The 57,671-nt window shown below is 63.3% G+C and carries 43 protein-coding genes and 1 pseudogene (2 of these 44 running past the window's edge); 20 read left to right on the top strand and 24 right to left on the bottom strand.

Annotated features, from left to right (window positions below; translation table 11 throughout):
* The 4 genes from WIN67_RS15290 to WIN67_RS15275 all read right to left on the bottom strand — a co-directional run.
* On the bottom strand, positions 1 to 6,853 hold the 5' portion of the coding sequence (locus tag WIN67_RS15290; protein ID WP_339071649.1) for a TcdA/TcdB pore-forming domain-containing protein. 2,159 nt of this gene lie to the left of the window's left edge; 6,853 of the gene's 9,012 nt are visible here — the first part of the coding sequence; the start codon lies at positions 6,851 to 6,853; the stop codon falls past the left edge of the window.
* Between the two features lie 115 nt (positions 6,854 to 6,968).
* A complete protein-coding gene (locus WIN67_RS15285) occupies positions 6,969 to 9,128 on the bottom strand; it encodes a type I secretion system permease/ATPase (protein ID WP_339071646.1) in 2,160 nt (719 codons plus the stop codon).
* A 2-nt stretch (positions 9,129 to 9,130) separates the two neighbouring features.
* Positions 9,131 to 10,519, bottom strand: a complete 1,389-nt coding sequence (locus WIN67_RS15280; RefSeq protein WP_339071644.1) for an HlyD family type I secretion periplasmic adaptor subunit — start codon at positions 10,517 to 10,519, stop codon at positions 9,131 to 9,133.
* The gene (locus tag WIN67_RS15275; protein ID WP_339071641.1) at positions 10,516 to 12,657 is read right to left on the bottom strand and encodes a type I secretion system permease/ATPase; all 2,142 of its coding nucleotides are present in this window, start codon (positions 12,655 to 12,657) and stop codon (positions 10,516 to 10,518) included. The genes WIN67_RS15280 and WIN67_RS15275 overlap by 4 nt, the downstream gene beginning before the upstream one ends.
* 489 nt (positions 12,658 to 13,146) lie before the next feature.
* On the opposite strand from WIN67_RS15275, the gene WIN67_RS15270 reads away from it, so the two are divergent.
* From WIN67_RS15270 to WIN67_RS15260, 3 genes and pseudogenes are all read left to right on the top strand, one after another.
* The gene (locus WIN67_RS15270; RefSeq protein ID WP_339071639.1) at positions 13,147 to 13,914 is read left to right on the top strand and encodes a substrate-binding periplasmic protein; all 768 of its coding nucleotides are present in this window, start codon (positions 13,147 to 13,149) and stop codon (positions 13,912 to 13,914) included.
* A gap of 354 nt (positions 13,915 to 14,268) precedes the next feature.
* Positions 14,269 to 14,550: pseudogene (locus WIN67_RS15265) on the top strand (transposase domain-containing protein); the annotation flags it as partial.
* 27 nt (positions 14,551 to 14,577) lie between these two features.
* A complete protein-coding gene (locus WIN67_RS15260; protein ID WP_339071637.1) occupies positions 14,578 to 15,129 on the top strand; it encodes an adenylate kinase in 552 nt (183 codons plus the stop codon).
* Positions 15,130 to 15,215: 86 nt separating this feature from the next.
* Here WIN67_RS15260 and pelG read toward each other — a convergent pair whose 3' ends face one another.
* The 9 genes from pelG to WIN67_RS15215 all read right to left on the bottom strand — a co-directional run bounded on the left by pelG (position 15,216) and on the right by WIN67_RS15215 (position 28,981).
* Positions 15,216 to 16,586 carry an exopolysaccharide Pel transporter PelG gene (pelG, locus tag WIN67_RS15255; RefSeq protein ID WP_102879372.1) on the bottom strand — a complete coding sequence of 457 codons (1,371 nt, stop codon included), beginning with the start codon at positions 16,584 to 16,586 and terminating at the stop codon, positions 15,216 to 15,218.
* Positions 16,587 to 18,119, bottom strand: coding sequence for a GT4 family glycosyltransferase PelF (gene pelF / locus WIN67_RS15250; protein ID WP_110595665.1), 1,533 nt, complete (start codon positions 18,117 to 18,119; stop codon positions 16,587 to 16,589). It lies immediately after the preceding gene.
* Positions 18,116 to 19,105, bottom strand: a complete 990-nt coding sequence (locus WIN67_RS15245) for a tetratricopeptide repeat protein (protein ID WP_296408476.1) — start codon at positions 19,103 to 19,105, stop codon at positions 18,116 to 18,118. The genes pelF and WIN67_RS15245 overlap by 4 nt, the downstream gene beginning before the upstream one ends.
* Positions 19,083 to 20,453, bottom strand: a complete 1,371-nt coding sequence (locus tag WIN67_RS15240) for a PelD GGDEF domain-containing protein (protein WP_339071632.1) — start codon at positions 20,451 to 20,453, stop codon at positions 19,083 to 19,085. The genes WIN67_RS15245 and WIN67_RS15240 overlap by 23 nt, the downstream gene beginning before the upstream one ends.
* 5 nt (positions 20,454 to 20,458) lie before the next feature.
* Complete coding sequence (locus tag WIN67_RS15235) at positions 20,459 to 20,980, bottom strand: penicillin-binding protein activator LpoB (protein ID WP_102865063.1); 522 nt, start codon at positions 20,978 to 20,980, stop codon at positions 20,459 to 20,461.
* A gap of 28 nt (positions 20,981 to 21,008) precedes the next feature.
* Positions 21,009 to 24,596 (bottom strand): tetratricopeptide repeat protein, encoded by a 3,588-nt coding sequence (locus WIN67_RS15230; protein WP_339071630.1) that lies wholly within the window; start codon positions 24,594 to 24,596, stop codon positions 21,009 to 21,011.
* On the bottom strand, positions 24,574 to 27,384 hold the full coding sequence (locus tag WIN67_RS15225; protein ID WP_339071628.1) for a bifunctional glycoside hydrolase 114/ polysaccharide deacetylase family protein: 2,811 nt from the start codon (positions 27,382 to 27,384) through the stop codon (positions 24,574 to 24,576). The genes WIN67_RS15230 and WIN67_RS15225 overlap by 23 nt, the downstream gene beginning before the upstream one ends.
* A gap of 80 nt (positions 27,385 to 27,464) precedes the next feature.
* Entirely contained in the window at positions 27,465 to 28,397 is a 933-nt protein-coding gene (locus WIN67_RS15220) for an NAD-dependent epimerase/dehydratase family protein (RefSeq protein WP_102879377.1), read from the bottom strand.
* 383 nt (positions 28,398 to 28,780) lie between these two features.
* The gene (locus tag WIN67_RS15215) at positions 28,781 to 28,981 is read right to left on the bottom strand and encodes a hypothetical protein (protein WP_339071626.1); all 201 of its coding nucleotides are present in this window, start codon (positions 28,979 to 28,981) and stop codon (positions 28,781 to 28,783) included.
* Positions 28,982 to 29,492: 511 nt separating this feature from the next.
* On the opposite strand from WIN67_RS15215, the gene gltS reads away from it, so the two are divergent.
* A complete protein-coding gene (gene gltS / locus WIN67_RS15210; protein WP_339071625.1) occupies positions 29,493 to 30,704 on the top strand; it encodes a sodium/glutamate symporter in 1,212 nt (403 codons plus the stop codon).
* A 97-nt stretch (positions 30,705 to 30,801) separates the two neighbouring features.
* Here the strand turns inward: gltS and WIN67_RS15205 are convergent, their stop codons facing one another.
* Complete coding sequence (locus WIN67_RS15205) at positions 30,802 to 30,945, bottom strand: hypothetical protein (RefSeq protein ID WP_339071623.1); 144 nt, start codon at positions 30,943 to 30,945, stop codon at positions 30,802 to 30,804.
* 177 nt (positions 30,946 to 31,122) lie between these two features.
* On the opposite strand from WIN67_RS15205, the gene WIN67_RS15200 reads away from it, so the two are divergent.
* From WIN67_RS15200 to WIN67_RS15190, 3 genes are read left to right on the top strand one after another with little or no spacing between them, the layout of a single operon-like run.
* Positions 31,123 to 31,833, top strand: coding sequence for an SDR family oxidoreductase (locus WIN67_RS15200; protein ID WP_317073249.1), 711 nt, complete (start codon positions 31,123 to 31,125; stop codon positions 31,831 to 31,833).
* Entirely contained in the window at positions 31,827 to 33,374 is a 1,548-nt protein-coding gene (locus WIN67_RS15195; RefSeq protein ID WP_339071621.1) for a cryptochrome/photolyase family protein, read from the top strand. The genes WIN67_RS15200 and WIN67_RS15195 overlap by 7 nt, the downstream gene beginning before the upstream one ends.
* Positions 33,371 to 33,514: a DUF2256 domain-containing protein gene (locus tag WIN67_RS15190; RefSeq protein WP_102879383.1), complete on the top strand. Its 144-nt coding sequence runs from the start codon at positions 33,371 to 33,373 to the stop codon at positions 33,512 to 33,514. The genes WIN67_RS15195 and WIN67_RS15190 overlap by 4 nt, the downstream gene beginning before the upstream one ends.
* Before the next feature lie 11 nt (positions 33,515 to 33,525).
* On the opposite strand, the gene WIN67_RS15185 is transcribed toward WIN67_RS15190, so the two are convergent.
* Positions 33,526 to 33,867 (bottom strand): hypothetical protein, encoded by a 342-nt coding sequence (locus WIN67_RS15185; protein ID WP_102879384.1) that lies wholly within the window; start codon positions 33,865 to 33,867, stop codon positions 33,526 to 33,528.
* A 199-nt stretch (positions 33,868 to 34,066) separates the two neighbouring features.
* Here WIN67_RS15185 and WIN67_RS15180 point away from each other — a divergent pair, with 199 nt between their 5' ends.
* Positions 34,067 to 34,327 carry a hypothetical protein gene (locus WIN67_RS15180; protein ID WP_306393313.1) on the top strand — a complete coding sequence of 87 codons (261 nt, stop codon included), beginning with the start codon at positions 34,067 to 34,069 and terminating at the stop codon, positions 34,325 to 34,327.
* Positions 34,328 to 34,336: 9 nt separating this feature from the next.
* On the opposite strand, the gene WIN67_RS15175 is transcribed toward WIN67_RS15180, so the two are convergent.
* Complete coding sequence (locus tag WIN67_RS15175; RefSeq protein WP_213666335.1) at positions 34,337 to 34,780, bottom strand: nuclear transport factor 2 family protein; 444 nt, start codon at positions 34,778 to 34,780, stop codon at positions 34,337 to 34,339.
* A gap of 138 nt (positions 34,781 to 34,918) precedes the next feature.
* Between WIN67_RS15175 and WIN67_RS15170 the strand changes: the two genes are divergently transcribed.
* The 3 genes from WIN67_RS15170 (at position 34,919) to WIN67_RS15160 (ending at position 38,256) form a co-directional block, all read left to right on the top strand.
* Positions 34,919 to 35,539 (top strand): TetR/AcrR family transcriptional regulator, encoded by a 621-nt coding sequence (locus tag WIN67_RS15170; protein ID WP_102879387.1) that lies wholly within the window; start codon positions 34,919 to 34,921, stop codon positions 35,537 to 35,539.
* 208 nt (positions 35,540 to 35,747) lie between these two features.
* Positions 35,748 to 36,128: a RidA family protein gene (locus WIN67_RS15165; protein WP_110595650.1), complete on the top strand. Its 381-nt coding sequence runs from the start codon at positions 35,748 to 35,750 to the stop codon at positions 36,126 to 36,128.
* 124 nt (positions 36,129 to 36,252) lie between these two features.
* Entirely contained in the window at positions 36,253 to 38,256 is a 2,004-nt protein-coding gene (locus WIN67_RS15160; protein ID WP_110595649.1) for a peptidase U32 family protein, read from the top strand.
* Between the two features lie 19 nt (positions 38,257 to 38,275).
* On the opposite strand, the gene WIN67_RS15155 is transcribed toward WIN67_RS15160, so the two are convergent.
* A complete protein-coding gene (locus WIN67_RS15155; protein WP_306393307.1) occupies positions 38,276 to 39,199 on the bottom strand; it encodes a LysR family transcriptional regulator in 924 nt (307 codons plus the stop codon).
* A 136-nt stretch (positions 39,200 to 39,335) separates the two neighbouring features.
* Here WIN67_RS15155 and WIN67_RS15150 point away from each other — a divergent pair, with 136 nt between their 5' ends.
* From WIN67_RS15150 to WIN67_RS15140, 3 genes are all read left to right on the top strand, one after another.
* Positions 39,336 to 40,406, top strand: coding sequence for an SDR family oxidoreductase (locus WIN67_RS15150; RefSeq protein WP_339071714.1), 1,071 nt, complete (start codon positions 39,336 to 39,338; stop codon positions 40,404 to 40,406).
* Positions 40,407 to 40,423: 17 nt separating this feature from the next.
* Complete coding sequence (locus WIN67_RS15145) at positions 40,424 to 40,966, top strand: histidine phosphatase family protein (protein ID WP_181430805.1); 543 nt, start codon at positions 40,424 to 40,426, stop codon at positions 40,964 to 40,966.
* A gap of 192 nt (positions 40,967 to 41,158) precedes the next feature.
* Positions 41,159 to 41,866 carry a peptidoglycan DD-metalloendopeptidase family protein gene (locus WIN67_RS15140; RefSeq protein WP_102879395.1) on the top strand — a complete coding sequence of 236 codons (708 nt, stop codon included), beginning with the start codon at positions 41,159 to 41,161 and terminating at the stop codon, positions 41,864 to 41,866.
* Positions 41,867 to 41,947: 81 nt separating this feature from the next.
* Here WIN67_RS15140 and WIN67_RS15135 read toward each other — a convergent pair whose 3' ends face one another.
* Together WIN67_RS15135 and WIN67_RS15130 are read right to left on the bottom strand one after the other, a co-directional pair.
* Positions 41,948 to 44,140, bottom strand: a complete 2,193-nt coding sequence (locus WIN67_RS15135) for a KAP family P-loop NTPase fold protein (RefSeq protein ID WP_339071616.1) — start codon at positions 44,138 to 44,140, stop codon at positions 41,948 to 41,950.
* A gap of 99 nt (positions 44,141 to 44,239) precedes the next feature.
* On the bottom strand, positions 44,240 to 45,646 hold the full coding sequence (locus WIN67_RS15130; RefSeq protein WP_339071614.1) for a hypothetical protein: 1,407 nt from the start codon (positions 45,644 to 45,646) through the stop codon (positions 44,240 to 44,242).
* A gap of 217 nt (positions 45,647 to 45,863) precedes the next feature.
* On the opposite strand from WIN67_RS15130, the gene fnr reads away from it, so the two are divergent.
* Positions 45,864 to 46,616 (top strand): fumarate/nitrate reduction transcriptional regulator Fnr, encoded by a 753-nt coding sequence (gene fnr / locus WIN67_RS15125; RefSeq protein ID WP_170002991.1) that lies wholly within the window; start codon positions 45,864 to 45,866, stop codon positions 46,614 to 46,616.
* Between the two features lie 68 nt (positions 46,617 to 46,684).
* On the opposite strand, the gene WIN67_RS15120 is transcribed toward fnr, so the two are convergent.
* Positions 46,685 to 47,596 (bottom strand): universal stress protein, encoded by a 912-nt coding sequence (locus WIN67_RS15120; protein ID WP_273905856.1) that lies wholly within the window; start codon positions 47,594 to 47,596, stop codon positions 46,685 to 46,687.
* Between the two features lie 257 nt (positions 47,597 to 47,853).
* Between WIN67_RS15120 and WIN67_RS15115 the strand changes: the two genes are divergently transcribed.
* Entirely contained in the window at positions 47,854 to 48,417 is a 564-nt protein-coding gene (locus WIN67_RS15115) for a GNAT family N-acetyltransferase (protein WP_110651654.1), read from the top strand.
* Between the two features lie 45 nt (positions 48,418 to 48,462).
* Here WIN67_RS15115 and WIN67_RS15110 read toward each other — a convergent pair whose 3' ends face one another.
* The 3 genes from WIN67_RS15110 to WIN67_RS15100 form a co-directional block, all read right to left on the bottom strand.
* Positions 48,463 to 49,386, bottom strand: coding sequence for a universal stress protein (locus WIN67_RS15110; protein ID WP_268561366.1), 924 nt, complete (start codon positions 49,384 to 49,386; stop codon positions 48,463 to 48,465).
* 115 nt (positions 49,387 to 49,501) lie between these two features.
* Positions 49,502 to 50,740, bottom strand: a complete 1,239-nt coding sequence (locus tag WIN67_RS15105) for an MgtC/SapB family protein (RefSeq protein ID WP_265074840.1) — start codon at positions 50,738 to 50,740, stop codon at positions 49,502 to 49,504.
* A gap of 147 nt (positions 50,741 to 50,887) precedes the next feature.
* Complete coding sequence (locus WIN67_RS15100; RefSeq protein ID WP_102879404.1) at positions 50,888 to 51,796, bottom strand: helix-turn-helix domain-containing protein; 909 nt, start codon at positions 51,794 to 51,796, stop codon at positions 50,888 to 50,890.
* 163 nt (positions 51,797 to 51,959) lie between these two features.
* On the opposite strand from WIN67_RS15100, the gene WIN67_RS15095 reads away from it, so the two are divergent.
* The 3 genes from WIN67_RS15095 to WIN67_RS15085 are packed head-to-tail and all read left to right on the top strand — an operon-like array spanning position 51,960 to position 55,765.
* Entirely contained in the window at positions 51,960 to 53,318 is a 1,359-nt protein-coding gene (locus tag WIN67_RS15095) for a glutamine synthetase family protein (RefSeq protein ID WP_170002979.1), read from the top strand.
* 48 nt (positions 53,319 to 53,366) lie between these two features.
* Positions 53,367 to 54,455 (top strand): polyamine ABC transporter substrate-binding protein, encoded by a 1,089-nt coding sequence (locus tag WIN67_RS15090; RefSeq protein WP_265074839.1) that lies wholly within the window; start codon positions 53,367 to 53,369, stop codon positions 54,453 to 54,455.
* The gene (locus WIN67_RS15085; protein WP_273922570.1) at positions 54,452 to 55,765 is read left to right on the top strand and encodes an NAD(P)/FAD-dependent oxidoreductase; all 1,314 of its coding nucleotides are present in this window, start codon (positions 54,452 to 54,454) and stop codon (positions 55,763 to 55,765) included. The genes WIN67_RS15090 and WIN67_RS15085 overlap by 4 nt, the downstream gene beginning before the upstream one ends.
* A 253-nt stretch (positions 55,766 to 56,018) precedes the next feature.
* On the opposite strand, the gene WIN67_RS15080 is transcribed toward WIN67_RS15085, so the two are convergent.
* Positions 56,019 to 56,774: a TetR/AcrR family transcriptional regulator gene (locus tag WIN67_RS15080; RefSeq protein WP_102879408.1), complete on the bottom strand. Its 756-nt coding sequence runs from the start codon at positions 56,772 to 56,774 to the stop codon at positions 56,019 to 56,021.
* Positions 56,775 to 57,127: 353 nt separating this feature from the next.
* Between WIN67_RS15080 and WIN67_RS15075 the strand changes: the two genes are divergently transcribed.
* Positions 57,128 to 57,671, top strand: the 5' portion of a protein-coding gene (locus tag WIN67_RS15075) for an ABC transporter ATP-binding protein (protein WP_102879409.1). The gene runs 161 nt beyond the window's last position; only the first 544 of its 705 coding nucleotides appear in the window; the start codon lies at positions 57,128 to 57,130; its stop codon lies beyond the right edge, outside the window.

The following is a 57,671-nucleotide window of genomic DNA, read 5'->3' as shown; positions in this document are numbered from 1 at the left end:
CGACCTTGCCGCTGGCAATGTCGACCCGCCAGGCGGCGGCGTTCTGGGCATCGACGAAGTAGGCATGCTCGCCGATGACCGCACCCAGCTGGGCGTTACCAGCCTGTTGCACATCGGTGTCGGTGAACAGCATGCGGTCCTTGGCGACGTCGTAGTACGCCCGACCGACATTGCGCTCACCGTGCTTGTAGTTCTCCACCAGCACGTATTGGCCGTGCAACTGATGGGCCTGGGCCAGGTCCTTGAGGTGCTGTTCGATGCGCTGCCCGGGCACTTGCCATTGGCTGGCGTCTTCCTTGACCACGTCAGTGGTCTGGCCGACAAAATCGACTGCCCGCACTTCGCCCTTGGCGTTGACCAGCAGCACCTCGCCGCTTTGGGCCGGATCGAGCTTGACCTTGACCCCGCCCACCAGCAAATGGTCCTTGGCCACCGTGATGCTGTCGCTCTCCAGCTGGCTGCTGTCGATGATCCAGCGTGACCGCTGACTGCCGGCCTCGTTGCTGAGCCTGACCTCGGCGCCTTGGTTGAGGCCGATCAGGTATTCGCCGCCGGCGCCCTGGATGTCGTAGCGCAGGTAGCCGTAGAGCTCCTTGGGCAGCTGCGGTACGACCAATTGCCGGTTGCGCCCATCCAGCAGCACTTCTACCGGCGTCTCGACATACTCCTGGTGAATCCTGCGGATCGTCTCCTCGCTCGGGAAGATGTAGAAGTCGTAGTCGAAGCGCCGGTCCTGCTCGAGCCTGCGAATCACATCGAAGCCCGTGTCATGCCGGGTAGTGGCCCCCGGCAGGATCATGTACTCGTAGCTGATGTAGGACTTGGGCGTGCCCGGCAGGATCACCGTCCGGCTGTCGCCGTGGTCGAGTTTGGGCGGCTGGGCGCCGTGGCCAATGCCGCTGCGCACCTCGATCGCCTGGGCGCGGTCGTGGATCATCCGCGGAAAGTCGCCAACCCAGAAGAAGTAGTTGATCGCCCCGGAGCCGGTGGAACCGTGATGGGTGCGGTAGATGTACTGGCTGTCGAAACCGACCTCGCTTGAGCGCAGGTCGAGGCGCTTGACCACCGCTCCGGGCAGCGGCACCAGCACCTGCTGTTTCTCGTCATAACGGTAGCCGTTGCCTTGATAGGCCTTGTCCAGGGTATCGAAGTAACGTCCCACCGCCTTGGCGTCTTCGGCCACCGCGCCAAAAGCCTGGGCCAGTGCCGTGAAGCCTACCGCCAGGCCGCCGAGGATCACCCCCGCGCCGCCCAGCACCGCCGCGGTGGTCGAGGCGCCGACCAACCCGGCACCGATACCCGCCGCGCCACTGACAAAACTCGCCGAATCGAACGCCAGTTGGGTGCCGAATACGGCTTTTTGCACATCGTTCTGGGCATGGGCCAGCTCATAGGCATCCAGGCCGACCATGGCCCCGCCAAACAGCACGCCTGCACCCTCGTTGACCGTGTGCCCCAGGGTCGAGGCAAAGTCCTTGAGCGAGGACTCGGCGGCCAGGGCCTCGCCGCGCAACGCGGTTTGCACCAGTTGGGTGACCTTGGCCACATCTTGCAGGGTGCCGTGGCCGATCTGCGCCAGGCCCAGGTAGCTATGGATCTTCAGGGCAGTAGCCAGGTCCGGTGACACCACGCCCTGGGCTGCGTCCTTGCGGTTCTTGTCGGCCAACCACTGGATCAGGGTCTGGACCGCAAAGCCCGCGTTCAGGCCGTCCACATGCGCCGCTTCGCTGACCCCGGCGCGGGGCCGGATCTGCCCGTGCTCCAGGGTGAAGTGCTCGCTGAGCACGCTCATGTGCTCATCGACGAAACGACGGAATTCGACAAAGGTGCCGTCGTCGGTGCTCAGCCAGCGGGTCTGCTCGGGCTGGTCACGGTTGATGAACTGCACCCGATAGCCGCCCTCCGGCTGCGCCTCGGTGTTGGCGATGATCGGTATCCACTGGCTGCCCAGCTGGTGCTCCTGGGCCAGTCGGGTGCTGGCGGCGTCGAAGCGCGCGCCCCATTGCTCGGCGTCGAAGGTGGTCAGCGCCGCACCCAGGCGCAGGTCCTGGCTGACACGTTGCTGCGCCCCCACCGCCTGCTCCACCTGACGGCGTTGGCCGATGACGCTGGCCAGCTCCTCGGGACGGGACAGATCGGCGACATTCAGCCCGCTGCCCAGCGGCACCTCGGCCATCTTGTGGGTGTCGATCTCGACCAGGTTGAAGGCCGGCTGCGACTGGCTGCCGAAGGAGCCGTAGTGCGCCGCCAGTTTGCGGCGCACCAGGTGCTGCTCCATGGCCTTGGCCAGGCCCTTGCTGGAATCGAAGGCGAAGATCCCCACGTTCGGGTCATAGAAGTAGTAGCGACGGCCTTCGGGCCCCTGGGTACTGCCCACCAGCATCGAGTGGTTCTGGGTGTTGAGGGCAAACATCGAGTCGCTGCTGCTGTTGGCCAGCCGCGCCACCACGTCGGACAACTGGAACTGCCCCAGCGCCTTGGAGGCCTGGACCGCGTCGACATTGGAATGCAGGCGGATCAGGCTGTTCTTGAGCAAGGTCGAGCTGCCGGCCTGGGGATCGGCCGAGGCCAGGAACAGCTTCTGCACCAGGCTGTTGACCCCCGCCTCGCCGCCATTGGCCAGGGCCACGGCCATGGCCCGGACCAGCGGGTAGCAGCGGCCGCCGGAGCGATCCCCCACCAGCGACAGGTAGAAATCCTGGGGCGCCAACTGACTGAAGACACTGCCAGCGCCCTGGAAATCTTCACTGAAGGTCGCGGTCTGGCGCAGCACCTTGTCGATGTATTCGGCCTGGCTGGTTTCGCTGATGCGAGCACTCAAGGCGCCACGCTGCCCAGGCGTGAGCTGGCCGTCGAGAAACAGCCGCTTCATTTCCAGGGCCGACTGCTTGCCGTCCAGCCCGGGGATCTTGATCTCGCGGAAATCCCGCACGCCATCGCTGAAGGCCGTGCCCCGGGCCCCCCGCTGATAGGCCTCGGCTATGGCGTAGCGCTCGCCGACGCTGGTACTGCGCTCATCGCCGCCACCCTGGATCGCCGTGTCGTCGGTGCGCACCACCGCAGCGCTGCCTTGCTGGGCCTGGATCTGCTGCCAGAGCCAGGTCTTTTCCACCGAAGCGGCCTCACGCAATACCGGCTCGTACTGCGCCCGGTAGAAATCCTGGGTGAGGTTGAGCTGCTTGATCTGCTGATCGATCAGGCGCTTGTCGCCCGCCCCGCGCCGCTGCTCCTGGAGTTGATAGCGCTGGTTGCTGAGCTGTTCGATGTCGGCACTGACCTTGGCCTGGACCGCCTCGCGCAGCCGATTCCAGGCGGCAATGGCCGGATGCTCGGCAGAGAAATCGCCGCCGTTGTAGACACCATCGGCCACCCCTTCGCTGGACACGCCGAACTGGCTCGCGACTTTCTTCAGGTTCTGGTGCACCTGTTCGCGGTACTCGGCGAACTGGGTCCGGTTGCGCTCCTGCACCTGGCTGTCGGCGGTCTGGATGGCAAGCGGCTCTGCCCCCTCGCGCAACTTCGGCCAGACCATCTGCCCTTCGCGCTGGTACTCCTGGCGCTGGAACACCAGTTGCCACTGGCCGTCGACGAATTGCATGTACGCCGCAGCCAGGCCCTCGGCCGTGCCGGCCACCTGGTAGTCCTTGTAGTCGACCGCCATCACCACGTTGTCGTACAGCAGCGAACTGTTGACCCGACCGTCGTGATAGACCCGATAGGTATCGGCGTCCAGGCGGGTCACCACCAGCGAGCAGCCCGACAAGCTACCGGTAAACAGGAAGCTGCCCGGGCGCGCCTGCCGGGGAATGTCCACATAGGCCGGCGCGGCGTTGGCCTGGTTCGGCCCGTTGTAGCCGAGAAAATACGCCGGCACGCTGTCCGCGCTCGCGGCGCTCACGGAGTTGGCGCTGTGCTCGGTGTATTCGAGCTCATACAGCTTGGGCGCGACTTCCACCAACTGCACGTTGCCCTGGGCCGGCAAGCGTCCCGCCTTGACCAGGGCCTCGGCGCTGAGGGTGTGGGTCTGGGCGAACTGCACCGGGTCGGCGGCAAACTGATGAATGTCGGCGCTGCCCTGGCGTGGTTCGAAGCCGGCCTCGAGCCCCGCCAATCCGCTCTTGAGTTGTCGGTCCTTGGCGGTCTGCCCCAACAACGCGGGCAGCGGGCCCAGCTCGGTGAAGCGCGGTGGATGGAACTCTTCGCTCGGCGCCAGGCCTTGATTGACGATGGGCAGGACTCGGGCCATCACCGCGTCGTACAGCTCCCCGTGCAAGGCCTCGCGGCGCCCTTGGGCACGGTAGCGGTCGAAGGTCTGCAGCAGGTCCTGGCCGATGCTGTCCGGCCCCTGGGGTTCATAGCGGGCGGCGACATACAGGGTTTCGAAGAACGAGTGATAGCCGTTGCGGATCATGAAGGCCGCGTTGGCCATCTGGAACTGCCAGTACTGCTTGACGCTCGGCACACTACCGAGCAACTCCGGCAAGGCATTGCTGACGGTCTGGGTGGTCCCGGAGATGCCCCCCACGAACGGGGTGTCCAAATCGTTCATGTAGCGCGTGGCTTCATTGTTCGGGTCGGGACGGAACTGGCTGTAGCTGCGGTACTTGTCGTCCTGGATCAGCAGTGCTTTATCGGTCTGGGCCTGCTCCGGGTGGGTATTGAGGATCAGGTAGGGGTCGGGCTGATTCAGCCGGTTGTTGATCATGACCTTGTCGGCGCCGGTTTTCGGCGTCAGCGCGGCATGGGCATTGACCGGCACCGCAGCCTTGGAAAAGCTGTCGGCCACGGGGCGCAGGGCATGGAACAACGCCTGCTTGCGCAGGCTGCGGCCCTGGTCGCCGGACAACAGCGCCTCGACCGTCGGCCGCAAGGCGCCGTCGGCCGGCGCCAGGCCCTGAGGGCCGCTCAACAACAGGTTCAGCAGTTTGCTGTCCAGGCCGCGCTCCAGCGCCACCTGATCGAAGACATGCACCTTCGGGTTGCCTGGATGCTGCGCGGCGTTGGCGCTGGCCACGCGCTGGGTTTCCACCTCGATCGCCTGGGCGCGCCACTGTTCATACAGCGGTGCCAGCAGCAACTTGGCCTGGGCAATGTCGCTTTGCAGATAGCCGCCTTGCAGGACCTTGCCCAGTGCCTGGCTCTGCACCAGGTTCTGCCCCAGGTCGAACAGCAGCTGATCGTTGTCGTGGCTCTGCCAGACCGACGCGGCGAAGGCCTGTTCCCACAGCACCTTGTTCAGGTTGTTGCCCTTGATATCTCGCAGGCTCGGGCGGCTGTGTTGCGCCAGCAGCACCCCGGCCGGGGTGATGTGGTTGCGTTCGAGCAAGCGCGTCAGCTGTTGCACGAAGGTGGCGCGCTCGCTGCTGCCTTCGAACAGCCGGCTGGCCTTGAAGCCCTTGTCGCGCAGTTGTTCCAGGCGCTCGAAAAACGCCGCGTTGTATTGGTACAAAGCCTCGGTCTGAGCCTTGCTCAGGTGGCTGCTGCTGACCTTGTCGCCCTCGACGGTCATCAGGGCAAACGGCGTCGCCGAACGGAAAGCGTCGCCCTGGGGCATTTCCAGCAGGTACTGGTGCTCGGCAAAACCGACCGAGCGCTCCAGCTCATGAATATTGACGAACAGGCCGTCGCGGTCCGGGTGGTAGCTGTTCTGCCGATAGTCTTCGACGCCCAGGGTCTGGAAGCTGCTGAGGTCCGCGTTCTGGTTGATCAGCTCGCTCAAGGCGCCGGCCAGGGGCACTTCGCGGCGCACGCTGGTGCCGGGCGACTGCCCGGAAACCTGAATGCCGACCTGGTTGGGCACCTTGCGATCGACGTTGGTCAACAGCAGCTTGTGGCCGTTGCTCAGCACCTGGGCCTTGAAGCCTTCACGCAGGGAGCTTTCCGACACCAGGTGGTTGGCGAAGTACTGTTCGACGAACCCGGTCTTGACCAGCACCGAGCGAATCGGTGCATAGGTGGGTGAACGCATGGACGGCGGCTCGTTCTTGAGCCGGTATTGTTGCTGCCAGGCCAGGGACCGGGCCGCGGTACCAAAGGAAAAATTCAGTACGCCGTCGGTGGGCACCACCAGCCGGCCGTGCTCCAGGTAGAAGTCCTTGAAGCGGCCATCGGTGCTGGCATTGACCAGTGCCACGTTCATGCGGATGTAACCCGGGCGCTCCTCCATCATCAGCAGTGACAGGTTCACCGGCAGCTCGTCGGAAGTCCGAGGCGGCTTGGCCAGTGCCGCCAGGCTCGCGGCCTGCTGCTGCGGGGCGGCCTTGAGCCAGGCGTTGTAGCGAGTACTCACTTCCTTGTAGGCCTGCAGCTCGGAGAACAGGGTCACGTAGGACTGGCTGAAGGTGGAGTCGGCAACCTGCACGCTCAGGTGCTTCTCCAGGCGGTTGATCCGGCCCTTGAGCTCTTTCTGCTTGGCCGGCGCATCGGCTTGCAGGACCTTGGCCTTGGCGCCACCAGGACTGAGCAGCCGCAGGGCCTTGTTCCAGGTGCTGTCATAGTGGCTGATCGCCGTGTCCTGGCGGCTGTACAACAGGATGTCGCGGTCCAGTTGCTGCTTGTAGGCAAGGGTGGCCGGGGTGTCGGCGATGGCCTTCATTTCTTTGCGGCGTTGTCGCAGCACCTGCAACTGGTCGCCCACCGAGACCGGGTTGTCCTGCATCTGGTAGTGCTGGGCGGCCAGCACGCTCAGGGTGCTCTGCTGCATTTCCAGCAGGCGCTCGCCGACCTGGCCGATGTACTCGGCACGCTCGTCGGCGCTCATGTGGAACCATTCGGTTTGCCGCCCTGCCGTCTTGATCTGTTGGTCGATCAGGGTATTGAGCAGGCGCGTGAAGTCCTTGGACATAAAAGCCATTGCAATGATCCTTTGTCTGTTTTGAGCCGGGCCCTGCGTATTGCGCAGGGCTGCCTATGGATATGCGGAGTGGGGAGACATGACGGGTGGCTGAGTCCTCCTGCCGTGGGTGGGGTCAATCCTTCATCTGCAGTGCCCATTGCCGGGCATACACGCCGTCCAGGGCGAGCAGCTGTTGGTGTGTGCCTTGTTCGAGCACCCGGCCCTGATCGATGACCAGAATCCGGTCCGCGTGGCGCAGGGTGTTGAGGCGATGGGCGACACTGATCACCGTGCGGCCGCGGACGATGCCCTGCAGATTGGCCATCACCGCTGCTTCCGACTCGTAGTCCAGGGCACTGGTGGCTTCGTCCAGCAACAGGATGCCGGGGTTGGTCAGCAGGGCCCGGGCCAGGGCAATGCGTTGCCGCTGGCCGCCGGAGAGCTGGCCGCCCCGCTCGCCCACCTCGGTCTCGTAGCCTTGGGCCAGGGCCTCGATAAAGGACGCCGCCCCGGCCAGACTCGCAGCGTGCTGCACTTCGGCATCGCTGGCCTGAGGCCGGCACAGGCGGATGTTCTGGGCAATGCTGCCGGCGAACAGCACGCTCTCCTGGAGCACCACGCTCATGTTGCGGCGCAGGGCCACCGGGTCGGCGATGGCCAGGTCGATACCGTCCACCAGCACCCGGCCGTGCTGGGGCACATAGAGGCGCTGCAGCAGGCGGGTCAGGGTCGACTTGCCGGAACCGGAGGGCCCGGTAATGCCGACGAACTCGCCCGGCTGGATCTCCAGATCCAGCTGGCGCAGCACCTCCTGGCCATCTTCTTCGTAGCGAAAGCGCACGCCCTGGAAGCTCACGGCGCCCTGCAACGCCGGCACCGAGGCCAGACCGCCGCTACCGCTTTCACAGTCGCTGTCGAGAATGTCCCCCAGGCGGCGCAGGGAAATCAGCGTGTGCTGAAAGTCCTGCCAGACCTGGGCCAGGCGCAGGATCGGCTCCACCACATGCCCGGCCAGCATGTTGAAGGCCACCAGCTGACCGGGGCTCAACTGGCCGTCCAGCACCAGCATTACGCCCCACCAGAGCAACAGCGCCGCGGTCAGCTTCTGGATCAGGCCGATGCCCTGCCCGGCCCAGATGCCGACGATGCGGGTGTGGAACGCCGCCCGCACATAGGCCGCCAGCTGGCGCTGCCACTGCTGCTGGAAGGCGCTCTCGATGGCCCCGGTCTTGATGGTCTCGATGCCGCTCACGGTCTCGGTGAGAAACGCCGTGTTGGCCGCATTCAACTCGTATTCGCGCAAGGCCCGGCTGCGCAACAAGGGCCCCACGCACAGCCAGAAAAGGAAATACAGGGCCAGGGAACCCACCACCACCCAGGTCAGCAGCGGTGCATAGCTGTACATCACGGCGATGAACAGCCCGCAGAACGCCAGGTCCAGCACCAGGGTCAAGGCCGAGCCGGTGAGAAACTGGCGGACCTGCTGCATCTCGCCGACCCGGGCGATGATCTCGCCGCTCTGGCGGCGCTGGAAATACTCCAGCGGTAACTGGATCAGGTGCTGGTACAGGCGCGCGGACAACTCGGCATTGATCTTGCTCGCCACATTGCTGAACAGCCAGGACCGCAACAGGCCGAACAACGGCTCGAACAGCGCCAGGGCCAGCATGGCGATCCCCAGCACTTGCAGGCTCGACAGGCCGCGACTGACCAGGACCCGGTCGATGATGTTCTCGAACAGCAGCGGCGTGACCAGCGCCACCCCTTGCAGCATCAGCGACACCAGCAGCACGCTGCGAAACTGGCGCCCATGCTTGAGGATCGACGGCAGGAACCAGGAGACGCCGAAACCACCGGTCTTGAGTTGCATGTGCCGCTCGGCCAGCAACAGCACCTCTCCCGTTCGCTGATCCTGGCCCTGCCAGAGCGTCGCCAGCTCCTGGCGCGACAGGCTCTGGCATTGCCCCTGCAGCGGCCAGAACACCCGGACCTGCTCGTCCTCCACCGCCTCCAGCACCGCCCAGCCGTGAGTGGTGTTCAACAGTGCCGGCAGCGGCAGGTGATGCAGGCGCTGCACCCGGCTCTGCACCGCCCGTGCGCGCAGGCCGATCCAGCCGGCGCAGCGCCGCAGGTCAAGGCTGTCGGCCGGACCTTCAACCCGTCCCAGGCGGTGAGTCAGTTGCGCCACGCTGATGTTCAGGTCGAAGCGCCGGGCGGCCCAGGCCAGGGCGTGCAGGCCGGTGTCGAGCAGCGTCGCTGAGGGTTCGCAAGCGGCATCGAAAGCGCGGGTCATGTTCAACGCTCCCGCAACGCTTCGGACTGATACTCACGAATCGGGCTCAGCAGGTAATTGATCACCCGCCGCTCGCCGGTGCGAATCTCGCCGGTCACGCTCATCCCCGCCTGCAAGGGCATCCAGCCCTGCCCCGCGGCAATGGCCGCACGCTCCAGGCGAATCCGCGTGGGGAACACCAGCCCCAGCTGTTCGTCCTTGATGGCATCACCGGAGACATGCTCCACCGTGCCGCGCAAGGTGCCGTAGCGGGTGTAGGGAAACGCATCCACCTTGATCTCCACAGGCTGGCCGGCCCTGACGAAGCCCACGTCCTTGTTCAGCACCATGACCTCGGCATCCAGCTCGGCCCCTTCGGGCACGATCACCAGCAACTGTTGCGCCGCTTGCACGGCGCCGCCCAGGGTATGCACCGCCAGTTGCTGGACCACACCGTCCACCGGTGCCAGCAGGGTTTGCAGGCGCTGGCGGTCGCGGCCGCGAATCAGTTGCTGCTCAAGCACCGCGATCTCCTGCTGGCTGCGATTGAGCAATTCGTGCTGCTCGCGCTGGGTCCTGGCCAGGAAGCTGTCGCGCTGCTCGCGACGGTTCTGCGCCTGGGCCTTGAGCACCTGCAGCTCGGCCTGTTGCTGGGCCAGCGAACGCTCGACTTCCAGTTGCTCCTTTTCCTGCTCAAGCAACTGGACCATGGGCATCAATTGTTCAGCCGCCATCGCCCGGCGTGCATGGAGCCGTTTGCGCACATTGCTGGACAGCTTGCCCAGGGCGCTGATCTCGCTGCCCCGGGCCCGCTGATTGGCCTGGTTGATGGCGATCTCGGCGTTAAGGCTGTCCAGGTTGGCGCTGATTTCCTTCCAGGTACTGAGCAGTTGCTCCCGGGCCGCTGCTACCTGTTGTGCATCCAGGCCCGCCGGTGCCTGATAGCTGTGCAAGGGCTCCGGGGTCAGCAGTGCGCGGGCCCGGGCCAGCTCCAGACGCTTGAAGTCCAGTTGCGTGCGCAACTCGCTCAGTTCGGCGTCGATGCCAATCGGGTTCAGCGCCACCAGCACCTCGCCGGCCTTGACCCGCTGGCCGTCACGTACGTGGATGGCCCGGACTTCACCCGCCTCGTGGGCCTGGATCACCTTGGTGTAGCTGGAGACCATGAGGCGCCCGGCGGCGCTGGCATGAATGTCGAGAAAACCGAAGATCGCCCAGCCCAGGGCCAGCAGGATCGCCAGGATCAGCAGCAGCGCCGTGCAGCGCGCCCAGGGCGCCGGTGGCCGCTCGACAATTTCCAGGTAGCCGGGCTGGAACTCGTACTCGTCGCGGCTGCGCTTGAGCCGCGTCCGCGCATCACCCAGGCGCTGCCAAACGCGGCGCCAGCGAGACAACAGCGTGCCGAACATCATGACGCCTCCTTGCTCAGCGCCTGCTGCAACGCCCACAGGCGCGCGTAGCAACCGCCGTTGGCCAAGAGTTGCTGATGGCTGCCGGATTCGCTGATACGCCCCTGTTCCAGGGCGATGATGCGTTGGCAATGCCGTACCGCAGACAGCCGATGGGCAATGATGATCACCGTGCGTCCCTGGGCAATGCTCGCCATGTTGTCCTGGATCAGCGCCTGGGATTCGTCATCCAGGGCGCTGGTGGCTTCGTCGAAAATCAGCAGGCGCGGGTCGCCCATCAGTGCCCGGGCAATGGCGATGCGTTGCCGCTGGCCGCCGGACAACGAGCTGCCGGCTTCGGCCAGCACGGTGTCGTAACCCAGGGGCAGGCGCAGGATGAAATCATGGGCACCGGCCAGGCGCGCCGCGGCAATCACGCTTTCCAGGGAAGCCGTGGGATGGCGCAGGGCGATGTTGTGGCGCACGCTGCGGTTGAACAGGTAGTTCTCCTGGAGCACCACGCCAATCTGGCTGCGCAGCCAGGCCGGCTGCAACTGATCCAGGGGCAAGCCGTCGATCAGGATGCGCCCGCCATCGGGGGTGTAGAGTTTCTGCAGCAGGCGGGTCAGCGTGCTCTTGCCGGAGCCGGACGGCCCGACGATGCCCAGGGTCTGCCCGGCGGCGATATGCAAGTCCAGGCCGCGCAGCACCCACGCAAGTTCCGGACGGTAGCGGAACACCAACTGTTCGATGCGCACTTCGCCACGCAATGCCTGAGTCGGGCGCAAATCCCCCTCGGCCTGCTCCACCGGCAGGTTGAGCATGTCGCCCAGCTTGTCCACCGACACCCGCACCCGGACGAACTGCTGCCAGACCTCGATCAGCTTGGCCACAGGCTGGCTGACGTGGGACAGCATCATGTTGAAGGCAATCAACTGGCCGATGCTCATCTGCAGGTCGATGACACGGCTTGCGCCCCAGCAGATCACCGCCACCGCGGTGACTTTCTGCAACAGCATCACGCTCTGGCTGATGGCGCTGCCCAGGGTCTGGCTGGCAAACCCGGCCTCGACCATCTGCGCCGTCTGCGACTCCCAGCGACGCTGCATGCGCGGCTCCACCGCCAGGCTCTTGATGGTTTCGCTGCTGCTGACGCTTTCATTGAGAAAGGCGGTGTTGCGCGCCGCGCTGTAGAACTGGCGCTCGATGCGCTTCTCCAGCGGACCGGTGCTGAACCAGGCCAGCAGCGCATACAGCGGCAGGGTCAGCAGCACCAGCAGGGTCAATGGCCAGGAAATCCAGGCCATGACCGCAAAGAACACCAGGGTGAAGGCCACGTCGACACACAGGGTCAGCAGCGAACCGGTGAGGAACTCGCGGATGCTGTCCAGCTCCTGGACCCGGGTGATGATCGCCCCCACCTGGCGTTGCTTGAAGTACAGCAACGGCAAGCCCAGCAGATGGCGCAAGAGCTTGACCCCAAGGCCGATGTCGATGCGATTGGCGGTGTGCGCCGCCAGGTATTCACGCAAGCCCTTGAGCAGCACCTCGAACAGGCCCACCAGCACCAGGGTCAGCACCAGCACGTCGAGGGTCGACAGCGCCCGGTGCACCATGACCTTGTCCATCACCGCCTGGAAGAACAGCGGCGTCGCCAGGGCCAGCACCTGCAGCAACAGCGAGCACAGCAGCACTTCGCCGAGTATCCGCCGGTGGCGCAGCAGCTCCGGTACGAACCAGGACAGATCGAAGCGCAGGCCGCTCTGACGCAGGCGAATCACCTCCCCGCTCCACTGCTCGGCCAACTGCTGGCGATCGAGCATGTCCGGAGTCGGCATTGAAGGTCGCTGCACCAGCGCCTGGGTGTCCGAAAGCCGCGCCAGCAGCATGAATTCGCCGCTGTGGTTGCGCCAGACCAGGGGCAGCATCTTCGGCGTCAGTCGGGCCAGCGCCAGGCGTTCCAGGCGCAGATCAACGCCGGCGTTGCGCGCATAGTCCTTGAGGGCCTGGCGCAGGTCCGACGAGGGGGGCTGCTCCTGGGATGGCGGCTGCGCAGCTGGCGGTAGGCGTTCCTGGGTCAGTTGCAGCAGCAGATGGCAACAGGCCAAGGCTGAGTGAACGGCCGTATCGGCCGCGGATGAGGTGGCAGACAGCGTCGTCATAGCGGCGCGTCCGCTGAAAACAGGCTGCGGGGTGGTGCAATAGTGACTGGCATAGACCGCTCGTTGCTTGCTCCAGGGAGCGTGGAGGCACGAACGCAGTCTGAGTCAGCCAATTGCGAATGATAATCAGCAGTTTGATTGAAGCGTTTTAACTAAAACTTAAGGCTGTCCCCTAAATCCCCTGCATGCCCAGGCTGCGCATGCAGAGGGACCTGGTCCCAGGCTGGCGAGGCTACTGATACAGCGCTGCCCACGGCTGTTCAACCTGAGTGTCAGCGCGTACCAGTCGCTGCCCTCACCGGTTGCGCCAGCCCTGAACCGTGATGGCAATCAGCGGTCAAAATAATCCGTCAAATCCATCCATCTCTGCACATAACCCTCTAATCTTGGCGGCACGTTTTGCAGGTCGCTGCGGTCGGTCTTTGTAGGTGTCGAATACGCAGCGTTAATCCGAGAGCATGAAATGCCACTGTCTGTTGAGTTACTGCCATGACTCATGTGAGTCAAACGTTGCGCCAGCGGGGGGCGCTGATCCTGACGACGCTGCTCGCGCTGATGGTCTGGGGGCCCGCAGTGTCTGGCGCAGAGTCCCGTAGCTTCGACCTGTACATCGCCGAAGCGCCGCCTCTATCGATGCTGGACCAGTCCGGCCTGCATGGCATCGTCGGCGACGCGACACTGGAAGCGGCGACCCGGGCCGGATATACGCTGCACTTTGTCGAAGTGCCTTGGGCACGAGCCCAGCAAAACGTACGCAAAGGCGTCGACAAGCTGATCATTCCACTGTCGCGCACGCCAGAAAGAGAGGCTGATTACACCTGGATCGCGCCCATCATGAGCATGGACAGAGCGTTTTTCAGCCTCGATAAACGCGTCCAGAGCATGCAGCAGGCACGGGAAACCTTTGCCCGTATCGCCGTTGGCCGAGGCAGCGCCCAAGAGCAAAAACTGCGGGCAGAGGGCTTTAGCGATGCCCAGATCTATCCGTTTGAGATTGGTGAGAATCCGGCGCAATTGCTGCTGATGGGGCGCGTCGATGCCTGGTTCAACGGCATTCCTGAAACGCAAGCTATCTGGCGCAAGCTGTCAAACAGGACGTTGCAGGTCAGTCCGTCCTTGATGAAGACCGATCTGTATCTGGCCTGCTCCAGACAGTGCGATGCGCTGCTCGTGCGCGACTTGCGGGCGGCAGTCGAGACACTGCGCAAGGACCGCACGCTGGAGCGGATAAAAAACGCTTACCTGAAAGAGCCATGATCCGTTGCCCCGGCGCTGGTCAATCAGCACCTCGCGCCAGGGGTCAACTCATGCAGTGCACAGCAGCACCTCGGCCCTGTAGCAGGCTTGCGCTGGCGTCATGACTGCGAGCCTGGAGGGGCCGTGGTAATCGTCCGGGCAACACACCTTCCTGATGCCATCACTTAAGGCGATGGTGTCCACCTAAGTGGACACCATTTTCAGTCTTTTTAAGCGGACGCCCATGCCACAAGAGCGCCGTTCCTATTCCAAGTCCTTTAAGGCCCAGGTCATCGCCGAGTGCGCGCAGGCTGACACTTCGATTGCCAATGTAGACTTGACCCACAACCTCAATGAAAACCTTGTCCATGAATAGCGCTGACGTGCTATCTCGATGACGGTGCTGTGTCCATCGATAACAACTGGTGCGAGAATCAAAGCCGGCCGTGGGCTCTTGGGCGCTCGAACTGGCTGTTCGCTGGCTCGTTACGTAGCGGCAAACGTGCGGCGGCGATCATGAGTTTGATCCAGTCGGCGCGGTTCAACGGGCATGATCCTTACGCCTACTTGAAGGACGTGCTCACACGTTTGCCAACGCATCGGGCGAATGGTGCTGCTCAGTTACTGCCGCATAACCGGCGGATGCCTTCCGGCTGATTATTTCGCAACACAGGAGATCAAGCGGTGAGTAAACGGATTTATATCAGCGGCGCTTCGGGGGCTGGAGTTAGCACGTTAGGGGCAGCATTGGCTGACAGGCTTCGCGTGCCTCATTTTGATGTCGATGATTACTATTGGTACCCGACGGATCCACCCTTTGAGAAATCACGCCCGCCTGAAGAAAGACTTGCTCTGTTAAAACAGGCGCTGGCTGACTTCCCCTGGGCACTGTCCGGATCACTAGATGGCTGGGGAACTGAGGTGATTGAAAGCGCTGATCTGGTGGTGTTCATTGACACTCCAACGGCCCTGCGAATGGAACGCTTGAGATCACGTGAATCACAACGGTATGGCCACCGAATTCTGCTTGGCGGCGACATGTATGCGAACCACCAAAAATTTCTCACATGGGCTGAAAGCTATGACGCAGGTACCAGAGCAGGTCGTAGTAGGCCTAGACATGAGCTGTGGCTCAAGCAACTGACTAAACCCACCCTTAGATTGAACGGAGAAATCGCGGTCGAAGAGATGGTGATAAATGTCGTCGCTGCGATTTCAGATTTGAATCACAAGTAATCAACAACGAGTGAGTGAGTCAACAACCGAGCTATACGCTTTCATCGCAAGGTGTGTTTGCCAGCAGATTGCGGGCCGTGCACGCCTCAACGCGAGAGCATGAAGGTCTCGTACTCCAGGTCATCCAGCGCCGTCGACAGCCGCGCCAGCCCCAGCAATACGCAGATCAGCAGCGACAGGGTAAAGCCATAACCGAAGTAGCTCGGCCCCAGGTGCAGGCTCAGCAGGGTCAAGGCGGCGTTGAGGGCGACGAAGAACAGGCACAGCTCCAGCACGATCGCGCGTTTGTCGAGGTAGAAAAACACGTTGAGGATCGCCATGAACACCACCTGGATGCTCACCCCGATCAGGTCGATGTAGAACAGCGGCAGGTAATAACTGGACATCCCCAGCCACTCCAGCAGGCGTGGACCGAAAAGAAACAGCAGCACCACCGTCAGCCCCTGGACCTTGCAGATTTCCAGCAGGCCCTGGCGGATCGAGAAGGTCATCTCGGCTTTCAGCGAGCCGATATGCTGCAGGGTCTCGCCGTCGCGCACCGCGCGAAACAGCCGGTCGTACCACTCGGCGAAGTCGGTTTCGATCCTGACCAGAAACACCGCCATGCCGGGAATGATCGCCAGGTAGGCGAGGAAGATCGGCAGGTCGTAGAGGATCGAGGCGCGCATCGGCCCGATCACCTGGCTTGAGGTGTCCGGGTTGAACCAGAAGATGAACTTGTCGATCCAGATGCCCAGGTTGTAGCAAAACCCGGTCAACAGCAGGCTGAGGAACACCTGGCGACGGTCGAGGAAGTCGAAGGCCACCAGCTTTTCCGCCCGGTACTCGCGCAGGATGTCGTAGAGAAACAGGAACAACAGCGAGCTATGCCCCAGCAGCAACGCCAGCAACAGGCCTTCCATGCCCATGTGCCGCAGGAAGAATGCGCTGCCGACCATCAGTCCGTAGCCCACCAGCATCACCAGCAGGATGCGGTTATAGGCCTTCATCCCCGAGAGAAAGATGATCACCAGCCACAGGTTGCACAGCACCACGAAGTTGGCCAGGGTCAGCAGGCGGTAGAGCAGCGGCTGGTCGAACAAGGTGCTCAACAGCACGATGCCCAGCACCCCGGAGCCCAGGGTCACCAGCAGCAGTACACCCACCAGGTTCGGCAGGATCTGCTCGTACTTGCGCTCGAACAGGCGGTCGGAGACAAAACGGGTGAAGAACAGCTGCAAACCGCCGGTGAGGATCAGCGACGTGGCCATCAGGTAGGTCACGGTGATCAGGAACTGGCGGATCAACACCTCCGGAATCACCAGCCCCAGGCTGATGACCCCCACCAGCATCACGCTGAGAATCGACAGCACCCAGGGTCCGGAGCTGATCAGCCCGGCATAGACATAGGCGTGCAGCGTCGCCGTGTAGGAGTCGCGGGAGAGAATCTTGCGCAGTTCAAAACCGATGCCGGCCATTTACACAGCCTCCTTGTGTGCGGTGCCCATGGCGGTGTCATACAGCGCGCGATAGCGTTCGATCATCAGGGTTTCGCTGTAATAGCGGTGCACCCGCAGCAAACCGGCGGCCTGGGCGGACTTCCAGCGTTCGGGACTGCGTAGCAGGTCGATGATCGCCTGGGACGTGGCCTGGGGATCGGCGATGGCCACCACTTCCCCGGCCAGCCCCAGATCGCGGTCGGCCGCCTCGCCGCCCTCGATCAGCTCACGGCAGGAGCCCACGTCGCTGCTCACCACCGGCGTGCCGGCGGCCCAGGCTTCGAGAATCACCAGGGGCTGGGCCTCGCTGATGGAGGTCAGCACCATCAGGCCCAGTTGCGGCAGGATGTCCTGGATCTTCTGGAACCCGAGGAACAGCACCTTTTGCTCCAGCCCGAGACTGGCCACCAGGCTGCGACACTCGGCGACGTACTCGGGGTCTTCCTCTTCCGGCCCGACGATCCAGCCTTCGACCTGGGGCATGACGCTGACCACCCCGCGCATGGCCCGCAGGAAGGTCTTCACGTCCTTGATCGGCACCACCCGGCCGATCAGCCCGACCACCGGAGCGATGCCGTCGGCCCGGGATTCAAGGGCCTGGGTCCAGACGTCCAGGTTGATGCCGTTGGGAATCACCTGGGTGCGCTCGGCCGGCGCGCCGTCCTTGATCTGGCGCTGGCGGTTGCCGTCGTACAGGGCAATGATCTGGTCGGCGCTTTCGTAGACCAGATGACCGATGCGCTCGAAGAAGCGCACCCAGAGCATGCGGATGTAACCGGAGCCTGCGTCCATGCTGTCGTTGAGCGCCTGGTTGCTGCTTTCGGCGATCCAGCTGGCTTGAGCCAGGTCGATCTTGCGCTCCTTGGTGTAGATCCCATGTTCGCTGAGCAGCAACTGGCAGCCCCACAGCTGCTTGAGAATGCAGCCCACCAGCCCGGCATAACCGGTTGAAATCGAGTGCAGGACCCGGGCGCGCGGCATGTGCCGGGCGGCATCGGCGAGCATCAGCAACGGCGACTGCATGGTGCGCAGGGTCCAGAAATAGTTGACGAAGGACGGGTCGGCACAGTGCTGTTCGTAACCTTCGGTCAGCGCCTCCCAGCTGGGACGACTGTAAAGCACGTCATCCAGGGTGATACGCGCCTGGGCCAGTGAATCGAGCACGCCAATGCCCAGCTCGGCGGCCGGTTTCTCCGGGTTGTGCAGGTAACGGTACAGGTTGCTCAATTCTTCCAGGGACGCCGTGTGGGCGACCCGCTTGTGCTTGGGATTGCGCCAGGCCTCCTCCAGATACACTTCTTCGATGTGCACCACGTTGGCCGGGATCTCGTAGCGGCGCTGACCGTAAGCTTCGCGCTGCCCCCCAATGAACAGCACGGAAAAGGTCAGTTGCGGCAGACCGAGGATCATCTGGTGAATCCAGCTGGACACACCGCCGCGCACATAAGGCCAGGTGCCCTCGAGCAACAGGCAGACATCGGCAATGGGCGTTGGGTTGACGGCGGTTTTCATGTCCAGGTCCTTACCAGCCCGGCAAAGGGCGGACGTTGTTGCATCTGCGGCGGCAGGCTTTTGAGCAGCGCGGGAATCTCTGAATAGTTGCCGGTTTCAAAGGCGATCTCGGCCCGAAACGGCAAGACCTTGGCCGGGTCCATGCCCGCTTCCTGGGCCTGGTGCATGTGCAGTCGCGCCTTGCCGATGTTGCCCCGCTCAAGGGCGATACGCCCGGCCAGCAACAGCAACTCGCCGCCCTCTCCCGCCTCCAGCGCCTGCTCGGCATGCTCGCCGGCTTGCCCTAGCACGTGCTGCTGGACGCTGCCCTGGGCCAGGCCCAGGTAGGCCAGTTCCCAGTACCAGCGTGCCAGGGTGGCATGCAAGGCGCCGGCCTTCTTCGGCGCGGCACCGGGCAACTGTTCGAGGGCGGTCTGGATGCGCTGGTTGATGTCGGTTTCCTGCTTGTCGAGCATCGAATAGGCCAGCAGGCGGACGTCGTCGCTGGGATCTCCCAGGGCCAGCTTGAGGATCGGCACCGCTTCCTTGCCCGGCATCTTGCGGGTGGCGAGCAGCGCTGCCAGGCGCTGGTCGGGGTCCGGGGCGTGGCGCAGCACATCCTGCAAGCCGCTGTCGCCGAAGGTCGGCGAATGCAGATGGGTCTGGGCGCGAAACGGCAGTTCGGGAATGCCAACCGCCTGCCACATCTGCGTCTCGCGCTTGCGCGGCAGATACAGCGCCGGAAAGATCGCAGCAATCACCCCGACCGAGCCCAGCAACGGTACAAAGAACGCCAGGCTGAAAATGAACAGCGGGCTCCAGGGCAACGGCCGGCGATAGCGGGCCGGCAACAGCAGCCACACCGCCGCCGTCAGCAGGCCGCAGGCGATACCGTGGGACATTGCATACAGCAGCGCGATCTGCAGGTCGGGCAATTGAGTCGTCAGACTGGCCCAGCTCCCCACCTCGAAAAACAGCGCTCCGCTAAACAGCCACTTGCTGATCATTCAGGCCACACTCGTTGTACAGGAAGTTACGCACCCCATCGCGTTGCCGGGCCGACTCCAGGTCGTAAGGCAGCACCGTGACCCCCAGGCTGGCCAGGTCCACGTTCATGCCGAAGTGCTCGTGAACCAGCCTGCCCAGGCGCGCCAGGTAGCCTTGGGCGCCCTCGGCACTGGTCAGTGGCAACAGCACCAGCAACAGCCCGTGCCCGCGCCCGTTGACCAGGCTCAGGTGCAGGTCCAGCCCGCGCTGGCTGCGCTCGAACAGCCGCGCCAGTTCATCGTTGGGCTGGGTCAGTTCAAAGGCGTAGAGGCATCCGGACAGACCGTGCTGCTCGACATCCACCAGCGAACGCTTGAGCTGGCGGGTGAAGTGCTGGGCGTCGGCGTTTTCCAGCTGCAGTACCTGTGAATCCGGGTGCAGCAGGTCGGCGATATGCCCGGCCAGCAGCGCCAGCAGGCTGAGGGTGCGCTCCTGGAAGGCAAAGAACGGCATTTGCCGCACCGCGAGAATCGCCAGCACCCGCCCCTGGGTATCGACCAAGGGAATACAGGCCTGCAGGGACGACACCGACGCCTGCCCGCCGCTGTCGAGCAGCTCTTCACGCACACTCACCAGCTCTTCGCGCTCCAGGCACAAGCGCACCAGCAGGTCCTGGTTGTCCAGGGGGCCCATGGTCCCGGTGGAGGCCAGCAGCGTCAGGGTGGGAGGCGCGCTACCGGCCTGCTCCACACGGTACAGCCCGGCCACCCGCAACGAGCCGTACTGGCCCAGCAGGGTCAGCACCGGCTCGGCCAGCAGGGTCAGCGAATCATCGCCATTGGGCACCGCACGCAGGCGCTCGCGCAGGCCCAGCAAGGAACTGCGCAGGCTCTGGTCGCTGCCGGCCAGACGCTGCTCCAGGCGATCATGGGACACCCGCAGGATCTGGTGCGCCCGGGTGAAGTCGTCGAGTCGGTACTGGCGATACTCGTTGGCCATCTGCAAGCGCAACAGGCGCCGCTCCCACAGGTCGCGCACCTCGCCCACGAGCATGCCGCAGACCAGCACGCCGACGATGTAGGACGAAGCGATAGGCGCGTAAGCCTCCAGCCCCGACTGACGCAGGATGAAGAACGCCGCCACCAGCAGGCTGGCGCTGATCAGGCCGCGGACAAAGCCGTAGCGCACGCCCAGCAACAACGGCGCCAGCACCGGCCAGGGGAACTCGGCCTGTACTTGCAGCGGGTCCTGCGGCGTCAGCCACAGCCCCAAGCCGATGACCAGCCCGGTCACCAGGAATGTTTCCAGCCATGACGCCGGACCGCTGGCGCGGGGCGCCAGCGCGTAGTCCATGTGTGGAGAGCTCATGACAGTCACTCGATCCTAAGGCCACCGACAAGCTTGTCGAGCACCTTCTGCGCTGCGCCAGCCAGGCTTTCACGAGACCAGCCGGCACGGGCGCCACTATTGCTCCAGAGCACTTTGCCGGTGCCCGCCTCGACCACCCGCAGGCTGATGCCCACCGCCGGCTCGCCATCCAGGCCATTTTTGTACTGCCACTCTTCAACACTGCCGGACACCACATAGTCGAGCTTCTGCTCGCGGGCCCAATCCATGGCACCGGCCAGACGCTCGTTGTCGTCGAGCAAGGCCTGCTCGCCCTGCCCCGGCGCGCCGCTGTAGACCTGGGGTTGCAGGCCGCGGCTGCTCAGCACGCTGAGCAGAATCTGCTCACTGCGCTCCCCGGCCTGGGGCGTCTGGGAATAGTTGACCAGCGGCAACACGCCCCAGCGCGCACTCTTGGACAGTTCAGGGCTGTCTTGACCGGTAAAGCTGGTGCAGCCGGCCATCAGCAAAGCGGCCATCGCCAGACTCACGCAACGAATGGATTGCATAAGGTTCACTCCTCTTTGAATTCCATGATCAGCGTCCGAAACGCACGCTGTAGCTGACACCTGCGGTGCCACCGGACTGGCCAGTTCCGCCTTGTGGCGCCGACTGGTAGCCGAAGGTCACTGCCAATTCGTCATCCCCTATGACCTCGGTGCCGATACCGGTACTGATGGCGTAGTTGATAGTGTTGTCGGTCCACTGCCAGCCGGTGCTGACGTCCACCAGCCAGGTGTACTGCCCGCGCGTGCGGTTCAATGCCCCCGGGAAGCCCCGCCGCCACGAACTGCCGAAGAACAGCTGGCCGTAGTGTTTCTGCAGCAGGGTCTGGCTGTTGATCTGGTCCGGATTGTCGAGTTCGGCCCCGATCAGGTCGATGCCCCCGCCCAGGGTATTGGCCAGGTTGGGCAGCGAACGGTTGTTCAGGCTGTTTTGCTGGTAATCGATACCGCTGCGCAATTGCCAGTTCGGCCCTTCGAACTGCAGGGTGTGGTCGAACTCGATCTTCAACGCCTGGCCATTGCCCAGGTCATCGCCGCCGCGGGTCGAGAACCAGCGCTGGGCCAGGCTCCAGGACAACTGGTCACGGGCCGAATAGCGATGCCGCCCACCGACCCAGACATCATTCTGCCGGCCGAAGGTGCGCATGTAGCCGCTGTCCTCGTTCTTGCGATGCCAATCGGCGCCGACGTCCAGTTCGTTGCCGCTGTCCACCTGCCAGGTACGGCTGGCGCCCAGGCCGTTGCGGTCATCGTCCTTGCGCAGGCTGCTGTCGAAAATCAGCTTGTAGTTGCCGTTCTCCAACTGCCGCTGCAAGGTCAATTCGGTGTTGGTCTCGTTGCCCAGGCGCGATGGGTCGAGGACATCGCCGCTGTATCGGCCCTGCTCCAGTACCAGCTTGGCGTACCAGTTGTCGTTCAGGTAACGCGCCCCGGTGAGGCGCGGGCCGTTGAACACCAGTCCGCCGTAGTCCTGGCGATCCCAGGCGATTTGCACACCTTGGGGGGTGCGCTCGGTCAGCTCGATGGCCTGGCGCCGCAATTGCTCACGGAGCGCCGCAGGCTGGTCCTCGCCCAACGCCGACAGGTCCACGGCCAGCGCTTCGCCACTGCGCCCCAGGCTGTTCAGGGCCTCGACCCGTTGCGCCGGGTCCAGGTCGTCGCTGGCCACCAGGCGTTCCAGGGCCTGGCGGTTGTTGCCGCGCAGGGCTTCCTGGATCTGTTCGTAGCGATTGACCTTGAGGCCACGGGCGCGGGCCCAGGCCAGCCAGTCATCTTTCTGCGTCGACTGATTGATCTCATCCAGGCGGGCCAGCATCTGGTCGAACCACAACTGCAGCATCGGCTTGGAGCCGTCCTGCCATTGCATCGCCTTGTTCAGCGCCTTGCGCGACGAGTAGCTGCTGGCCACCAGGCGCAGCCAGGTCGCATAGCCCTGAGGCGTGGCGCGGATCTGCTCAGGCGTTACTTCACGGTTGAGTTTGAGCCGCAGGCGCTGGGCCGAGTCGGCATAACCCGCGCCTTCCAGGGCGTCGGCGTAGGCCGCCTGGACCATCCAGTCCTGTGGGTTGCTCCGCAGGTACAGGCGGTACCAGGCCAGGGCCTCGGTATTGCGCCCGAGCAACTGACTGGCAGCGGCAAACGGCAACCACAGGGTGCTGTCACCGCGGGCCAGGGAGCGCCATTGCTGCAACAGCGGCTTGAGCTCGCCGGTGCGGCCCAGGTCGACATACAGCCACATCAGGCGCTCGCGGAAGGTGTTGTCATCCGGGAAGCGGCTCAAGCCCAGGCGATACAGGCGCAGGGCCTCGTCGGTACGGCCTTGTTGCACCGCCAGCGCACCGCGGGCAGCCAGGACCTGGGAGCGGTCGGAGGCATCCGGGTACTGGTCGGCTTCCTTGAGCAGGTCGACCACCAGTGGCCAGTCCTGAAGCTCCTGGGCCAATTGCAGGGCCGCAATCAGGCGCTGCGGATTGTGCTCCCGGCGCCAGCTGTCGACGGTCAACTGCAAAGCCTTGCGAGGATCGCGGACGCGATAGAGGGCGATCAATTCACTCTCGTCACCGCTATTGAGCGAGCCCTTGATGGCCAGCATCTTCTCCAGTGCCAGTTGCAGTTCATCGTCCAACTCCAGGTCCCAGGCCAGGGCGGCACGGGACTGCCAGTAGTTGAGGTCGTCGATCTTGTTGCCGTCGACTGCGGTGATCACCTTCCAGGCCGACTGGCTGTCAAACAGCTTGAGGTAGTTGTTGGCCCAGTCCACCCGCTCGGTGCTGGTCAACGGATAAAGGCCGGCGAAGCGCTTCCAGACCACCAGCCGCTCCGGGTACTGCTCAGTGTTTTCCAGGTTCTGCAACAGGCGGACCCAGGCCAGACGGTGTTTCGGGTATTTGGCGACATAGCGGCGCAGCCACTGTTCCCCCTGCTCGGGCGTGCCCCGGGATTCTTCGGCGTACACCAGGGCATCGAGTTCGATATTGCTCAGGGCCCGGGTCTCCATGATCCCCGCCAACAGCGGAATGCCCCGGTCGAAATCGTAGGTCTGCATCGCCAGGCGCCAGGTGTGCTCGAACTCGGCCGGGTTGTTGCGCAGCTTGCTCAGGCTGATCCAGTAGCCCAGCGCCGAGGCCGAATCGCCCTGCCATTCGGCAATGTGGGCCATCTGCTCCAGCAGCAGCGGATCATCCGGATGCAGCTCCAGCAGCTGCGAGCCCACGGCATATGCCCCTTCGAGGTCACCGAAGGCCAGGCGCTGCTTGAATTCCTTGGCCAGCACTTCCGGGCTGTCGGGTTGCAACTTGCGCCAGGCACTGAAGAACTGCTCGGCCAGGTCCCTGCGGTTGTGCGCCACCGCCACGTCGACGCCCTGATCCAGCAGCGCCGCATCCAGCGCGTCCGGCTGGGTGGCCAGCTCCCGGGCCAGCAGCTCGGCGGCCTGATCGCCACGATCCGCTGCCACCAGGCTCTTGAAGGCTTTCTCCAGGAACTGGCGACGCTCTTGCGGCGTCTGGCTGGCATCGAGCAGTTGCACATAGAGATCGGCGGCGCGCCCGGGTTGCTCGCTGGCCTGGTACCACTTGGCCGCCTCGGGTAGCCATTGATCGCGCTGCTTGGGATCGCGACGGGCCAGCTCGGTATAGGCATCGGCAGCCAGTCCCGGGGCCTGGGCGCTCAAGGCCAGAGTGGCCAGGCGCTCGAGCTGCGGGCTGGGCAGTGCCTTGTAGTCAAAGGCCTTGAAGCGCTCGGCCAGGGCCTGTAACGCGGCGCTGTCAGTGCTGTTGTTCAGCGCCAGGGCATCGAGTTGCAAGCGGTAGTAGGCCTTCAGCGCCGGATCGGGCTGTGACCACTGCGCCAGGTGCTTTTCCGCTCTCGGGTAGTCGCCCAGTTGAATCAGCAGATCGAGCAACTGAGTGCGCAACTCGTTGTTTTCCGGGTGGGCCGCCAGCAGGACTTCGGCATAGCTGGCGGACACTTCATCCGGTTGGCCGCCCTTGGGACGGAACGCATCTTCGTTGCGATAGGTCGCCCACAGCAAGATACCGACGACAATCGCCACCACCAGCAACGCCCAGGGATTGAGCAGCCGCGCGCGTGGGGCCTTAGTTGCAGAGGAGTTGGGCATTACTCACCTGCTTCATGGGAAGTTGGAAATGCCACAGGCCCTGCTCGGACTTGCCGGCATAACGTTGGCCCTGGACCTCGACCCGGCAGGGGCTGGCCGAACGCACCGAGAACTCCAGGTTGAATTGACCGGCAAATGAGAACGTCACCTGTCGGTCGCTGACATAGCGCCAGTCACGCAGGGGAATGTTCGCCAGCTCCAGAGCCGGACGTGGATCACGCTCAGGACGCAGGGCCAGCAGCGCATGATCGCGGCTCAAGGCCACATAACGCCCCTGGGGCAGATCGCGGACCCCCGCTACGCCTTGGGAACGGCCGAGGTCCGGCCAGCCCAGCGCCGGGTCCAGGCGCAGGGTGCGCAAGCCATCCATGCCGCGAACCTGCCAGTCACCATTGAGCGTACGGGCCAGGCTGGCCTGGTACAGGCCATGGATCCGATCCAGGTAGTCGCTCATCCACAAGGACATCGGCTGCTGGCCGCGCATGAACTGATAGATGTCGGTCATGGCCTTGATCGATGCCTGTTTGGTCCCCGAATAGAAGTGGTAGTACAGGTGAATGCCCCGCAGGCGCCGTGGGCTGTCGGTCAGCTCGAAGGTGTCGATCACGTCGCGAAAGCCGTAATACGGGCCTTTCCAGAGGTTGGTGTACATGTTCTCGTTGATCACCGGCGCGTAGTACTGCAAGCCGCCTTCGGTGGGACGCAGCAAGGGGTACAGGCCGGTCAGCGAGGAATTGGCCTTGGTCAGGATGGTCTGCCCGCCGTTGACGTTTTTCAGTCCGGCGTCGTAGGCCAGCTTGATGGTCTCGGCGCTGGGCAGCGCGTCCCCCGGCCAGAAGAGCAGCTTCACCGGCTTCTGCGCGGTGGTCAGGCGGCTATTGATGTAGTCCCGCGAGCCGAGGATCTCGCGCTTGTAATCCAGGTTCTTGTACCCCGGGATATTCAGGCGCAGGCCGTATTCGGCGCTGAAGTCCTCGTCCTTCTTGGCCTTCTCCGGCTGCAGGTAGAACGGGTGACTGTAGGTGTGGGTGGCCACCTCGACCTTGGGGTCGGCAAAGATCTCCTGGGCGATCGGCTCCAGTTCCCTGGCCAGAAACGGCGACATGCCCTTGGGCCCGATCTCCCCTTCGATGATCGACACCGAGGTCAGGTACGGGTTGGGACGAATGTAGTCATCCAGCACCTGGCGCCCGGAATACGGGGTGCCGCGCACTTCGGCGCGGGAGGGAAAGCCGTCGCCGTCGATATGCACGGTGGCGATCCGCCGGCCGTTCTCGGTGGTGGTGTCCGGGCGCGGTTGCGCCGGCAGACGCAGGGCTTTCTGGATAAAGGCGAAGGGGTCGAGAATCCAGCGGCTGCGCTCGATATTGGACTCCACCACATAAGGCGCCAAGGCCATGCCGCCCCAGGCGCCGATGGCCACGGGGGCGTATTTGCCACCCTTGTCATCGCCCAGCAACAGTGCCGGTTTCGGCCCGTCGGGCAGCAGCGTCACCCGGGTCAGTTCACGGGAACGGGCCACGACCGGCGCTTCGAAACCACCGATCAGCGTCTTGTCCTGGCTCAGCACCTGCAGTGCTCCGCGAGCCCCTGGCGCTGCGAGGTTCAGCCCCAGGCGCTTGAGCAGTGCGCGATCTTCGATGGGCAGCCCGGCCATGATGGCCAACGGCACCTGTTCGTCCAGGCGTTGGCCAATCCAGCTGTTAAAGGCACGACTGTCCTGGGGCGGGCCGCTGGTCATCCACAGCACCACCCCGGCATAGAGGCCGGCGAAGCTGTAGGACGGCAGGCTGTCATCGGCGGGCAGGTAGTCGACCCGATAGCCCAGGTATTCCAGCAGGCCGCCCAGCATCCGGTGCCCGGCGTGGTCGTAGAGTTCACCTTCACGCGGGTCATAGAGCATGGCGATGCGCCGCGGCTGCACTTCCACGGTGCTCATGCTGATGGCATTCAGGTCCGGGGTGGTGACCACCGGGATAAAGCCTTCCTGACTCAACTGGCGCACCAGCTTGCGCGCCTCTTCACGACGGTTGGACGGCAAGTAGTCGATGGCCACCAGTGGAATGTTTTTTGCGCGCAGTGGTTTGAGTTCGCCTTCGAGCCAGTTGCGATCGGACTCGGACACCGGACGATAACGCTTGGTCGAGGCATCCCAGCCGGCATGGATCGATTCGACCGCCACGGCCGAGGCGACGCCGTCGAGTTCGCCCAAGACCTCGAACCCCCGGTTGAAAAACAGTTTGAGGTTCGGCAGGCGGCTGTGCAGTTCCCGCAGGAACGACGCCAGGGCCTGGCGTTGCGGTGAGCGATCGGCTTCGGGAAGCAACTGGAAGCTGTCCAGGGTATCGAGGAACAGACCGGCATAACCCTGGTCCTGCAACGCCTTGGCGCGCTTGAACAGGTGTTCGCGCCAGGCCGGGGTGGCGATGTCCATCACCTGGCTGTTCCACGCCTTGTTGCGGATGGCGCTGGCTCCGTGGCTCAGGGCTTCCTTGTCCAGTGCGGCGCGATCGCCGTCGAACTCGCCCACCGACAGGTAGGCGAACGGCTGGCTGCCCAGCTTGCGCAAGGTAGCGACATCCCCTGGGGCCATATGACCGGGCTCGACCACCGCCCACTCGAACTGCGCCAGCTCCGGCAGCGGCGGTTGCTCGGCGTACCAGAAACCGACGCTGGCGGGAGCCGCCGGGGCGGCTTGCACCAGCGAATGGCCGGCACATAACGCTAATGCAGTAAACAGACGCCGAACCACTGTGCAGACACTCCCCCGGCGAAACTCCATGTCCATCACTCACTCTTCAAGTCAATCAATCCGCACAACAGCAAACGCTCAAGTCCCCGGAAACGGGTCTGTGCAAGCCCGCAAAGCTAAAGACTGCGGTACAGCCTAGCCAAGCCTTCGGTCAGGCTGGTGGGCGTGCCCAGGTCGAAACGCTCCAACAAACGCCGGTTGTCGGCCTTGGAATGGCGGATATCGCCAGAACGGGCCGCCCCATGGCTGACGTCCAGGGGTTGGCCGCTGATCTGTTCCAGGGCGGCAATCAGGTCATTGAGGGTGGTCACGCCGCTGAGGCCGACGTTGGTGGCATCGGCTGCAGGTGCCGGATGTTCAAGGCCCTGGACCAGGATCTTCACCAAGTCCTCAACATAGACAAAGTCGCGGGTTTGGCCACCATCACCGAACACGGTGATGGGGCGTGCGCGCTTGGCCCGTTCGCTGAAGATGCTGATCACGCCGGAGTACGGCGACGATGGGTCCTGGCGCGGCCCGAAGATATTGAAGAAGCGCAGGATGACCGGCTCCAGGCCATGCTGGCGACGGTAGAAATCCAGGTAGTACTCACTGGCGAGCTTGTCCGCCGCATAGGGCGTGAGGGGAGACTTGGGCGTGTCTTCGTTGATCGGGGTGCCCTCCCCGTTATTGCCATAGACCGCCGCACTGGACGCAAACACCACTCGACGGATGCCGGCGGCGACCATGGCCTCGCACACCCGCAGCGTGCCGATGAAGTTGCTCTGGTGGGTGCGCACCGGGTCCTCGACCGAGGCCTGGACCGAAGCGACAGCCGCCAAGTGCACCACCGCGCCACAGCCGTGCATGGCTTCCGCCAGGGCCGCGGCATCGGCCACATCCCCCACTACAAGTTGCAGTTGCGGATTGTCCATCGGCAGATTGCTGACCTTGCCGGTCGAAAGGTCATCCAGAACCCGGACCCCATAGCCTTTGGCCAACAGCGCATCAACCAGGTGAGAACCGATGAAGCCTGCGCCCCCTGTCACCAGTATCCGTTCAGTAGACATAGATCATCCCGAAGAAAAATATCGCAGCTGCGCCGTTTGAAACTAGCACACCCACTGAATACGCCATGGCTATTAGCCCCTATGGCCAATATTTCCCTGGTTACTCACGCTTATTCAAAGGCTGAAACGCCTTTCTGGAAGAACTCCCGAAACCCTGACGTCAAAAAAACATCAATAAAATCAAGCGTTCAGCGGCCGGATACTGGGATAAAAATACTATCGCGTCAATATTGCGTCGATTTATTATTTTTTTAGCTGCAGGGCCAAACAGCGGCCAATATATTGACGATTTAGCGCTTCAAGGCTCTGGATCAAGGCTATCAGCCTTGGCAGTGATGGCATCAGGCAATCACCGCTACGGGGTATCGAATGCGGCCCTGCTCCTACAAAGAGAGCTCCGGGGCCTGGCTTCTAAGAAACAGCGTCCAGGCCTCAAAAGCCTGTTGATGCCTGCGGGTTGCGTTCTCCCACTCAGGCCCGCAGGCCTGTCGTGCGGAAACCAGCATCATCATGCTCGTCGTTGCAGCATCCAGCTCCAGTAGCAGCTTGTACGCCTCAAGCCGGAAATCATCGACGGACTTCATGGTTTTTCCCTGGTGGCGACACGTCTGGGCGAAGAAATCTTGTCCCTTCTGCCGTGGAGTGCCTGCAAAACCAGTAGTTCAAATCGATCCTGCTCGGGGATGCGCCCTCGCCTGATCTCGCCCCCTGATCAGACATTTCTTAAAAACCCGCTTTCCACGCACGCCTGGGCCTCTGTTAATCCGCTCTTAACGCCAGCGCAATGCAATCAGCCCGCCATTGCGGGCGCAAAGTGCGGGCGTGAATCAATTACTTGAAAACCTCCCACGCAGAACACCAGACCGACTACCGGCAGCGGCGCGACCACTCAATGCGCCTGCCGCTGCGCGACAGCCTTATCCAACGGCCCGACTTGATCGATCGGCGCCAGGCAATGTGCGTGGCTATCCGTGCAGGTCGCAAGCCAGTAACCGCCGTCCAGCCCGCAATCAATCAGGTTGAGGCCTCTCAACCCTAGCCGCTGGCGCGACTGGCAGACAGTGCGTCCAGAAACCCAGACTGAGGAGTGTGCGAATGGTCCAACTGGACTTCTATGGAACCCTGGTGGCCGCATCGTTGGTGCTGTTACTGGGGCGTGGCCTTGTCACCCGAGTCGGTTTCTTGCGTGCCTACAATATTCCCGAACCTGTGGCCGGAGGCTTGGTAGTGGCCTTGCTGCTTCTGCTGCTGCGGGGTATGGGGGACATGGAAGTCCGCATTGATACCTCGCTCCAGGCGCCCTTGATGCTGGCCTTCTTTGCCACCATTGGCCTGAGCGCAGACTTTGCCAGCCTGAAAAAAGGTGGGCGCAACCTGGCGGTATTCCTGCTGCTGGTCACCGGTTTTCTGCTGGTGCAGAACGCCATGGGCATTGGCCTGGCCAAGGCGCTGGGGCTTGATCCCTTGATGGGGCTGTTGACCGGCTCTGTGACACTGTCCGGCGGTCACGGCACGGGCGGAGCCTGGAGCGCAGTGTTCAAGGAGCAGTATGGCCTGGCCTCGGCCCCCGAAATCGCCATGGCCTCGGCCACCTTCGGCCTGGTGCTGGGGGGCTTGATCGGCGGGCCGGTCGCTCGCCTGCTGGTCAAGAGGGTGCAAACCCCTGGGGCCGTGCAAGGCGAACCGCGCTTGCCCAGAGGCTATGAGCAGCCCTACAAGGAGCGGCAGATCACCGCGCTGAGTTTCATCGAAACCCTGGCCCTGGTTGCCATCAGCCTGCAGGCCGGGAGTTTTCTCAGCGGCTTGATCCAGGGCACGGCGCTGGAACTGCCGACCTTCGTCTGTGTGCTGTTCGTCGGGGTGGTGTTGCGCAATGGCCTGTCGGCGCTGGGCTGGCATCAGGTCTTCGATCAGGAAGTGTCGCTGCTGGGCAACGTTAGCTTGTCGCTGTTCCTGGCGATTGCCTTGATGTCGCTGCGGCTGTGGGATCTGGCCAGCCTGGCCCTGCCCATCCTGATTCTGCTGGCCGTGCAGACCCTGGTGATGGCGCTGTTTGCGGTCTTCGTCACCTTCCGCGTCATGGGCCGCAACTATGACGCTGCGGTCCTGGCTGCCGGCCATTGCGGTTTCGGGCTAGGCGCGACGCCGACGGCCATCGCCAATATGCAGGCGGTGACCCAGCGCTACGGACCATCGCCGATGGCATTCCTGGTGGTGCCGATGGTGGGGGCATTTTTTATCGACATCAGCAACGCCATCGTGATCAAGCTGTACCTGGCGCTGCCTTGGCTGGGGGTTGCTGCTTGATGGAGCGCTCCGCCCGCCGGATTCCTGTGCCGGCGGGCGAATCATGATCAGCACAGCCATAGAGCAAAGCTGTACAGCACAATCGCACACGTACAACCTAATCCAGCGGGTGCTGCTCTTCGCCGCCCAGACAGGCACTGGCCTTGCGCACCGGTCGCCGCACCCTCGACCAGTGACGGCGCAGGCAAAGGAACAGCGCTACGACCAATACCAGGCCAAGCATCAAGCAAAAACCCCACATTGCCCTCTCCTTCCATTGCCGAAGCCGGCAGCGGCTTCACCCTGAAGACTTTTTAGCCGCAATCGCTGCAAAAATCCTGTACAAAATTAAATTTTATGTACAACTATTACTCATGGATTTTGACAGTGCGAGCAGGGAGTCAGGCTCGCTGCCACGTCAATCGGTGGGTAAAACACAATGAGCACTACCTTGAACATGCAGTCCCTGGGTGCGGGCTATCGTGCTCTGGTGATTGGCGCCAGCGGCGCGCTGGGCTCGGCCTTTTGCCAGTGGCTCGAACAGGACCCGCGCTGCGCCGGGGTGCGCGCCCTGTCCCGCGGCACGCTTCCCGCGCTCGACCTTGAACAGCCCGACAGCATTGCCCGGGCCGCCGCCGAATTGGCGGATGAGGCGCCCTACCAGTTGATCGTGCATGCCGCCGGTCTGCTGCATCGCGCCGACATCAAACCAGAAAAAACCTACGCCGCCCTTGAAGATCAGGCGCTCAAGGCAGTGTTCCAGGTCAATGCCGTGGGCCCGGCCCTGGTCCTGCGGCACTTTCTGCCCTTGCTGGCGCCCCAGGGCGCGATGGCGCTGCTGTCGGCCAAGGTCGGCAGCATCAGCGACAACCGCCTGGGCGGCTGGTACGCCTATCGCGCCTCCAAGGCCGCGCTGAACATGCTGGTTAAAACCGCGGCCATCGAACTGGCGCGAACACGGCCCGGGGCCCGTCTGCTCAGCCTGCATCCCGGCACGGTGGTATCACAGCTGTCGCAACCGTTTCGCGGCTCCGCGGCGGCGCGTCCGGCCAGCGTGGCGGCCTGGGAGCTGCTGACGCTGATCGACCGCCTGAGTGCAGCCGACAGCGGCCAGTTCTTTGCCTACGACGGCGAGCGTCTGCCGTGGTAGCCGCCGGCGCTGGCGGCCGACTGGGGCTGGTGCTGGGCGACCAGTTGTCGTTCGACCTGGAGTTGCTCAAGGTCCTGGACCCGGTCCACGACACACTGCTGATGGCCGAAGTCGACAGCGAAGCGCGGTATGTCCGGCATCATCCACAGAAAATCCTGCTGATCTTCAGCGCCATGCGCCACTTTGCCGAGCGCCTGCGCGAGCAAGGCTGGCGGGTGATCTACGTCAAGCTGGACGATCCTGACAACAGCGGCAGCCTTCCTGGCGAGTTGCGGCGCTGGCAGACGGCCCTCGGTGCGGCTCAATTGCATGTCACCGAGTGCGGAGAATGGCGACTGGAACAGGCCCTGCGCGATGCCGGCCTGCCCCTGACTGTTCATGTGGATCGGCGGTTCCTGTGTTCGCGCGAAGCGTTCCGCGATTGGGCGGCCGGACGGACGTCGTTGCGCATGGAGTATTTCTACCGCGAGATGCGCAGGCAAAGCGGCCTGCTGCTGGAGCCCGATGGCCGCCCCTGCGGTGGCACCTGGAACCTCGACGCCGACAACCGCAAGGCCCTGCCCCGGGGCTTGCGCGGGCCCTTTGCGGCGCGCTTCGGCCACGACGCCATTACCCACGAGGTACTGCAACTGGTGGGCCAGCGCTTCAGCGATCACTACGGTGACCTGGCGCGCTTCGACTATCCGGTGACCCACGAGCAGGCGCAGGAGCTGTGGCAGCACTTCCTCGACTTTTCCCTGGCCGCGTTCGGCGATTACCAGGACGCCATGGCCGAGGGCGAGCCCTTTCTGTTTCATGCGCGGATCAGCGCTGCGCTGAATATCGGCCTGCTGGATGTGCGCCAGCTCTGCGCCGATGTCGAGCAGGCCTATCGCGAGAACCGGGTGGCGCTGAATGCCGCAGAGGGCTTCATCCGCCAACTGATCGGCTGGCGTGAATATGTACGCGGCATCTACTGGCTGCGCATGCCGGAATACGCCGAGCTCAACGGCCTGGGCAATACCCGGGCCCTGCCGGAGTTCTACTGGAGCGGCGCCACCGACATGCGCTGCATGTCCCAGGCCATCGGCCAGACCCTGGAGCTGGGTTATGCCCACCATATCCAGCGGCTGATGGTCACCGGCAATTTTGCCCTGCTGGCCGGCATCGCCCCCAAAGCCATCTGCGACTGGTACCTGGCGGTCTACCTGGATGCCTTCGACTGGGTCGAACTGCCCAATACCCTGGGCATGGTGATGCATGCCGACGGCGGCTACCTGGGCTCCAAGCCCTATTGCGCCAGCGGTCGCTATATTCAGCGGATGTCCGACTACTGCGGCGGCTGCCGTTACCGGGTGGACCAGGCCACCGGCAGCGATGCCTGCCCGTTCAACGCCCTGTACTGGCATTTCCTGATCCGCCACCAGGAGCAACTGGGCGCCAATCCGCGCCTGGCGCTGACCTATCGCAACCTGCAGCGCATGGACGCCCCGCGCCGGGACGCCATCTGGCAACGGGGCGAGGAGTTGCTGGCGCGCCTGGACGCTGGAGAGCCCCTGTGAAGAAATCCGACCTGCCGCGCAAGGACTGCGCCGCCTGCGGCCGGCCCTTCACCTGGCGCAAACGCTGGGCGCGCTGCTGGGATGAGGTGCGCTGGTGTTCCGAACGCTGTCGCCGCAGCGCCCGCGCCAGGAAGCCATGAGCCCCGGCGGGTTACAGGCAGTCTTGTGCGGTCTTTTCGAAATGGGACGGCGCAAAGCTGGAGGCCAGCAAATGCCGCTCATAGAGGAATACCTTGCCGCCGTTGGGCGCCTTGTAGGCTTCCAGCACGTTGTCCGCCGCGACCTTGCTGGTGACCACGATCCGGTAGCCGCGCTGTGATTGCGAAACGGTAGCGGTCTGGTCGCTGCTCTGCAGCTTGGGCATCACGCAATCGGCGTATTGGGCGGGGGTTTTGCGGGTCTGCATGACCAGGCTCGGGTTGTTCGGCGCAGAGGCGCAGCCGGCCAGCACAACAGCGGCAGAAGTCATGGCAAACAGGGGTAAAAGGCGCATCGGACACATCCTGGAGTCAAGAACGCGGGTACAGGGCGCCACGGGTTGAACCCTGCGGGCGCTATCGAGGGCGGCGATTTTCCACGGTTGACGCGTCCGACAAAATAGCTGTTTTTTGATTGTCACTATCACTTGAACCAATAGTTGCCCTCCGGGCAGACTGCCCGGCAGTCCAACTACAACTAAAAGGGATTCTTGCGTGCGAACTTTTGACCTTATCCGCGATGCCGTCCTGCCCGAATTTCGCGAGCGGGTGGCCGACTACCTGATCGAGTATGAAAGCGTATTGCGTGACAGCAGCGCAGAACCGCAGGCATTGCAGGCGGTTGCCTACCAACTGCGCGGCTATTTGCGCGGCCTGAACACCACTCGGGTGCTGGGAATGGCGGACTGGGAAGAGCTGGATCGGCGGGTGGTGGCGACCTGGCTGAGCCCGGCCGCCGGTGAAACCCTCGAATAACCCGGATTCTCAGGGTGCCGACGGCGCACCCTTGCTGGCAGCGAGGTAGGCGGACAAACGCTTGCCCATTTCCTCTCCCAGGGCCTGCAGCCCGCTCATGGGCCGCACCATGACCTCGAATTCGACAATCTTGCCGCCCTCGTCAAAGCGGATCATGTCGATGCCCTTGACCTGTTTGTCGCCGACCCGGGCGCTGAACTCCAGCACCACGTTCAGGCCATCGGCGGTGGCCAGCTCGCGGTGATAGGCAAAATCCTCGAAGACATTGAGCACCGTGCCAAGGATGGTCGCCACGACCTGAGCTCCCGGGTAGGCGGTATGGGCCATGGGCGAACGAAACACCACCTTGGGGTCCAGCAGTCCGGGCAAGTCGTGCAGGTCTTGCCCGGCGACCATGGCGTGCCAGCGTTGCAAGGATACGGCGGCCTGGGGTTGCAGTTTCAGTTCTGACATAGGGGGCTTCCTTAAGCGGTCTTGTTGTTGTGGCGCCCAGGCTACGAGCCAATCTTAGCGCCGTCAAGATTATGGCTCATGATAAGATTTCGGCGTTTTTTTTGCCTTTCAGTCGAAGTCATTCGGGGCCTTCCAAACATGACCAAGCACTCCTCGCGCTCACGGGATTCCTACCACGTGGGCAATCTGGCACCGCAACTGCTCGATGCGGCCCGGGACATGCTTGAGCAAGTCGGCCCGACCAAGCTGTCGCTGCGCGCGGTGTCCGAACGGGTCGGGGTCAGTGCCACGGCGGCCTATCACCATTACGCCAATCGCGCGGAGCTTATCGGCCACTTGGCCGCTCAAGGCTTTCACGAATTGGCCCAGGTGTTGCCCCGGGACAGTACCCAGAGTGGCCTGCAAAAATTGCGCGATGCCTGCCTGGCCTACTTCAGTTTTGCCCGCGCCAACCCGGCGCTTTACCAGCTGATGTTCGGCCCCGAGTTCGCCACTGGCGAGATGCCGCCCCTCTTACTCAATGCCCGCAACCAAGCCTTTGGCGAGCTGCGACGGATCATTGCCGAGATCCTCGAACTGGACATCGAACACCCCGAGGTCCGTCGGGCCGCCCTCGCCGGCTGGTCCTATACCCATGGCCTGGCGTCGCTGGTGATCCATGGCGTCCTGCACTTTCCCGCCGGCACCTCGGACCAGCGCTTCGTCGACAACACCCTGCAAGGCTTCCTGCAACTGTTCCAGGCCGGTAGCCGGGAATGAAGTTCGCTGACGACAAGCTCAGCGTCATGCTCAAAAGCGCTCCCGCAGCCGACGCGCAACGGGTCCGCGATGTGAACAGGCTCCTGAGCCTGCAAGCGTGACCTGGACGACGCATGGGATGAGGACCGGAAAAAGACCCTCATAACTTGAACTTCAATCGGCACCCACTCATCCTTGCGAACCGTTTTCCCTCGAATAAGAGACCCCCATGGCCAACCCAGACCTCGTTTTCACCCCCGACCCGGACGCGGACTCCATCTCCTCCGACGTCGCCGCGTTCAACGGCATCCTGGTCTCGACCCAGATCCCTACCCGCGCCGACGGTAGCCTGGAACTGGGGGACATCACCCTGCAGAGCGAATGCACCCTGCAGGCGCTGAAAGTCGCCCTGGAGCGGGCCGGCAGTTCCATGGACCGGGTCATGCACCTGACCATCTACCTCACCGACATGGCCGACCGCGCCGCGTTCAACGAGGTCTACCAGCGTTTCTTCGCCAAGCCCTGGCCGGTGCGCGCCGCCGTTGGCGTGGCCGCTCTGGCGGTGGAAGGCATGCGCGTGGAAGTCACCGCGATGGCCGCCAGGGCCTGACGCCGCGGGTTTATTCGGCGGCTGCGCGCAATGCGTGGCCGCCACCGGGCAGCATACGGGTGCCGGGCACGCGTTTCGCCGCTACAATGCGCGCCTTGATCCTGATAAGCCTGACTAAAAAAACATGTCCTTGCCCAAACATCACCTGGAACTGCTCAGCCCTGCCCGCGATGTGGCCATCGCCCGCGAAGCCATCCTGCATGGCGCCGATGCGGTGTACATCGGTGGCCCGAGCTTCGGCGCCCGTCACAACGCCAGCAACGAGGTGGGCGAGATCGCCCAGTTGGTGGAGTTCGCCCGCCGCTATCACGCCCGGGTGTTCACCACCCTCAACACCATCCTCCACGACAACGAACTGGAGCCGGCGCGCAAGCTGATCCATCAGTTGTACGACGCGGGTGTCGATGCGTTGATCGTCCAGGACCTGGGGGTGATGGAGCTGGATATTCCGCCCATCGAGCTGCATGCCAGCACCCAGACCGATATCCGCACCCTGGAGCGGGCCAGGTTCCTCGACCAGGCCGGTTTCTCCCAACTGGTGCTGGCCCGTGAACTGAACCTCAAGGAAATCAGCGCCATCGCCGCCGAAACCGACGCGGCCATCGAGTTTTTCATTCACGGGGCCTTGTGCGTGGCCTTTTCCGGCCAGTGCAATATCTCCCACGCCCAGACCGGCCGCAGCGCCAACCGCGGCGACTGTTCCCAGGCCTGCCGCCTGCCCTACACCCTGAAAGACGAGCACGGCGGCGTGATCGCCTACGAGAAGCACCTGCTGTCGATGAAGGACAACAACCAGAGCGCCAACATCCGCGCCCTGGTGGAAGCCGGCGTACGCTCGTTCAAGATCGAGGGACGCTACAAGGACATGGCCTATGTGAAGAACATCACGGCCTACTACCGTCAGCGCCTGGACGACGTCCTCGAAGACCGTCCGGACCTGGCCCGCGCCTCCAGCGGCCGCACCGCGCACTTCTTCGTCCCCGATCCGGACAAGACCTTCCACCGGGGCAGCACCGACTACTTCGTCAGCGAGCGCAAGATCGACATCGGCGCCTTCGACTCGCCGACCTTCACCGGCCTGCCAGTGGGCACCGTGGAAAAAGTCGGCAAGCGCGACCTGCAAGTGGTGACCTTCGAGCCGCTGTCCAACGGCGACGGCCTCAACCTGCTGGTCAAGCGCGAGGTGGTGGGCTTTCGCGCCAACATCGCCGAAGCCCGCGGCGAATTCGAAGAAGATGGCGAAAAACGCTACCGCTATCGGGTCGAACCCAACGAGATGCCCGAAGCCCTGCAACGCCTGCGGCCCAACCATCCGCTGAGCCGCAACCTCGACCACAACTGGCAGCAGGCCCTGACCCGCACCTCCGCCGAGCGGCGCATTGGCCTGTCCTGGCTGGCCACCCTGCGTGAAGAACGCCTGCAACTGACCGCCACCAGCGAAGAAGGCATCAGCGCCAGCGTCACCCTGGACGGTCCGTTCGGCGTGGCCAACAAGCCGGAGCAGGCCCTTGGGCAACTGCAGGACCTGCTGGGGCAACTGGGCACCACCCTCTACCACGCCACGGACATCAAGCTGGATGCGCCCCAGGCGTACTTCATCCCCAATTCCCAGCTCAAGGCCCTGCGCCGGGAAGTCATCGAAGCGCTGGACACGGCCCGCGTCGCGGCTCATCCACGGGGCACGCGCAAGGCCGAAAGCAACCCGCCGCCGGTGTACCCGGAGTCGCACCTGTCGTTCCTGGCCAACGTCTACAACCAGAAGGCCCGGGACTTCTACCACCGCCACGGCGTGCAACTGATCGATGCTGCCTTCGAGGCCCACGAGGAACACGGCGACGTGCCGGTGATGATCACCAAGCACTGCCTGCGTTTCTCTTTCAACCTGTGCCCCAAGCAGGCCAAGGGCGTAACCGGCGTGCGCACCAAGGTGGCACCGATGCAACTGGTGCACGGTGACGAAGTGCTGACCTTGAAGTTCGATTGCAAGCCCTGCGAAATGCACGTCGTGGGCAAGATCAAGGGCCACATCCTCGACCTGCCGCTGCCGGGCAGCGCCGCCGCCGAAGCCGTCGTCGGCCACATCAGCCCCGAAGACCTGCTCAAGACCATTCCCCGCGCGCCACACTGAGTGACGCACCGGCGCAGTCCTAAGGGATTGCGCCGGTTTGTTCAGTCGACAGCGCCTCACCCAATACCTGCTCCAGAACCTCGAAGCAGTGTTTGATATGCGCCTGCTTCAAGGCTTGAGGCCGGGTCACCAGATAGATCTCCATCGCTGGAAACGTCATCGACGCAAACAGCTCCACCAGATCGCGCCCCAGAATCCGCGGCATAACCGCAATCCCCATCCCGCGCCGTACCGCCTCGACCTGAGTCGTGAACGAACTCACCCTGATCTGCCGGCCCTCAAGGCCTGCGGCCCTGGCCGCGCGCATCTGCGGCAGGTTGTCCAGGGGTGGAAGCAAGCCGATGGTGGCGGCCGTCGCCGGGGTGATGTCCGGGCACCTGCGCAACAAGTCAGCACTGGCGAACACGCCATACTCAAGCTTGCCCAATGCGCGATAGATCAGCGAAGGCTCACCCTGATGCGCAGTGCGCACCGCGATGTCCGCCACGCCGCGGGCCAGCTTGTGAAACTCGGCGCTTACCTGCAGCTCCACCGAGCAGCCTGGATGAACCGACGTCACCCGATGGGCTGCCTCCAGCACCCAAGGGGCAAAGCCCTCGCCTGCACTGACCAGGATGCTGCCGCGCAGTTCGCTCTGCGACTGCGTGAGGCCCACAGTGCTCTGGCGCCTCAGCCCTTCCTCTGCGGCCAGGGCGACTTCCACCAGTGATTGTCCCCGCGGCGTCAGCCAACAGCCCTCGACACCTCTTTGCAGCAGTGGCTCGCCCAGGGCCGTTTCCAATTGGCTCAAGCGACGGGACACCGTCGAGGCCGCCACCCCCAGCAATTGGCCGGCCTGCAGAAAACTGCCGCGCCGCCAGACCGCCAGCAACAGGCGCAGATCATCCCAATTCGCTTCCAAAGCCCTACTCCTGCTGATCGCTTTGCAAATTCGCAAAGCCATTATGCAGGACTCGCAGTTTTTCCGTGGTGCTGGCCAAGGTATATCTAGCGCCCTCCAAACCCATGGAACGGACCGTATGAGCACTGCCCCCGAACACCGCACCCAAGCGAACGCCGATGCCGGCTATCGCCCTGAAATGCATTACACCTTTGTCACCGGGGCCACCGGCCTGCTGGGCAACAATCTGGTCCGGCAACTGCTGGCCCGAGGCTGCCAGGTCAAGGCCCTGGTACGTTCAAGAGCCAAGGGTGAACAGCAGTTCGGTTCGCTGCCAGGGTTGGAACTGGTGGTGGGCGACATGGCCGATGTCGACTGGTTCGCCGCTGCACTGCATGGCTGCGACACGCTGTTTCATACCGCGGCGTTCTTTCGCGACAACTACAAGGGTGGCAGTCACTGGCAACAACTGCAGAGGATCAACGTCCTGGGCACCCAGCGCTTACTGGAGCGGGCCTACAGCGCCGGTATCCGCCGCTTCATCCACACCTCGTCGATTGCCGTGCTCAAGGGCGAGCCCGGCCAACTGATCGACGAGACGTGCCTGCGTGACCCCGCCGATGCGGATGACTACTACCGCAGCAAGATCCTCGCCGATCAAGCAGTGCTGGCGTTCCTCGAGAGCCATCCGCAGATGCATGCCTGCATGGTTCTGCCCGGCTGGATGTGGGGCCCCGGAGACATCGGGCCGACGTCCTCCGGACAATTGCTCAACGACGTGGTGCTTGGCCGCCTGCCCGGCCTGGTTCCAGGTAGTTTCTCGGTGGTCGACGCCCGTGATGTGGCACTGGCGCAGATTGCCGCCGCGCGCCAGGGACGCCGGGGCGAACGCTACCTGGCGGCGGGCCGGCACATGACCATGGCCGGACTGGTACCGCTGCTGGGGCGTGTCGCCGGCGTCAGGACCCCAGTGCGCCCGTTGCCAGTCCCTTTGCTCTATACCTTGGCGGCGGTGCAGGAACTCTATGCCCGCTTGACCGGCAAGCCGGTGTTGCTGAGCCTGGCCACGGTGCGTCTAATGCTTCAGGAATCCGGTCGCAGCCGTTTCGACCCGAGCAAGAGCGAACAGGAACTGGACCTGAGCTTCCGGTCCCTGGAACGCACCATCAGCGATACCCTGGCCTGGTATCAGGACCATGGCTGGCTTCCCAGACAGGCGCCGGCCGCCCATTCCTCGAACCGCACCAAGCAGGACGTAACCAGACCTTGAACAGCACCATCATCCTCATGCGTCACGGTCAACCCGAAGGCATAGCGAACGGCAGGATTTCAGCACTCGACATGCAGGGCTGGATCCAGGACTACGATCGCTCGGCAATCACTGCGCACCCGGCCCCACCATCCAGTCTGCAACTGGCCGCCAGCGCCGCCGTGATTGTCTCCAGCAGCGCTCCTCGAGCACTGGCATCGGTGCAGGCCCTGGGGCTGCAACCGACCTTGGTGGACCCACTGTTCTGCGAGGCGCAACTGCCTTATGGACCTTGGCGACAACCACGCCTGTCACCTATTACCTGGGCGGCCATTCTGCGAATCCTGTGGTGCTGCGGTTACTCCAGGCACGTCGAAACCGCCACTGCGACCCGGAGTCGGGCGGCAGCCGCCGCCCTGCAACTTCAGTCCCTGACCCAGCAGGGCCCCGTGCTGTTGCTCGGCCATGGCTGGATGAATCGGCTGATTGGCAAACAGCTGGCTGGCGCCGGTTGGCGTCGCCAAGAACGCGCCGGCAGCCGCTATTGGAGTGCGACGGTGTATCGGCGTAGCACTGCCTGATCGTTGCAGCGTCATAAGTCCTGACGCTTGATGGCCCAGCGCTCAACCAGCAACACAATCATTGAATTTAACGCTGCATGTTGCGGTCTATAACGCGCCTCTCAAGCCGCAAACAGGTATAGTTACCGGCTTGCCTGGCGCGTCGCGGGCAGCTCGGGCTGCAGGGCTTTATCAGGACTTAATGGTTGCCGTGTGTTGGTAAGACTTCTATTGATTGCACTACTGCTGGCGGTATCGGCCTGCAGCTCCAATTCCTCCAGCCCTGGTGGCACTGGGCCGCTCAAGGCCGGTGAATATCGGGTCAAGCGTGGCGACACGCTGTATTCGATCGCCAGCCGCAATGGCACCAACTGGAAGGAAGTGGCGCGGCTCAACGGCCTCAAGGCGCCCTACACCGTGGAAGTCGGTCAGGTGCTGCGGGTTGGCGGCGCGACCAGGACGACCCGCGTGGTCAGCAGCAAGTCGCGCAGCACCGCCAGCAAGAGCAAGGTCAAAGCCGCACCGCCCGCCCCGCCGATGCCCAAAGTCACCCTGCAAGGCTGGAGCTGGCCGCTGCGTGGGGTGCTGATCGGCCGTTTCTCCCCCACCGGCAAGCTCAACCAGGGCATCCGCATCGCAACCACTCAGGGCCAGCCCATCCACGCCACCCTGGGCGGCAAAGTGGCATTCGCCGGCTACATGCGCGGTTACGGCAACCTGATGATCCTCCAGCACGGCCCCTCCTACACCAGCACCTACGCCTACAACAGCCGCTTGGTGGTCAAGGAAGGCCAGATGGTGATCAAGGGCCAGAAGATTGCCGAGGCCGGGTCCCAGGACACCGACCGCGCCCAGTTGTACTTCGAGATCCGCGCCAATGGCGTACCCGTGGACCCATTGCGGTTGTTGCCGCCGGGGTGAGTGCAGCAAGACAGCTACCAGGCAAGTCATCGACACCAGGGGCGATGACGTCTCGCGACATAGAACAGCGACCGCGCGCAGTCAAATACTTTGCAGTTCGTACTCGATGTCATCGGGTTCGCCACTCCACCAGGCGGGCGTCTGCAGAAACTCCGGGATCGCCACCTGCTGTTCAAGCTGCGGCTTCAGTTTCTTCAGATATACCCGTGTCTGTATGTTCGGTTCCAGCTCGCAGAGGGCTTGCCAAGCCAACCGGATATATTCCAGATAGGGCGTGGCCTGCTCGGCACTGGTGGAAGCAGACTCCCAGCGACTAGTAAACGCACCCAGATAGGACAAGGCATTCTTCGCCAGTATTTCCCTGCTGCCCAGGTCCTGGGGATTCTCGATCAGTTGCTTCAAGGCAGCGCATCCCAGTTCTTTGCTGGCCTCCGTATACAGAGGGGAGCGCCCTTCAGTCAGTACCCACTTGAGCCGCGCATCATCCTGGATCAGTGCATTCATGACGCCATTGGGTATGGCGAATACATTGATGGCAGCGCGTATCAAACGAGGCGCGAGTACCTCCTGTAACGCCGTCACATAGTGCTCATGTACACGAGAGACTTCCCAGGCAGGAACACGCAGCGTGCCCTGAACAGGCTCGGCATCCAGATACAAGCGCTGCGGATCATCACACTGAGCGGCAATGATCGCCGCTAGTCGCAGCTCGCGCTCACGGAGTGCCCTCTCAGGTGCGCTACCGTCTTTGGAGCCGTTTCGATAAAAGCTCCTGATAAAACCGATGCACACTTCATAGTCGCCGCGAGCAGTGGACATGGCCCCAGCAATATCGGTCGAGTAACAGAACTCGATCAAACCCAGGAGCTCTCCGGCACTGCGCAACGCTCGCTCAAACGCTTCCCGTGAGTAGAAGGAACCGGCTCTGCCCAACTGCTCGCCATACTGAAAATTCGCCATGTTGAGCATGGCATTGGCCACTGCGACCTCACCTTCATCGCTACGACTGGCCGCCTCACGAATGAAGTCGTTGAGGGTCTGGGCGCTCGGGTATTCCCCCCAGGATTTCACCAACTGGGAAAACTCGGGAATGGTGAACTCCACCTCGCGGACCGCCAGGCTCATCTCATAGTGAATTTTTTCCAGAGACAGTTTGCTTCTGGCATTGCCCAGCTCTTCGAGCAACTTCAACAGGCGCTTGTTTTTGAGTGCGTCATGGGGAAATTGTGCGGCGTCGAGCACTGTTTGCTTGTGCTGCTCCTGCTCCTTGGTATTGGCATTGCCGAACATGCTGGCACTAAAGGCAGAGTGGAAACCCAGCAGGTGCTCTTCAACCACCTGGGCCACCTTGGGTTCGGTCTCACGCAAGATGGTCTGCAGGATGATTCCGCGCCAGTCCAGTTGCCCCTCGGCATGTCGATCAGCCGCCGCGCCAAACACCGACAAGCTGCGGCAGATGCGTTTGGCCTGGCGCGGATTAGTGGGAAACCACTCGGCGGTCTGCGCGATGGCCGTGTCCGGCAGGAATGGGCAGCAGTATTTCAGGTTCCTGGCGACCATTCGCTGCACCTGCTTCGGGCTTGGCTCGGGCAGGGTCACCGGTACATCGATGATCTTGTCCAGAAAGTGCTGGGCCGACTCGCCGAAGGCTTCGGAATAGGAGCGAAGTGCCTTGCCCACCACGTCCTTGTCGAAGGCCAGGACAAAGACAAATCCCGGCCAGTCCAGAAGTTCCCGCAGCGTCAACAGGGTCGTCGGGAGCATCCGTGGATCGGCACGGTCGAGGTCGTCGACAAAGACAATGATGCGTCTTTCGCCCAGTTGCTTGCGCAGGGCATCCAGGTCGCTTTTTTCCAGTTGCAGTATTTCGCTCAGTTTCTCGAAGACCAGCCCTGCGGCGCCGGCGGCCAAGGTTACGATTTCGCTGTAGCTGGCCGACTCGGGCAGTTTGAGGTCAGCGGTTTTATTGGCGGCTTTTTCAAGGATCTCGGCGACCTTTTTCGACTGACGCTTGGTCCAGTGCTTGAAGGGTTCGCCAACACCTGAACGTTGCAGTGTATCCGCCAGCGCCAGATAGAACTGCACGATGAACTCCTGCTCCCCGGTGGTGCGCCACGCGGGAAGCCGGATGACAATATCGTCGTTCTTCTCAGCAATCTGCTGCAGAAAATTCAGCACGCTGGTCTTGCCGCTGCCCCACTGACCATAGAGGCCGATCCGCGCCGACCAGCCCAAGGGCGTCGCGGTGATCATGCGGTAGACCAGCTTGGCCACCGGCCAGCGGTCCAGAAGGTCGTCCTCGCGTCGGGTCAGCGCCGCGTCGTGCCCGCCCGGGGCGGTAAAAGCCTGTGTGGCTGACATCTGCTTACGTCCTTACTGCTGCGGCTTGATCAGCTCGATGGAAATCATTTTGTGCATGCCACTGAAGGGCACCAGACGCTTGACGTCCATCTGGTAGAAACCGGCCACCGGACTGATGGACGCCGGCATGACCGGGGTGCAACCGGTCAGGCTGTAGAGGTTCATGTAGTCGGCATTGGGGTCGCCCACGGTGCCCTGGCGCATGGACAGGCTGCAACGCAGACTGCCCTTGAGCCCCGGGCCACCGTCACCCTGGACTTCCAGGCGCAACGGGCAGACACCCATGCGCCGCCCACCCATCCAGGGGTCCTGGGCCTGCGGGCATTCCTGGTCGCCGACGGTGGCCATGACCTGGCCCACCAACTGGCGCAGGTCCTTGTTCTGGTCGGGCCAGACTTCGCCGTTGTCGACCATGCGGTCCTTGATGAACAGGGTGTAGCGCACTGGGAAGCCGACCTTGTTGCTGAGCATGAACGCGCCCTGGGAATAGGCCAGCTTGTCGCCGGCGATGCAACCGGCGCGATCGGTGACGGAGAACTCGGTGGTGTTGAGGTTCTTGATATCGGTGCCGCCGTTGAATCTGATCAGGCACTGGGCTTGCCGGCCATCGCGGCAGTTGTTTTCCACCAGGCGCAACCCCTTGCCGACCACAGCGCTGTCGTCGATGACAAAACCGTTGAAGTTGGTCATGTCGCTGGGCAGCACGCGGTTGACCCGCAAGTCGACGAGAAAATCGCCGTTCTGTGCCAGCGAGGGCTCCAGGTTCATCGAGAAGCGTGCATTGCATTGCTGCTTCAGGGTCACCTTGAAGTTCTGCGCATCCGGCAGGCCACCGATCATGCCGCCCGCACCGATCGGCAGGCCGAGAACGCTGCCCAGGGTGGTCAGAATGCCCGAGATCATGGCCTTGGTCTTGGCATAGGCCTCCAGCTCGTCGTTGGTCATGTCGCTGACTTGGGCTTGGCTGAAGTTGCTCGACTGGTTCCAGTTGAAGCTGGTGGTGGAGCTGATGGTCCCGCTGAGCCTGGCTTCGTCACAGGCCCCACGCTCCTGGCAGAACTTGAGGTTGAAACCCCAGTCCTTGCTGAAGATATCGAGGATGTTGAACATCGGTTTGCTCAAGGCCATCACCAGCATGCCCTGCTGGCGCGCGCCGATCACCACGGGACCGGACTCAAGGCCCTTGGCGGTGGCGTATTTGGGCACGCTTACCGGGTATTTGCGCTCGAAATCCGAAGAATCGACGTGGAATGGCGGCTCAAACGTGATGGGATAGTCGCCTTCGTTCTCGATCACCAGGGTGATGAAATCAGGCTCCGCTGCCTGAGTCTCAAGGCTTAGTACCGCCAATGGCAGGCTAAGCAGGCAGCTTGTCAGCAAAGTCGTTTGGCAACGGGTCCAGAATCCAGTCCTGCGCATCGTCAATCCTTGAACATGGGAGAGGGGGCGCTCACTTTAAATGCTTTATGGCGTATTGCCATCCCCCTTCTCTTGCTCGCTCCGGATCAGCGTCAGGCGCCACCGGCGAATGTTAAAACCGTTTAACCGTGCTCCCCGGGCCGCATCGGTCTACATTCAATCACCAGGCTCGCCCTCCTCCTCTGGCCTGAGCCGACTCAACTGCAGCGAGCCCCCCATGCCGCCATTCGAGACACGCCCTATCCAGGTGCAGTACCTCAAAGCCGCCTGCTCAAGTTGCAGCGTTCTGGAATTGTGTTTGCCCCTGGGCCTCAGCCACCAGGAGGTAGAACGCCTGGACACCTTGATCCTGCAACGGGTCAGGGTGAAGAAAGGCCACACGCTGTATCGCGCCGGCGATCCCTTGAGCTCGCTGTACGCGGTGCGCCTGGGGTTCTTCAAGACCAGCGTGCTGTCGGTGGACGGTCGTGAACAGGTCACCGGGTTTCAGATGGCCGGGGAGATCCTTGGGCTGGATGCCATCAGCAGCAACCTGCACGCCTGCAGCGCCTTTGCCCTGGAAGATGGCGAGGTGTGCCCGATTCCCTTTGCCCAGTTGGAACAGCTGTCCCAGGCCCTGCCTTCGCTGCAGCACAACCTGAACAAGATCCTCAGCCGGGAGATCGTGCGTGATCACAGCATGTTGCTGCAGATGGGCAACATGAACGCCGACGAGCGTCTGGCGGCCTTTCTGCTCAATCTGTCGCAACGCCTGAGCCTGCGGGGCTATTCGTCACGGGCCTTTGTCCTGCGCATGCGCCGCGAGGAGATCGGCTCCTACCTGGGCCTGCGCCTGGAAACCATTTGCCGGTGCATCGCCCATCTGCGGGATCAGGGCTTGGTGATCATCGATGGCAAGCAGGTCCAGATCCTCGATCTGGAAGGCCTGAAACAGCGGGTGGCGGGTTGTCATAACGCCGCCAGGGAATAGTCCCCGGCCCCTCAAGGCTGCAACTCCGTCTCCTGGCTGCCGGGCAGGACCACGGCTCAAGCCCGATCTCACTCCTGAGGCTCCACCAGCATCAGGCTGCAAGGTGTGTGATACAGCAGTTGCTCGGCGCTGGAGCCGATGAAGCGTTGCAAGCCCCGGCGATGCACACGCCCGAGGACCATCAGGTCGAAATCGTTGTCGGCGGCAAAGCGTGCGATGACCTGATGCGGCACACCCTCCAGGCGATAACAGTGCTCAGGGGCAATGGCGTAGCGCTCGGCCAGGGTCTCGAACGCTTCCTGCTGCGCATCATTCACCGCATCGCGCAAGCTGGTGTTGGTGTCAGGACTGTAGATGGGCAGGCCGGTGGCGTTCTCAGTGGCCCAATCCACCACATTCAGCAAGTGCACCCGGGCACCGCAGTGTTTGGCCAGGGTCGCGCACATCTCGAGAATGCGTTGATTCAGGCCCTGGGTCAGGTATTCCAGATGGGACAGGTCCAGGGCGGCCAATACCTTCAACGGCAAGGGGTGCCGACAGTCCGTCACCAGGTGCAATGGCTGGCGCAGCTCGCGCAGCAGCAACCAGTCCAGAGGCTGGTAGAAGATGCGCCTGAGGCTTGGCACCGGCTGGGCGTCCTTGACCACCAGGTCCGGGTGGTAGTCGCTCACATAGTCGAGAATCTCCTGCAGGCGAGCCTTGGCCCACAGCACCTCGGTGCTCACCTGCAAACCGTGGGCCCGCTCGAAGCGGGCCTGTTGTTCCAGCCAATGTCGATGCACCTGCAGATAGCCTTCCCGGGCCTGGGCCATGGCTTGATGATCGAACAGCCCCGCCACCTCCAGCACCTCGACAAAGTCAAAGGCGACGATGTGCAAACTGGCGCCCAAGGCCCGGGCCAGCGCGCTTGCGCGATCAAATGCCGGGCTGCGGGACAGGGCCGTAGGTGCAATCAATAGCACGCGTTGCAGTGTGGACATGGGCACCTCCCGGACGGCGCACTGAACAACGGCCAGGGCGCCCCCAGCCGATGCCTCGATGATGCTCGCCACCCGCGCCGCCGGCTTGATAAAAATCACAAAGCGGCGGGTTAACACCGCGTCGGCAGTGAATATCCGAGCCCCTGAGCCGCGTCTGATCCAGATCAGATCCTGCCCCCTGCAACAGGCGTAAAGGATAGGAACCACGCGGCCTGGGGTCGCGGGCCACGCTTGATCATCCCTAGAGGATCGCCCCCATGTTCAGCATCAAAGAACACAATGACCAGGCCGCCGCAGCCTATGGCTGCGTGACCGGTCAGCACTGGATCGAAGCCCTTGATGATGGCCGCCACGTGCTGATCAGGCCCCTGACGGAGCAGGATCGGCAGCGCGAATACGATTTCATCAAGCGGCTGTCCGCCGATTCCCGGCACATGCGTTTTCTGGCCCAGATCAAGGAGCCCGATACCGCCATGCTTAACCAGTTGATGGACGTCGATGGCAAGCAGCGCCTGGCGTACATAGCCCTGGTGCATGAAAACGGCAAGCTGATTGAAATCGGCGTCAGTCGTTATGCCGCCGCCACCGGCGATCAATGCGAATGCGCGGTCACTGTCGCCGATGAATGGCAACACCTGGGCCTGGGCTCATTGCTGATGACCCACCTGATCCGCGCAGCCCGCCAGCATGGTTTTCAGCAGATGTATTCAGTGGACAGCGCCAACAACCAGCCGATGCGCGAGCTGGCCGCTGCCTTGGGTTTCACCACCCGTACCGATCCCGACGATGCCCATCAGGTGCTGCACCGCCTGTTCCTCTGACCCGAGCCGCCACGCCGCCCCATCGCTGGCGTGGCCGGCCCCATGTCACTGCTGGGGTTCGCGCGCTGGCTTGACCGCCCAGATACTGCAGGGTGCCTGCAACAGCAGGTGCTCGGCAGTGCTGCCCAGGCGCTTGTGCACACCACGGTGCTGGGTGGTGCCCATGACAATCACATCGCTCTGATGCTCCTCGGCGAAGCGGCAGATTTGCTGCAGCGGCATGCCTTCAATGAAGTGACTGCGTTCCGGGGGCACGCCGTGGCGCTCCGCCAGCGCGCGATAAACCTCGTGTTGCGCCGCGCCCAGGGCTTCATACAAACCACTGGCCAAGGACAGCGCGCCGGCGCCGGTGTCCTTGGCATAGACCGCCACCCAGTCATACACATGCAGCAGGTCCAGCTCGGCGTCGCACTGCTCGGCCAGTTTTACCGCCGCGTCGACGATCTGATCGTTGAACTGCAAGTCCTGCACTTCGCTGCGCAGCACGTCGATGATCGCCAGCACCCGCCGCGGCCGCGGGTGGCGGGCTTCGGTCACCAGATGCACCGGCAAGGTGCAGTCGCGCAAGAGTTGCCAGTCCAGCGGGGTATAGAAGATCCGCCGCATCGCCGACTCGGCATGGGCATCCTTGATGATCAGGGCCAGGGGCATTTCATTGGCGAACTGCTGGATCGCCTGATACGGCTGGGTGACCCACAGCGCCTCGCACGTCACCTGCAGGCCCTGCTCGCGCATCGGTTGCGCCTGTTGTTCCAGCCATTGCCGGTGCTGTTGCAGATAGGCCACCTGCAATTGCTCGGCCTGGCCGCTGTCGAACAGCCCTGCCAGCGTCAGCGCCTGAAGATGATCCAGGGCGACCATGTGCACCGGCAGTTGCAAGGCCTTGGCCAGTTGCGCAGTGCGCTCGAAAGCCGCGGTGCGCTGCATCTGCTGGGGCGCGATCAAGAGTAAACGTGGTGTTTGCGACATGGTTCACCTCGGCTCAAGCGCTTGAAAAAAAACCGCAAGGGGCACTCAAGACTGAGCGCTCTGGCCAGAGGCGAGTTGATCTTTGTCAGGCGTCGCGTTTTTTTCCAGGGCCTGGTTACTGCAGCCAGACGCCGCCCCACATCGCCAGGGTCAACAGCACCTGCCCTGGAACGACGTAGAGGGCAAAGCGGCGTCCGCCACTGATGGCTGCCAGCACGCACTTGCTGAGTGCGTTGCTGCTGACGGCCAGCATCACCACGCTGCCGATGGCCGCGCCGGGCAATTGCCCGGACTTGACCAGCGAAGCAATGGACGCCGTGGACGCATGGGCATCGGCAAAACCGCTAATCACCGCGGTCAACATCACCCCCAACTGCCCGAAGTAGTTGAGCATGAGGGAAGACGCGAAGGTGATGGCGCTCATGGTCAGGGCCACGATCAAGGCCAGCTTGGGATTGAACGCGCCCTTGTCGCTGACCGGTTCGACGCTGCCGGGATCGGTGCGGGGAAACATCAGGCAGGCGGCATACAGCGCCGTGCTCGCGCCCCCCAGCAGCAGGGGCAGCCACATGGCCTGCAGCAGCGCGCTATCGACCGTCGCCAGGATCAGGCCGATCTGCGCCACTGTGGCCAGGTTAGAGAGAATCGCCGCCGCGCCGAGGGTCCGGACCTGCTGCGGCGCGTTGGCGACCCGCTGGCCCATGGAGACGATGGTCAAGGTGCTGGACACGAACCCCGACGCTACGGCGCTCAGGGCATACCCGTAATGGGTGCCCAGGGCTCGTACCGCCACATGTCCCAAGGCGCCCACCGCCATCAACAGCACGGTCAGGGTGCCTATGGTGCGCAAGTTGAAGGCGCCATAGGGACCGATGAACCGGTCGGGCGCCAATGGCAGGATCACCAGCGCCGCCACCAGCAGGGTCAGACCATCGGCGATTTCCCGGTCGCTCAACTGACTGCGCACAAAGTGATGGAGTGTCTGTCGATAGGCCAGCAAGGCAGTCATGACAACGGCGATGGCCAGCGCCAGCTCCGGGTCCGTGCCACATAAGGCCCCGAGGATCAGCACCGCCAGCAGCGCCACTTCGCTGGTGACCCCCGGGTCCTCTTGCTCGTTGCGCCAATAGGCCACCGTCACCAACCCGGCCACAGCAATGGCCAGCGAGGCCAGCAGCAGCGGGCCGCCGACTCGCTGGCCGATGAACCCCAACAGCGCGGTGATGGCGAAGGTACGCAACCCGGCGCTGCCACGCTGAGGCCCCTGCCCTTTGCGCCGCTCGCGCTCCAGGCCCACCAGCATGCCGATCCCCAGGGCCGCGGCGGCGTTGGTCAGGTCGATGGTTTCAAGCATTGCGCCCCCCAGGAAGACAGCCCACACCGAGAATAGAGCGCTGCCGGCGCTTTCGCGAATCGGCCGCCCAGCGCCTTGCAGCAGCCGGCTTGCCGGCGAAGACAGTGTTGAGGGCGATGCAGGGTTTGCGGGCTTCTTCGCTATGGGTCAGGCACGCCCATGGCGTTTCAGAGTCTGGCTGGGCAACTCCTTGAACAGCGCTCGATAGCTGCTGGAGAAGCGTCCCAGGTGCCAGAACGACCAGTGCATCGCCACCTCGGCCACGGTGGTTTCGCCGGGACCACGGCTGAGCAACTCCCGGTGTGCGCTGTTGAGCCGGCGCAGGCGCAGCCATTGACTGGGGGCCATGCCGGTAAAGGCCTTGAACGCACTTTGCAGCTGGCGCAGGGAGACCCCGGCCACCTGGGACAGCTCCAGCAGGTTGAGGGTTTCTTCGGGCACGTCGGCGGCCCATTGCGCCACCCGCTGCATGATGCCCCGCTCCTCGTTGCGCCGTTGCAGGCTGCCCGGGTCCAGGCGCACGCAGGCGTTGTCGAGGATGTACAGGCAGTCGTCCAGCAGTTGCTGGGTCAGCGCTTCGCGGCTGGGTGGGTCGAGGGTCTGGGACAGGCGGGTCAAGGTGGCGCTCAGCCAGCGGCAGAACAGGGCATTCTGCTGGTTGGTCAGCGGGGCCATGAACAGACCCTCCAGGCGTTCCACCCCCAGGCCCTGGCGCTGGACGAATTCGGGGCCGAACACCACTGCCACTTCCTGGTAGTTCTCCGGGGTGATCCAGATGTTGCGGCTCTCGCCATTGAGCAGGTAGAGGGCGTTGTCGCTGCGATCGAAACAGAACGCCAGGGCGCCTTGCGGGGCACTGAAATTCTGCTCGACCCGGGTGTTCATGCACTCCTCGTAGATCTCTACGCCCTGCAGGTCGAGGTAGCGCACCAGGCCGTTGAAATGCCCGGGGGACATCTGCTGGTAGTGCTGGACCCAACCCGGGGTGGCACGGATCTGATCGGCGACATCGAAGGTGTTGAAGGCTTGGACCTGAAGCGGATTGGACGCTGTCATCGGGGGACCTTGCGCACTCTTTTGGTGCGCTTTGGTGCTGCTTAAAGTGGATAGATGGAACAACAAGGCTCGCCCAAGATAGTCGCCAATGCGCCGCAGGGGAAGCCTTGCCGGGATACTCCCGCTCACCTCGGTGCAGACAAAACCAATCATCGAGGTCTTTATGAACGCCCCTTTCGATCAGCTTTCCTCCTGGCTGAAAGATCACAAGATTACCGAAGTAGAGTGCGTGGTCAGCGACCTGACCGGCATTGCCCGCGGCAAGATCGCGCCCACCAACAAGTTCCTGCATGAGCGCGGCATGCGCCTGCCGGAAAGTGTCCTGCTGCAAACGGTAACCGGGGATTTTGTCGACGACGACCTGTACTACGAACTGCTGGACCCGGCGGACATCGACATGATCTGCCGCCCCGACTCGTCATCGATCTACCTGGTGCCCTGGGCCATCGAGCCCACGGCCATCGTCATCCACGACACCTTCGACAAGTTCGGCAACCCCATCGAGCTGTCGCCGCGCAACGTGCTGAAAAAAGTGCTGCAGCTGTACACCGACAAGGGCTGGCAGCCGATCGTCGCCCCGGAAATGGAGTTCTACCTGACCCAGCGCTGCGAAGACCCGGACCTGCCGCTCAAGGCGCCCCTGGGCCGTTCGGGACGGGCGGAAAGCGGCCGCCAGTCGTTCTCCATCGATGCCGCCAACGAGTTCGACCCGCTGTTCGAAGACGTCTATGACTGGTGCGAAGCCCAGGGCCTGGACCTGGACACGCTGATCCACGAAGACGGCCCGGCACAGATGGAAATCAACTTCCGCCACGGCGACGCCCTGGATCTGGCGGACCAGATCACCGTGTTCAAGCGCACCCTGCGCGAGGCCGCGCTCAAGCACAACGTCACCGCCACCTTCATGGCCAAGCCGGTGGCCGATGAGCCCGGCAGCGCCATGCACCTGCACCAGAGCGTGGTGGACATCGCCACCGGCAAGCCGATCTTCGTCGACGAACATGGGCAGAAGAGCCAGCTGTTCCTGCACCACATCGGCGGCCTGCAGAAGTACATCCCCAAGGTGCTGCCGATGTTCGCCCCCAACGTCAACTCGTTCCGCCGCTTTTTGCCGGACACCTCGGCCCCGGTGAACGTCGAATGGGGCGAGGAAAACCGTACCGTCGGCCTGCGGGTGCCCACCGCCAGCCCCGACGCCATGCGCGTGGAAAACCGCCTGCCCGGCGCCGATGCCAACCCTTACCTGGCGATTGCCGCCAGCCTGCTGTGCGGCTACCTGGGCATGGTCGAGGGCATCGAGCCCAGCGCCCCGGTGGAAGGCCGGGCCTATGAACGCCGCAACCTGCGCCTGCCGATCACCATCGAGGACGCCCTGGCGCACATGGAGGATTGCCCGACCATCGAGCACTACCTGGGGCGCAAGTTCGTCCGTGGCTATGTGGCGGTCAAGCGCGCCGAACACGAGAACTTCAAGCGCGTGATCAGCTCCTGGGAACGCGAGTTCCTGCTGCTCAGCGTCTGATTTCCCCACCTTCTGCAATCAATAAAAACAACCCGAAGAGGTGTCGATATGCGTCTTTTGCAAGCAGTGATCCCGGCAGCACTGGCGGCCTTGATGAGCGCCGCCGTCCAGGCACAACCCAGTGTCAGCGTGTACAACTGGACCGACTACATCGGCCAGACCACCCTCGCCGACTTCCAGGGGCAAACCGGGGTCAAGGTGATCTACGACGTGTTCGACTCCAACGAAACCCTGGAGGGCAAGTTGCTGGCCGGGCGCACCGGCTACGACGTGGTGGTGCCCTCCAACCATTTCCTGGCGCGCCAGGTGAAGGCCGGCGCGTTCCTCAAGCTGGACCGCTCGCAGTTGCCCAACTGGAAGAACCTGGACCCCAAGCTGCTGGCGCTGCTGGAGCAGAACGACCCCGGCAACCAGTACTCGGTGCCCTACCTGTGGGGCACCAACGGCATCGGCTACAACGTCGACAAGGTCAAGCAGGTGCTGGGCATCGAGCGCATCGACTCCTGGGCGGTGCTGCTGGAGCCTGCGAACCTGAAGAAGCTCCAGCAGTGCGGGGTGTCGATGATGGACTCGTCGGACGAGGTATTTCCGGCGGTGCTCAACTACCTGGGGCTGGACCCGCGCAGTGAAAATCCCGAGGACTACAAGAAAGCCGAGGCCAAGCTGCTGACCCTGCGCCCGTACATCACCTACTTCCATTCCTCCAAGTACGTCTCGGACCTGGCCAACGGTGATATCTGCATCGCCTTCGGCTACTCCGGGGATGTGTTCCAGGCCGCCAACCGGGCCAAGGAAGCCAAGAACGGGGTCAACATCGCCTACGCCATTCCCAAGGAAGGCAGCAACCTGTGGTTCGACCTGCTGGCGATTCCCGCCGATGCCGGCAACGTCAAGGAGGCTCACGCCTTCATCAATTACCTGCTGGACCCGCAAGTGATCGCCAAGGTCAGCGCCTATGTCGGCTATGCCAACCCCAACCCGGCCTCCCAGCCGTACATGGACGCCGAGCTGGTGAACAATCCCGAGGTGTACCCGCCTCAGGACGTGCTCGACAAACTGTACATTTCCACCACCCAGTCGCCGGCCATCATGCGCTTGATGACCCGCTCCTGGAGCAAAGTGAAGTCCAACAAATGATTCAGCCAAGACACTCGGGCAGCGCCAGCGAGCATGCCCGCTCCTACTACGCCGCCTCGGCCGGAAGCCTGCCTGGCTACCCGTCCCTGGACGGTGACCTGAGCGCCGACGTCTGTGTCATCGGCGGTGGTTTCACCGGGGTCAACACCGCCATCGAACTGGCCCAGCGCGGGCTGTCGGTGATTCTCCTTGAAGCCCGGCGCATTGGCTGGGGCGCCAGTGGGCGCAACGGTGGCCAACTGATTCGCGGCATTGGCCACGACGTCAGCGGCTTTGCCCGCTACGTCGGCAAGGAGGGGGTGAAATACCTTGAGCATGCCGGGATCGAGTCAGTGGAGGTGGTGCGCCAGCGCATCGCCGAACACGGCATCGATTGCGACCTGCGCTGGGGCTTCTGCGAGCTGGCCAATACCCGGGCCCAGTTCGCGGCGTTCCAGGCAGAACAGGAGCATCTGGCGAGCCTGGGCTACCGCCACCCTACCCGCCTGGTGGCGCCTCAGGACATGCGTCAGGTGGTGGACTCCCCGGTGTATGCCGGGGGCCTGGTGGACATGGGTTCGGGGCATTTGCACCCACTCAAGCTGGTGCTGGGGGAAGCGCGGGTCGCGGCGTCCCTGGGGGTAAGGATCTTCGAACAGAGCCCGGTGCTGGAGCTGGTGCATGGCAACCGCGTCGAGGTGCGTTGCGCCACAGGCACCGTGCGCGCCGCCAGCCTGGTGCTCGGATGCAACGCCCACCTGGATGAACTGGAGCCACGCCTGAGCGGCAAGGTGCTGCCCGCCGGCAGCTACATCATCACCACCGAGCCATTGCCTGAGGAGTTGGCGACACAGTTGATCCCGCAGAACCTGGCGCTGTGCGACCAGAAAGTGGGCCTGGACTACTACCGGCTGACGGCGGATCGACGCCTGCTGTTCGGCGGTGCCTGCCACTATTCAGGACGAGATCCTGCGGACATCGGCGCCTACATGCGGCCGAAGATGCTCAAGGTATTTGCCCAATTGAACGATGTGGCCATCGACTTCCAATGGGGCGGCAAGATCGGCATCACCGCCAATCGCTTCCCCCAGGTAGGTCGGCTGCACCAGTACCCTAACGTGTACTACGCCCAGGGCTATTCCGGTCATGGCCTGAATGTCACCCACTGGACTGCACGGCTGCTGGCCGAAGCCATCCATGCCGGGCACAGCCATGGCCTGGATGTGTTCAGCGCCGTGCCCCACATGACCTTCCCGGGCGGCCCGGCCCTGCGCGCGCCGTTGCTGGCCCTGGGCATGCTCTGGCACCGGATGCGGGAAATGCTCGGTTGACCGCCCGCCTTCGCCGGTCCCATCCCGCTTGCTACGGGGCGGGCAGGTTCTCCAGGTGAACCGTCGCTGCGGAAAATCCAGCAACAGCGCATTGATCCGTTGTGGCTGCTCATTCTGGATGCCGGGCGCTCCAGGGTCGATGCGAGTAGCAGAACCTGGCAGATGGCGGCCGCAGCCCTGAGCAATATTGATGCTTCGAATGACACTGCCGCTGCTGCCGGCACTGTGCGGTGCTGGCAGGAGCGGCAGCCCCTCAGGCGGAAATCATTCCGACCTGGGACTGGCTGTGCTGACGAATCAGGCGCTGAGTGTTCAAGACCTTTTCCAGGGCCTGCTCGGAGTCGGGGTCCTGCATGGGCGCACGAATCGCCGCCGACACCAGGCTGATCAGTTTGGCCATGACTTCGGCGTCAGTGGCCGGACGGCCCAGGCTCATGGCCTGCATCAGCAGGCGCAGTTCGGTGCCGGCCATCACCCCGGAAATGGCCTTGAGGGCAAACTGCAGGCGCACCCCCAATTCGTTGCGCGGCAGGTCTGGCAGCGCCAGGGCGAAAGCCTTGAAGAAGCGCTCGAACACCGGTTGGTAGTGTTCCTTGAGGTATTCCTGAATGAAGGGCGAGGTATCGCTGTACACCCGGCCCAGGAAACGGATGAACGACCGGCCTTCCAGGCCACCGCTTTCATCACTGCGCTCCAGGCCCATGGCCGGGGCGAACAGCACCCCCAGCAGGGTCTCGCAATCCAGCGGTCCCTGGGCCTGCTCTTCGCATTTGGCCAGCAGCTCCAGGCGTTGATCGTTGAGGGGGCCCAGGCGCTGCATCAGCAGGGCTTTCATCAGCGAGTCCTTGTCGCCGAAGTGATAGTTCACCGCCGCCAGGTTGACCTGGGCGCGCTCGGTGATCTGACGCAGCAGCACGGCGTCGTAGCCGTACTTGATGAACAATGCCTCGGTCGCTTCCAGCAGTCGGGTCTTGGTGACATTGGGGGCACTGAGTTTCTTGGCGACCATGGAGGACTAACCTTTGCTGGGATGAAAAACTGACCGTTCGAACAGTGTTTTAAAAAAAAATTTGATTTTTTATACCCGCGAGAAGCCCTAAAAGCAAGCGTCCCAGGGACGTCCCCAGCGGCCCGAGGCCGTTTTGTGACCCGCGGGTTCCTGGTAGAAAAATCCCGAAAAAAGCCCGCAATTACCCGGTTCAGACAGCTGGCGCGCCAGGATGAACGCAGTTACTATTCAAACAAATTTTTTAAAATAATAAATAAAACCAGAGCTTGGCGTTGCCCCTGAACCCCCGCTGCACGAGCCCTACGTGGTGGGAGTGTTCAAGCATTCAGTCGAGCCAGCCGGCGCGGTAAGCGATGACAGCGACGATAATCGACCCAGGTTTTATCTCCCTGCAAGGCATAGGCAAGAGCTATCGGCTGGCGGAGCAACCGCTCCACATTCTCAAGAACGTTTCCCTGTCCATCGAAGCCGGTGAAAGCTGCGCCATTCTCGGTGCCTCCGGTTCCGGCAAGAGCACCCTGCTCAACATCCTCGGCCTGCTGGATCTGCCCGACAACGGCGACTATCGCTTTGCCGGTCACGATATCTTCCGCGCCAGCCCCGACCAACTGGCGGCGATCCGCAACCAGCAGATCGGCTTCGTCTTCCAGAGTTTCAACCTGCTGCCGCGCCTCAGTGCCCTGGACAATGTCGCCCTGCCCCTGAGCTATCGCGGAGTGGCACGGCGTGAATCGCTGGAACGCGCCCAGCACATGCTCGATCAGGTGGGCCTGGGGCAGCGGGCCCACCACCGCCCGGCGGACCTCTCCGGCGGTCAGCGCCAGCGGGTGGCGATTGCCCGGGCCCTGGTGGGCGAACCCTCGGTGATCCTCGCCGACGAACCCACCGGCAACCTCG

Source organism: Pseudomonas idahonensis (assembly GCF_037903935.1).
In the GTDB taxonomy this organism is placed as follows: domain Bacteria; phylum Pseudomonadota; class Gammaproteobacteria; order Pseudomonadales; family Pseudomonadaceae; genus Aquipseudomonas; species Aquipseudomonas danubii.
Note: the sequence above shows the minus strand (reverse complement) of the source record. Positions and strands in the feature narration are given on the sequence as shown.

What these genes read in the sequence shown, in the direction of transcription:
- WIN67_RS15285 (WP_339071646.1), bottom strand. Translation starts at nt 9,128, where the DNA reads ATGACCCGCGCTTTCGATGCCGCTTGCGAACCCTCAGCGACGCTGCTC.
- WIN67_RS15280 (WP_339071644.1), bottom strand. Translation starts at nt 10,519, where the DNA reads ATGATGTTCGGCACGCTGTTGTCTCGCTGGCGCCGCGTTTGGCAGCGC.
- WIN67_RS15275 (WP_339071641.1), bottom strand. Translation starts at nt 12,657, where the DNA reads ATGACGACGCTGTCTGCCACCTCATCCGCGGCCGATACGGCCGTTCAC.
- WIN67_RS15270 (WP_339071639.1), top strand. Translation starts at nt 13,147, where the DNA reads ATGACTCATGTGAGTCAAACGTTGCGCCAGCGGGGGGCGCTGATCCTG.
- pelG (WP_102879372.1), bottom strand. Translation starts at nt 16,586, where the DNA reads ATGGCCGGCATCGGTTTTGAACTGCGCAAGATTCTCTCCCGCGACTCC.
- pelF (WP_110595665.1), bottom strand. Translation starts at nt 18,119, where the DNA reads ATGAAAACCGCCGTCAACCCAACGCCCATTGCCGATGTCTGCCTGTTG.
- WIN67_RS15245 (WP_296408476.1), bottom strand. Translation starts at nt 19,105, where the DNA reads ATGATCAGCAAGTGGCTGTTTAGCGGAGCGCTGTTTTTCGAGGTGGGG.
- WIN67_RS15240 (WP_339071632.1), bottom strand. Translation starts at nt 20,453, where the DNA reads ATGAGCTCTCCACACATGGACTACGCGCTGGCGCCCCGCGCCAGCGGT.
- WIN67_RS15235 (WP_102865063.1), bottom strand. Translation starts at nt 20,980, where the DNA reads ATGCAATCCATTCGTTGCGTGAGTCTGGCGATGGCCGCTTTGCTGATG.
- WIN67_RS15230 (WP_339071630.1), bottom strand. Translation starts at nt 24,596, where the DNA reads ATGCCCAACTCCTCTGCAACTAAGGCCCCACGCGCGCGGCTGCTCAAT.
- WIN67_RS15225 (WP_339071628.1), bottom strand. Translation starts at nt 27,384, where the DNA reads ATGGACATGGAGTTTCGCCGGGGGAGTGTCTGCACAGTGGTTCGGCGT.
- WIN67_RS15220 (WP_102879377.1), bottom strand. Translation starts at nt 28,397, where the DNA reads ATGTCTACTGAACGGATACTGGTGACAGGGGGCGCAGGCTTCATCGGT.
- WIN67_RS15215 (WP_339071626.1), bottom strand. Translation starts at nt 28,981, where the DNA reads ATGAAGTCCGTCGATGATTTCCGGCTTGAGGCGTACAAGCTGCTACTG.
- gltS (WP_339071625.1), top strand. Translation starts at nt 29,493, where the DNA reads ATGGTCCAACTGGACTTCTATGGAACCCTGGTGGCCGCATCGTTGGTG.
- WIN67_RS15205 (WP_339071623.1), bottom strand. Translation starts at nt 30,945, where the DNA reads ATGTGGGGTTTTTGCTTGATGCTTGGCCTGGTATTGGTCGTAGCGCTG.
- WIN67_RS15200 (WP_317073249.1), top strand. Translation starts at nt 31,123, where the DNA reads ATGAGCACTACCTTGAACATGCAGTCCCTGGGTGCGGGCTATCGTGCT.
- WIN67_RS15185 (WP_102879384.1), bottom strand. Translation starts at nt 33,867, where the DNA reads ATGCGCCTTTTACCCCTGTTTGCCATGACTTCTGCCGCTGTTGTGCTG.
- WIN67_RS15175 (WP_213666335.1), bottom strand. Translation starts at nt 34,780, where the DNA reads ATGTCAGAACTGAAACTGCAACCCCAGGCCGCCGTATCCTTGCAACGC.
- WIN67_RS15170 (WP_102879387.1), top strand. Translation starts at nt 34,919, where the DNA reads ATGACCAAGCACTCCTCGCGCTCACGGGATTCCTACCACGTGGGCAAT.
- WIN67_RS15165 (WP_110595650.1), top strand. Translation starts at nt 35,748, where the DNA reads ATGGCCAACCCAGACCTCGTTTTCACCCCCGACCCGGACGCGGACTCC.
- WIN67_RS15160 (WP_110595649.1), top strand. Translation starts at nt 36,253, where the DNA reads ATGTCCTTGCCCAAACATCACCTGGAACTGCTCAGCCCTGCCCGCGAT.
- WIN67_RS15155 (WP_306393307.1), bottom strand. Translation starts at nt 39,199, where the DNA reads ATGGCTTTGCGAATTTGCAAAGCGATCAGCAGGAGTAGGGCTTTGGAA.
- WIN67_RS15150 (WP_339071714.1), top strand. Translation starts at nt 39,336, where the DNA reads ATGCATTACACCTTTGTCACCGGGGCCACCGGCCTGCTGGGCAACAAT.
- WIN67_RS15145 (WP_181430805.1), top strand. Translation starts at nt 40,424, where the DNA reads ATGCGTCACGGTCAACCCGAAGGCATAGCGAACGGCAGGATTTCAGCA.
- WIN67_RS15130 (WP_339071614.1), bottom strand. Translation starts at nt 45,646, where the DNA reads ATGCGCAGGACTGGATTCTGGACCCGTTGCCAAACGACTTTGCTGACA.
- fnr (WP_170002991.1), top strand. Translation starts at nt 45,864, where the DNA reads ATGCCGCCATTCGAGACACGCCCTATCCAGGTGCAGTACCTCAAAGCC.
- WIN67_RS15120 (WP_273905856.1), bottom strand. Translation starts at nt 47,596, where the DNA reads ATGTCCACACTGCAACGCGTGCTATTGATTGCACCTACGGCCCTGTCC.
- WIN67_RS15115 (WP_110651654.1), top strand. Translation starts at nt 47,854, where the DNA reads ATGTTCAGCATCAAAGAACACAATGACCAGGCCGCCGCAGCCTATGGC.
- WIN67_RS15110 (WP_268561366.1), bottom strand. Translation starts at nt 49,386, where the DNA reads ATGTCGCAAACACCACGTTTACTCTTGATCGCGCCCCAGCAGATGCAG.
- WIN67_RS15105 (WP_265074840.1), bottom strand. Translation starts at nt 50,740, where the DNA reads ATGCTTGAAACCATCGACCTGACCAACGCCGCCGCGGCCCTGGGGATC.
- WIN67_RS15100 (WP_102879404.1), bottom strand. Translation starts at nt 51,796, where the DNA reads ATGACAGCGTCCAATCCGCTTCAGGTCCAAGCCTTCAACACCTTCGAT.
- WIN67_RS15095 (WP_170002979.1), top strand. Translation starts at nt 51,960, where the DNA reads ATGAACGCCCCTTTCGATCAGCTTTCCTCCTGGCTGAAAGATCACAAG.
- WIN67_RS15090 (WP_265074839.1), top strand. Translation starts at nt 53,367, where the DNA reads ATGCGTCTTTTGCAAGCAGTGATCCCGGCAGCACTGGCGGCCTTGATG.
- WIN67_RS15085 (WP_273922570.1), top strand. Translation starts at nt 54,452, where the DNA reads ATGATTCAGCCAAGACACTCGGGCAGCGCCAGCGAGCATGCCCGCTCC.
- WIN67_RS15080 (WP_102879408.1), bottom strand. Translation starts at nt 56,774, where the DNA reads ATGGTCGCCAAGAAACTCAGTGCCCCCAATGTCACCAAGACCCGACTG.